The sequence below is a fragment of the Pseudomonas sp. SJZ131 genome (genome assembly GCF_007828705.1).
Classification (GTDB): domain Bacteria; phylum Pseudomonadota; class Gammaproteobacteria; order Pseudomonadales; family Pseudomonadaceae; genus Aquipseudomonas; species Aquipseudomonas prosekii.
The window spans coordinates 284313-328947 of the sequence record NZ_VIVC01000007.1 but is presented as its reverse complement, the minus strand read 5'-3'; the positions used below and the strand labels follow the sequence as shown (position 1 = coordinate 328947).

Below are 44635 nucleotides of genomic sequence, written 5' to 3'. Positions count from 1 at the left end.
GGGAGGCGAATTCTACAGCGTTACTCGCTGCTGTCAACCCCTCTTTTTCAACCCCCTTTCGCGCTTCGATGAACTGAAGCAACTCACTGCCGAAAACTGCGTAACTCATTGTTTACCAAGGAGTTTTCCGTTTCGACTGCGCCGGAAGTGGGGCGAATTATAGACTTCCAGATTCTGCCGTCAAGCCTTAATTACGCCTTTCTCGCCGAAGCAGGCTTCTTACCCATTAAACGCGGGATTTGCCGCGCTACGGGCGGCAGACGCAGCAGCATCAGCAACGCACCTATAGAGGCATAGACCGCCCATTCCTTGAGGTCCGCGCGGACGATCCACAACATATGCAGCAAACCGAGCCCAAGAATCACATAAACCAGGCGATGCAGTTTCTTCCAACGGGTGCCCAGGCGCCGCTGACTGTAGCGATTGGACGTCACTGCCAACGCCAGCAAACAGAGAAACGCCAGCGCCCCGACGATAATGTACGGCCGCTTGCGCAGCTCCACGCCCAATTGCGACCAGTCGAAGCCAAGAATGAACGCCGTATACCCGCACAAATGCAGGAACACATACGCAAAACACCACAACCCCAACTGGCGCCGGACGGCAATCCACCCCGCCCAACCGGTGAGCTTCTGCAGCGGCGTCATGCTTAGCGTAATCAACAGAAGGACAAGCGTGCCCAACCCCAAGCGATCAACCAGTACCTTGCCCGGGTCTGGCCCGAGCACATCCGCCCAAGCTTGATATAACCAAACAAGCGGCCAGACCGCGATAGCTATAAAGACAAAAACCCGCCAAAACGCAAAACGCATCAATAGTTCTTCCGCAAATCGAGACCTGTATATAAAGAAGCGACTTCGTCCGAGTAACCGTTGAACATCTGGGTATCGCGCACATTCGGTTTAAACAGACCACTCGGCAAACGCCGCTCGCGCGCCTGAGTCCAGCGCGGATGATCGACTGTGGGATTCACGTTCGCATAAAAACCATACTCATCCGCGGCGATGCTCTGCCAGGTCGTCTTCGGTTGTTCGCTGACGAGACTGATGCGCACGATCGATTTGACGCTCTTGAACCCATACTTCCACGGCACTACCAAACGCAACGGCGCACCGTTCTGATTTGGCAACTCGCGGCCGTACATGCCCACCGCCAGGATCGCCAACGGGTTCATCGCTTCATCCAGACGCAACCCTTCGACGTAAGGCCAGTCGATCAAGGCGAACCCAGAGCGCTGCCCCGGCATGCTTTTCGAGTCTTCCAGCGTTTCGAAGCGAATGTATTTGGCGTTGGAGGTTGGCTCGACTTGCTTGAGCAACGCCGAGATCGGAAAACCGATCCACGGAATTACCATCGACCACGCTTCAACGCAGCGCAGGCGATAGATTCGCTCCTCCAGTTGATAAGGTTTCATGAAGTCTTCGAGCGCGTAGCGCCCCGGCTTACCCACCTCCCCATCGACGACCACACTCCACGGTTCGGTTTTCAGCGCGCCGGCGTTGGCGGCCGGATCACCCTTGTCGGTGCCGAACTCATAGAAGTTGTTGTAGTGAGTCGCGTCCTTGAACGGCGTGATCGCCTCATCCTTGACGTTGACCGCGCCCCATTTGGTCGAAGAAAGCTTATCGGCAAACCAGGAAGGCGCCTTGCCCGGCTCGACATCGGCATAACGCGCCGCATCGTCGGCTTGCGCCCAACGCGGCAGGCTGCTCACGGCGAGGCCGGCCACGGCAGCACCGAGCACATGGCGACGAGACAGATAAATGGATTCAGGCGTCACGTCCGACTCATGGCAGTCGGACGCTTTGGGGATTTTGATCAGCATGACTACTCCGCAGTATTGGAGGGCAGATGCACCAATAGACTGCAGAGTATCAGGGAAATTACGCGCTTTTATGTCGACGAAGACGTAACAGGTATTGAACCGGACCAGACGCCGCGTAGCCGAGAAACACCAGCAGCAGAATGCGCGGCGGATCGCTGAATACCACGGCAAACACCAGCACGACAGCGAGGATCGCCACGAACGGCACGCGGCCCTTCAAGTCCAGCTCCTTGAAGCTGTTGTACTTGATATTGCTGACCATCAGCATGCCTGCGGCCGCGACCATCAACGCCACCAGGAACGACATTTTCGAACCCTGGATGCCGTAATCGCTGAATGCCCAGACAATCCCCGCAACAACACCCGCCGCCGCCGGACTGGCCAGGCCAATGAAGTAGCGCTTGTCAGCGGTGCCGACCTGGGTGTTGAAACGGGCCAGACGCAACGCCGCGCCCGCAACATAAATGAAGGCGACCATCCAGCCGACCTTGCCCATGTCACCCAAGGCCCAGCCGAATGCCAGCAATGCCGGCGCGACGCCAAAGGCAACCATGTCCGACAGCGAGTCGTACTCGGCACCGAAGGCGCTTTGGGTGTTGGTCATGCGCGCAACCCGGCCATCGAGGCCGTCGAGCACCATGGCGACAAAAATCGCGATCGCGGCGAAGGCAAAATATTTGCTCGCGTTGACCGAATCGCCGGCGCTCAAGGCTGCCTGGGCACTCATCGAGTTGATGATGGAATAGAACCCTGCGAAGAGGTTCGCAGTGGTGAACAGATTCGGCAGAAGATAGATACCACGATGCCGGACTTTACGGCCTTCAGCGTCATGCCCTTCCTCGATGTGTTCATCGATGGGCAGCAGACTTTCGGCGTCAGGAGCCTGGTTTGGCTCTTCGGGACGTTCGCTCATGGACATTACCTTGCAACAGGGTGGAAAGTTTCGACAGGTGTCTGCGACCACGGTTCGGCCGCAAACGATGCAGCTTTATACCAGAACCGGCGATCCAAACGAAAAAACGCGGCCAGGGCCGCGTTTTCCGTACAAGACTGCGACTTAGTTTTTGGCTTTGTCGACGATCTTGTTGGCACCGATCCACGGCATCATGGAGCGCAGTTGCTCGCCGATGATTTCGATACCGTGAGCGGCGTTGTTACGACGCTTGGCGGTCATCGAAGGGTAGCCGGTTGCGCCTTCGCTGATGAACATTTTGGCGTATTCGCCGTCCTGAATACGTTTCAGGGCGTTGCGCATGGCCTGACGGGATTCGGCGTTGATCACTTCCGGGCCGGTCACGTACTCGCCGTATTCAGCGTTGTTGGAGATCGAGTAGTTCATGTTGGCGATACCGCCTTCGTACATGAGGTCAACGATCAGCTTCAGTTCGTGCAGGCATTCGAAGTAAGCCATTTCCGGCGCGTAGCCAGCTTCAACCAGGGTTTCGAAACCGGCTTTTACCAGTTCAACGGTACCGCCGCACAGAACGGCTTGTTCGCCGAACAGGTCGGTTTCAGTCTCGTCCTTGAAAGTGGTTTCGATGATGCCGGTACGGCCGCCGCCAACGCCGGCAGCGTAGGACAGTGCAACGTTTTTGGCGTTGCCAGAAGCGTCCTGATAGATAGCGATCAGGTCAGGGATACCGCCGCCCTTGACGAACTCGGAACGCACGGTGTGGCCCGGGGCTTTCGGCGCGATCATGATCACGTCGAGGTCGGCGCGCGGAACAACCTGGTTGTAGTGGATCGCAAAACCGTGGGAGAAGGCCAGGGTGGCGCCTTTCTTGATGTTCGGCTCGATTTCGTTTTTGTACAGCGCGGACTGGAACTCGTCCGGGGTCAGGATCATGACCAGGTCGGCAGCGGCAACAGCGGAAGCAACGTCAGTCACTTTCAGGCCGTGAGCTTCGGCTTTGGCAACAGTGGCCGAACCTTTACGCAGACCGACAGTAACGTCAACGCCGGAGTCTTTCAGGTTGCACGCTTGAGCGTGGCCCTGGGAACCGTAACCGATGATGGCAACTTTCTTGCCCTGGATGATCGACAGGTCGCAGTCTTTTTCGTAATAAACTTTCATGAAATTCCCCTATATATCCAGGCCGTTCAGGCCATTCACTAATTTGGTTTAGATGCTGAGTACTTTGTCGCCGCGGGCGATACCGGTTACGCCGCTACGGACGGTTTCCAGAATCGATGCGGTGCCGATGGACTGGATGAAGCTGTCGAGCTTGTCGCTGGTACCGGTCAGTTGAACGGTATAAACGCTGGCGCTGACATCGACGATCTGCCCACGGTAAATATCGGTGGTACGTTTGATCTCGGCGCGCTGGGCGCCAGTCGCCTTGACCTTGACCAGCATCAGTTCGCGCTCGATGTGAGCACTCTCCGAGAGGTCGACCAACTTGACCACTTCGATCAACTTGTTGAGGTTCTTGGTGATCTGCTCGATCACTTCGTCATGCCCGACCGTGGTCAGCGTCAGACGCGACAATGTCGGGTCCTCGGTCGGTGCCACGGTCAGGCTTTCGATGTTGTAGTTGCGCTGCGAGAACAGGCCGACTACACGAGACAGAGCGCCGGGTTCGTTTTCCAGAAGCAAGGAAATAATGTGCCGCATGATTAAGTACGCTCCGTCTTGCTCAGCCACATATCGCGCATGGAGCCGTCTTTGATCTGCATCGGGTAGACGTGCTCACTGGTGTCGACCGAAATATCGAGCACCACCAGGCGATCCTTCATGGCGAACGCTTCCTCCATCTTCGACTTCAATTCTTTCGAATCGGTGATGCGCATGCCGACGTGGCCATAGGCCTCCGCCAACTTGACGAAGTCGGGCAACGATTCCATGTAGGAGTGCGAGTGGCGGCTGCCGTAGCTCATGTCTTGCCACTGGCGAACCATACCCAGAACACCGTTGTTCAGGATGACGATTTTCACCGGCAAGCCATATTGCAGGCAGGTCGACAGCTCCTGGATGTTCATCTGGATGCTGCCCTCGCCCGTCACGCAGACGACGTCGGCATCCGGGAAGCTCAGCTTGATGCCCATGGCTGCCGGGAAACCGAAGCCCATGGTGCCCAGGCCACCGGAGTTGATCCAGCGGTTCGGCTTGTTGAACGTGTAGTACTGCGCCGCGAACATCTGGTGTTGGCCCACGTCGGAAGCAACATAGGCATCGCCCTTGGTCACTTCGCAGAGGGTTTCGACCACGGTCTGCGGCTTGATGATGCTGCCGTCACCCTTGTCGTAAGGGAACAGGCCGCGGTCACCGCGCCACTCGTCAACTTGCTTCCACCAACTGGCAACCGAGTCCTTGTTCGGGGTCTCGCCGATTTCCTTGAGGATCGCGACCATCTCGCTCAGGACACTTTCCACCGGGCCGACAATCGGAACGTCAGCCTTGATGGTCTTGGAGATCGAAGCCGGGTCGATGTCGATGTGAATGATCTTGGCGTTCGGGCAGAACTTCGCCGGGCCGTTGATCACGCGGTCATCGAAACGCGCGCCGACTGCAAGGATCACGTCAGCGTGGTGCATTGCCAGGTTGGCGGTGTAGCTGCCGTGCATGCCGAGCATGCCGATGAACTGGCGGTCGGTGCCAGGGTAGGCACCCAGGCCCATCAGCGTGTTGGTCACTGGCAGGTTGAGCATCTTCGCCAATTCGGTCAGCGGTGCGGAGCCACCCCCGAGAATTACGCCGCCACCGGCGTACATCACTGGACGCTTGGCCGCGAGGAGCATTTCTGCAGCCTTGCGGATTTGCCCCGAGTGACCGCGAACGGCCGGACTGTAGGAACGCAGCTTGGCTTTTTTCGGGAAGATGTATTCGAACTTCTCGGCCGGGTTGGTCATGTCTTTCGGGATGTCGACCACGACCGGGCCCGGACGACCGGACTGCGCCAGGTAGAACGCCTTCTTCATGACTTCCGGGATTTCCGAGGCGTGCTTGATCATGAAGCTGTGCTTCACGATCGGCCGGGAGATACCGATCATGTCGGTTTCCTGGAACGCGTCGGTGCCAACCATGGTGCTAGGCACCTGGCCGGAAATGATCACCATCGGAATGGAGTCCATATAAGCAGTGGCGATCCCGGTAATGGCATTGGTAGCGCCAGGACCGGAAGTCACCAGTACCACGCCGGCTTTACCGGTGGCACGGGCATAGCCGTCAGCCATATGGGTAGCCGCTTGTTCGTGGCGAACCAGGATGTGGGTCACTTCCGGTTCTTTGAACAGGGCATCGTAGACATGAAGAAGAGCACCACCGGGGTACCCGTAGATATATTTGACGCCTTCGTCACGCAAAAAGCGGACGAGCATCTCACCGCCAGATAAAAGCTCCACGTTGTTCACCTCTAAAACGCCAGAATACCGTCCACTCACAAGAGGACGGGTCTTAATAGGTTTACTTCTCGGCAGAGCATGAGCGACGGTGGTCGCCGACTACGTCAGCACTGACTGAGCAAGTATTGGGATCGTCCCAAGTGTTGCGGGGCTTTCCCACCCAGCGCGAGGTAACGCGTTGCGGGTGTAACAGGTCGGCGCGGGTATGCGCCTCATGATCTGCCGAGTGGGTCTGCTTCTGGCAGTCCCTCTACAGCGGACTTTGGATTCTTCTGTTTCGTCCTCTGCAAGTCAAGCCGTCTATGTGCTTTATTGTGAGTAAGCACATGAGAACGCAAGAAAAAACCCGTAAACCCCATGTGTGTTAGCTTCAATTGCGCAACTTCTGACAAGGAAATGGCATGCGTACCTTTTTCATCACCGCCAGTTTGCTGCTCACCCTGAGCCCGATGACCATGGCGGCGCAGATCTACAAATGGGTGGACGCCCAGGGCGTTACGCACTTTGGCGCGCAGCCGCCGCAGGGTCAGCCCTCCACCACCGTGGTGACGCCCGCCGCGCCCGCGAGCAAGCCGAAAGTGCCGGCCAACAGCAACGTGATTGGCGACCAGCAAGACATCGACAAGACTGTGAAAAAGCAGGTGGCTGAGCAGCAGGCGCAGCTCAAGGTGTTCTGCGAACAGGCGCGGACGAACCTTGCGCAGTTGCAGAACAACCCGCGATTACGTGAAGAGATTGACGGGGAGATGCGCCGTTTGACTGACCAGACGCGGCAGGAGCGCATGACCGAGGCGCAAAAGCAGATTGCCGATAATTGCCAATAACTGCCCATAAAAAACCTGTAGGAGCAAAGCTTGCTCGCGATAGCGATTCAGCCGTCAACACAGGTGCTGAACGTGAAACAGCTTTCGCGAGCAAGCTTTGCTCCTACGGGGGTTCGCGTCGTCAGCGGGACGCGGTGATCAGCAGGTCGAACTCTTTGAGCAACACCTGCAACTGCCGATCCCGGCCCTGCACGTCACGCGCGGCGAAGACCATTTCGGCCATTTCCTGAATGCCCGAGGCGTTGGGCAACGGCAGATCCTGTTCGAGGATCGCCTTCATGCGCGGCAGGAAAATCCATTGCAGCCACTGCTCGAAGTCCAGCGTGTCGACCGCGAACGGCTCGACACTGGACAACGCTTCCGCGCTCGGCGCGACGTCATCCCACCAGCCCTGAATCCGCAACTCGCGTTCGATCAGCAACAGCTGCTCGGCAATCTTCGGGAAACGTGCATCCATCACAGCGATACCTTGGCCTTCTGACGGGCCAGTGCGGCGCCGGCGGAATCGCCTTGTTTCTCACGCGCCTGAGCGATCAATTCCCACAGGTTGGCCTGCAGATCCGGGCGGCCATTGGCGAACGTCAGACCGCGACGAGCGAATTGCTCGGCTTGCGGCGCATCACCTTGAGCCATGCGCACCTGCGCCAGGCGATAAAGCACTTGCGGCTCACGCGGGGCTACACGCTGGGCACGTTCCAGGCTGGAAGACGCGCCGTTCAGGTCGCCACCGGCCTGTTGCTGTTGCGCGGTGGTGAGCAACGCGAGTACCGGACCGTCCAGTTGCTCGTCGGCCGACAAACCGCCGCCGCTGCTCGCCGAAGGAATCCCGCTCGGCGTCGATGGCATGCTGTAGCTGCCCTGATTGACCGGTGCCGATTGCACCGGCGAGGTATCAATCGGACCCGGCGTGATCGGCCCCGGAGTGATCGGCGAAGTGCTGATCGGCGCCGAACTGACTGCGCCGCCGCCCGGCACCATCACCACCACACCGGTATCGCCTTGCGGGATCGCCTGGGTCTGGCCTTGCGCAGGACGTTTCACGGTGGTCTGACGGAAACCGCCATTCGCCGAAATCCGTTCACTGTTCGACACCGCGCTGCCGGAGTCCACAACCGGGATCGAACCGCGCTGTACGCTGGAACAACCGCTGAGCAAAGCTACGGCGGTAACCGCTGGAATCAACCACTTGTTCACTTGAAACCCTCTTTGCTTAATTCATCCAGCCCTTGACCCAATCCATCACCGTTTCGCCGGAAGCAGGGCTTTCGCCACCGCAAGCTGCGCCGGGAGGCGGTTCGCTGCCGCGAATATACGGCATCTGCACCGCACCTGGGCAACCGGCATCAGAGCCTTGCCCGGTGCGCGAATCTACCCACGCCTGCACGATGTTGTCCGGTTGCGGCATGTCCAGCGGCAGCGGATCGGCTTTGCGCATGAAACTGGTCCAGACCTGCAGTGCCCCGGTAGCGCCGGTGAACGGCGTCTTGCCGTTATCGTCGCGGCCCAACCAGACCACCGCCAGCAGATCCTGACTGAAACCGGCGAACCAGCTGTCACGCGAATCGTTACTGGTGCCGGTCTTGCCCGCCAGCGTCAGGGTTTTGGGCAACACGTTGTAAACCGAACTGCCGGTGCCTTCACGCATGACCCGCTGCATCGCGCTCTGGATCAGGAAAATCGACGCCGGATCAAAGCGCTGCTGAATCTGGAACGGATAACGCTTGAGCGGCTCGCCTTCCGCAGTGAGAACGCTGCGAATCCCGCGCATCGGCGTATTAAAACCGCCGTTGGCCAGGGTCTGATACATCGTCGCCACTTCCATCGGCGTCAAGGCGCCCGCGCCCAACAGCATCGACGGGAACGCCGGGAATTCCCGCGTCACACCCAGTCGCGCCAAGGTCTTGAGGACGTTCGGCACGCCCAGCTCCAGGCCGAGACGCGCGGTCGACAAGTTGTACGAATGCGCCAACCCCTGATACAGGAACACCGTGCCGTGGGAGCGACGATCGTAGTTCTGCGGTTTCCAGACTTGCCCGTCCGCGCCCTTCACCGAGAAAGCGTCGTCCGACAGCCAACTGGTCAAACTGTATTGGCTCGGTTTCTCAAGCGCCGTCAGATACACCGCCGGTTTGATCAACGAACCAATCGGCCGTACCGCATCGAGCGCGCGGTTGAACCCGGCGAAACTCGCCTGACGGCTGCCGATCATGGCTTGGACTTCACCGGTTTCCGGGTTGGTCACGACCATCGCCGCTTCGACGTCATCCGAACCCTTGCGCCCGGCCAGGCGTTTAAAGGTGTCATTCACCGAGGCCTCGGCTTTCATCTGCAGAATCGGATCGAAACTGGTGAAAATCCGCAGGCCTTCTTCGGTCAAGTCTTCGTCGCGATAGTCATCGCGCAATTGCCGTTTGACCAAGTCGATAAAGCCCGGGAACGAGCTGTCCGCCAATTTGCCGCGCGTGGTCACGCCCAGCGGCATGGCTTTCGCCGCCGCCACTTGTTCGGCCGAGGCAACGCCTTGCTGCTCAAGCACGTCGAGCACCAGATTGCGCCGTTCCAGCGCGCGTTCAGGATTGCGACGCGGGTTGTAATAGGACGGCCCTTTGACCATCCCCACCAGCAACGCCACTTGGTGCAATTTCAGCTCGGACAACGGTTGGCCGAAGAAGAACTGGCTGGCCAGACCAAAACCGTGCACCGCACGCTGACCGTCCTGGCCGACAAACACTTCGTTGAGGTAAGCCTCAAGAATCTCGCGTTTGTCGTAATGCAGCTCCAGCAGCATCGCCATCATGGCTTCGGTGAGTTTGCGGGTCAGGCTGCGTTCGCTGGTCAGGTAGAAATTCTTGACCAATTGTTGCGTCAGCGTACTGCCGCCCTGGGTCATCTTGCCGCCCGAGGTGTTCACATAGACGGCGCGGGCAATCGACTTCGGCGACACGCCCCAGTGACTGTAGAAATCCCGATCTTCCACCGCGACCAGCGTTTCGAGCAGGTACGGCGGCACCTGATCGATCTTGATCAGAATCCGGTCTTCGAGGTTTTTTGGATAAATCCCGCCGATCATCAGCGGCTCAAGGCGTACCACCGACAGCTTCGAGCCGTTGGTCGCGGACAGCTCGGCCACGTAGTCGCCGGAGAAGCGCACGCGCACCGGCTGAGCTTTTTCCAGGCCTTCATAAAACTGGAAGCCACGGGTGTTCAGGTCGACGGTATTGCCGCTGACCGCCGCCGCGCCGGGGCCGTTGCTCACGGCTTCGCGGCGATAACCCAAGGCATCGAGTTCGGTAAGGAAGTCTTCCTTGCTGAGCTTCTGCCCGGTGAACAATTCCAGTGGCCGTGCGTAAACCTTGGCCGGAATGGTCCAGCGCTTGCCGGAAAACTTCTCCTGGACAATCGCGTCGAGGTACACCGCGAACCCGGCGAGCACGACGAGGCCGACCAGGCTGAGTTTAATGGCCCAGCTCAGCCAGGGGCTCATGCCCTTGGAAGGTGGTTTTTTTTTGCTGCGAGGGGATCGAGTACGAGTCATGGCGGCGGATTATACGCACTTTATTCATCCTCAACAGGCGCCCTCCGAGGTTTGCGTCAGGCGGACTTGCAGCCATAATGGCGACCTTGAAATTTCTCCCACTTTGAAGGATCGCCTGTGAGCCAGTCCCTGATCGCCGCCCTGCAAAACCCGGCCCTCTACCCGCATCCCGTCGACGGGTTCCAGGTTATCGAGACCCACATTTCCTGGGTCATCCTCACAGGCCCGTTTGCTTATAAAGTGAAGAAACCGGTGAATTTCGGCTTTCTCGACTTCACCAACGTCGACGCCCGCGAGCATTTCTGTGGCGAAGAGCTGCGTTTGAACCAGCGTTTGACCAATGATTTGTATCTGGAAGTGTTGCCAATCACCGGCAGTGCCGAGGCCCCGCAAATCGGCGGTGATGGCCCAGCGATCGATTTCATGCTGAAGATGCGTCAGTTCCCGCAAAGCCAATTGCTCAGCACCCTGCAAGCCAACGGCGAACTGACCACCGCGCACATCGACGAGATGGCCGCGCAAATCGCCCAGTTCCACCTCACTGCGCCGAAAGTCCCGGCTGAACATGACGCCGGCACCCCGGACAGCGTGATGGCGCCAGTGCGGCAGAACTTCGAGCAAATCCGCCCGTTCCTCAGCGACAAGGCTGATCTGCTGCAGCTCGACGCCTTGCAAGCCTGGGCCGAAAGCAGCTTCGAACGCCTCAAGCCACTGTTCGCCCAGCGCAAGGCCGATGGTTTTACCCGCGAATGTCATGGCGACATTCATTTGGGCAACGCCACCGTGATCGATGGCCAAGTGGTGATTTTCGACTGCATCGAATTCAACGAGCCGTTTCGTTTTACCGATGTTTACGCCGACACCGGCTTCCTCGCGATGGACCTCGAAGACCGTGGTCTGAAAAGCCTGGCGCGGCGTTTCATCAGCCAATACCTGGAGCTGACCGGCGATTACCAGGGCCTCGAAGTGCTGAACTTCTATAAAGCCTATCGCGCGCTGGTCCGCGCCAAAGTCAGCCTGTTCAGCATGCCGGCCGAAGCCGATCCTGTGCAGCGCGCCACCACCCTGCGCCAGTACCGCAACTACGCGAATCTGGCCGAAAGCTACAGCATCATTCCTTCGCGTTTCCTGGCCATTACCCACGGCGTGTCGGCCGTCGGCAAAAGCCGCGTCGCCATGCGTCTGGTCGAAGCGCTGGGGGCGATTCGCCTGCGTTCCGATGTTGAACGCAAGCGCCTGTTTGGTGAGCAAACCGTACAGAACGATCCGCACGCCGGCATCTACAGCGCCGACGCCAGCGCCAAGACGTACGCGCGCCTGCATGAGATCGCCGCGACCATCCTGCGCGCCGGTTTTCCGGTAGTCATCGACGCGACCTACCTCAAACGCGCGCAGCGTGATGGCGCGGCGAAGATTGCCGAGGCCACCGGCGCGCCGTTCCTGATTCTCGACTGCAACGCGCCGCAAGCCGTGATCGAAACATGGCTGGCGCTGCGTCAGGCCGACAAACAGGATCCGTCCGACGCCAATCTGGCCGTTATCGCTGACCAGCAAGCCAGCCGTGAAGCGCTGACGCCGGCCGAGATTCTCTGCAGCAAACGCGTTCAAACCAACGAAAGCGGAACCCTCGACAGCGTCGTTGCGCAGATTCGTCAGCGCATGCCAGGTCTGTAAGAAACTATTTCGGCCGTGGAGCCTGCTCTGGCTTCACGGCCGTCAAATAGTGGCACTATACTGGCGTCATAAAACCAACAGGTGATGTGACATGAGCCAGCCGAAACTTCTCGACACCCCGCTTTATGCCTTGCTGCACAAAGACGACATCACAGGTTTTAACAACGAACGCCCGGCGGACGGCCCGATCGATATGGTCGGTGGCGATTTCCGTGGGCTCGACCTGCGTGAGTTGAACGCCGATGGCATCGACTTCACCGACGCCTACTTCCGTTCCGCCGACTTGCGCGGCATCGACTTTCGCAACGCATCGCTGGAAGGCGCAAGCCTGGCGCATGCGCAAATCTCCGGCGCCTACTTTCCGCCCGAGCTGAGTGCTGACGAAATCCTCATGTCGATGAACTTCGGTACACGCCTGCGCTATCGCACTCGCTGAAACGCGACGCTTCCTTGTAGGAGCGAGCCTGCTCGCGAAAGCGGTGTATCAGCCAACATACATGTTGAATGCTGAACCGCTTTCGCGAGCAGGCTCGCTCCTACAGGGGATTGCCGCGCCCTCCTTTTCTGCGTCCGCAGAATTCTCCTACGCTGCAAAATTCCCCTTCTTAGAAGCTTTTGCGACAAAAGCGACCAAACAATCACGCTTTTCCTACTGATGGCTACACTCCTCAAAGGCTCGCCCACCCACCATTCGGCCGTCGCAAGGAGGCTTGATGAATGATGAACTGCAACACCTGAAGAATCTGGGCAAGACGTCGGCGCAGTGGCTGCACGCCGTGGGCATCCACAGCGCTTCGGACCTGCGCCGCCTGGGGGCGGTGGACGCTTATCGCGCCGTGCGCACGCGCGGGTTTCGGGCGTCGAAGGTGTTGCTGTATGCCATCGAAGGCGCCCTGATGGACGTGCACTGGAACGACATCCCCGCTGAACGCAAGGAAGCCCTGAACAAACAACTCGAAGCGATCTCCTCACGCCACAAGAATTGAACAGGCGCCATCGCCATGTACTTGCTCGGGGAACAACCGGCTCACGCCGACACATTGATCAATCGCCTGCAAAATTTGCCTTCGCGCTTGCTGGAGGGTTTATCGCCCTGCGGCCCGGCCTTGGCGTTTGCGGCGGTCGATGACCTCGCCACACTGCTGCCCGACGATCAGCTGTTTTTGCTCGACAGCGGATTGCTCCACGGCTGCATCGAAGAACGTGCGCTGTTTTATCTGCACGAAGGTGATCTGCTCGGTCTGCGCCAGGACGTCGAATGGCCGTATTGGCGATTGCGCAGCGATGGGCCGCTGTCGCTGCTTCCGTACTCGCGCGCAGAAGTGTTCCAGCATATTTATGCCGACACCGGGCGCGCGGAGTTATTCCTGCAATACCTGCTGGGCCAGACCGCCCTGCTGTCCGACGCGGTCGCGCGCCTGAAGCCGCCTGAGTTTCGCAGCAACAACGGTTTCAAACGCGTGGCCAGCGGCGAAGTGCTGATCCATCAGGGCGATGTGGCGGACCACGTGTTCGTCATCATAAGCGGCCACGCCGAGGCATTTGTCGACGGCCACAAGGTCGGCGACGTGCCCAAGGATGAGATTTTCGGGGCGATGGCGGTGTTCACTGGCGAGAAGCGCAGCGCCAGTGTGATCAGCTGCGAACCGAGCACGGTGATGCTGATTCCCAAGGATCAATTTCTCAGCCTGACGCAGAGCAATCCGAAGATCGCCCACAGCTTGATAGAGAGCATGGCGCGGCGAATCGAATTGCTCAACCAGCAAGTCACCCAGCTGAGTTCGCTGAAGAAACTGGCTAAGGCCCAATGATCACGGGGCTTTGAAGCCATCGGCAAATAAATGGAGAATCAGCTGTTGACTTGGTAATGAGAATCGCTATGATTATCACAACTGGTCGCGAGACTGGTCGATATTCTGAAAAGCCCTTGGTTCGGACTCTCAGATTATCTCCTCATCAGGCTAATCACGGTTATTTGACCCGGCTCTTGCCGGGTCTTTTTTTGCCTGCGATTTACCGTCCGGCACCAAGCGGTGAATGGTTACTTGGCCATTTGCTCACGCATTTGCGCGCAATAGTCCTGCGCCGGGGTGGCCGGGGTGAACCAGACGTAATCAGCCATCGCGGCCGTCACCTGACTGCCGCGCTCCGCCAGCAGCAATACCGTCGGCGCTTCACGCTCGCCGAGGTCGAGCACATGCAGCGGCACGCCTACGTCTTTGCGCGCATGGTATGCACCGGCGAATAACAGCGACGGCGTCGGCGCAGCGATCAACCGCTCGGCCATGCGCCGGTCACGTTGCTGCTGCACCGCGAGCATTGCCGGCATCTGCGATTTGGGCAGCAGGCCACAATGCGATTCGCGGATCTGCTCCAGCAACACCTCTTTCACCGCCGGCGCATTGGAACGCGCCCCGTTCAACATTGGCGGCTGCTTATAGAAGGCACGCATTTCAGGGTTATCCAGATTGGCCGCCAGCAACGGATAAGGCTGGCCCAGCGCAAACCGCACAATCGGCCCGTACAAATCCCAGTCCCAACCCGGTTGCCAGGCCAGCGCACCGGGCAAATCATTCGGCAGGGTTGGCGCACGGCGCAGCGCATCGACGCGCGGTTGTTGATCGGGCGTGAGCATTTCCAGCAACAAACTGCCTTGCGGACGGCGCTGCCCCAACGCTTGCAGCAGCCACAATTGCAGTTGATGGTGATCGCGATTGTCATGTTGCTCGCCGACGATCAGCCGCTCAGGTCTGGCCAATCGCGCGAGCAACTCCTGCGCCGTCAGTGACTGACCATTGTGCAGATCGCGAATCTCCCCGGTGACTGGCGGCGGCGCCGCAACATGCTGACAAGCACTCAGCAACAACGCCGCCAACAGCAAAATCCCTCGCATGTTCTCACCTCGTGGCAATGCTCAGCGGGCGATGATCAGCGGATGCCCACGCTCCGGGTGCGGTTGCACCAATACTTCGAGACCGAATACCGCTTTCAGCAGTTGCGGTTGCAACACCTGCTCGGGCGTATCCAGCGCGACCGGGCGCCCGCCTTCGAGCAGCAACACACGGTCACAATAACGCGCCGCCAGATTCAGATCATGCAGGATCACCAACACGGCGGCGCCACGATCGGCGAACTCGCGCACGGCTTGCAGCGTGGTGTGCTGATGTAGCGGATCGAGCATCGACGTCGGCTCGTCCAGCAGCAAAGTCTGCCCCGCTTCGCCCGGCCACAGTTGCGCCAACACTCGCGCCAGATGCACGCGTTGCCGTTCGCCGCCGGACAACGCCAGATAGCTGCGACCGCTCAGATGCCCGGCATCGGCAGCGCCCAACGCGGCGGCGACAATTTCCGCGTCGCGCACACGCCCACTCTGATAAGGCAAACGGCCCATGCCGACCACTTCCTCGACACGAAAGCCGAAATCCAGCGTCGACACTTGTGGTAACACCGCCAGTTGCTGCGCGCGCTCGACGCCGCTGCAGTGGCGCAACTCACGCTTATCGAGCCAGACTTGGCCCTCAGCGGCCTGCAGTTCGCCGCACAACGCCCCGAGCAACGTGCTTTTGCCGGCGCCGTTGGGGCCGAGCACGCCCAGCACTTCGCCCGGTTTGAGTTCGAGGGTAATGCCCGAGAGCACGGTTTTGCTGCCCCGGCGGATCATCAGGTTTTCCGTGCGCAACATCAGGCAGGCTTCCTGAGCAACAGAAACAGAAAGAACGGCGCGCCGATAAACGCCGTGACAATGCCGATCGGCAACTCGGCCGGCGCCAACGCCAGACGCGCCACCAGATCGGCGAACAGCAGCAAACTCGCGCCGGCCAGCAACGAGGCCGGCAGCAATACCCGGTGATCCGGCCCGGCGAGCAAGCGCACCAGGTGCGGCACCACCAGCCCGACAAACCCGATCATCCCCGCCGCCGCCACCGCAGCGCCGACGCCCAGCGCGGTGCAAAACACCAGTTCGCGTTTAAGCCGTTCAACATCAATGCCCAAGTGACCGGCCTCCGACTCACCGAGCAACAATGCATTCAACGCTTTCGCCCGCCGCGGCAACCACAACGCAACGCCAGCCGTGACCAACAGCAACGGCCAGAGCCGTGAATAACTGGCGCCATTAAGGCTGCCAAGGTTCCAGAACGTCAGTGTGCGCAGCGTCGCGTCATCCGCCAGATAGGTGAACAAACCCACCGCCGAGCCGGCCAACGCGGTCAGCGCGATACCGGCCAGCAACATGGTTGCAACGTTGGTCTGGCCGTTCCGCCGCCCGAGCCGATAGACCAAAGCGGTCACGCCGAGCCCGCCGATAAACGCACACAACGACAGCAGATACGGCCCGAAGGCTTCCGGCAAACCGCCGAACGCCGAGCCGCCGACAATCGCGATCGCCGCGCCGAGCGCCGCGCCACTGGAAACGCCGACCAAACCGGGATCGGCCAGCGGATTGCGAAACAAGCCCTGCATCGCCACCCCGGACAGCGCCAACACCCCGCCGACCGCGAGCCCGAGCAAAGTGCGCGGCAGGCGAATTTGCCCGAGTATCAGTTCAGCCTGTTCCAGCCCGTGCGGCGCAATCGGCAAACCGATCAGCCGCAGCGCCGCGCGCAAGGTATCGAGCAGCGGCAGGCTCACCGGCCCCAGCGCCAGCGACAACCAGATCGCCAGCAGCAACAGCAGACTCAAGCCAATAAACAACGCGCGGGGTTTGACCAGCGTGGTCATTGGCCGGTCGCGCCGGGATAAAAACCGTCGGACAGCCTTTTCAGCGCCTCGGGCAACCGTGGCCCCAAGCCGCCCACCAGCAATGTCGGGTCAAGCTCCATCACGCGGCCAGCCTTGGCGGCGCGGGATGAAGACAGGATCGGGTTTTCCTTGAACAGCGCTGCGCGAGCGTCTTCGCCGGTGAGTGCGCGATCGGCGAACACCAGCACTTCAGGATTGAGGCTGGCCAGCGATTCGTTGGAAAAAGGTTTGTAACCGGTGTGCGTCGCCAGGTTATGGCCACCGGCCTGTTGCAGCAGCCAATCGGCGGCGGTGTCCTTGCCGGCGATCATCGGTTTGCCGCCCATGTGCCCGAGCAACAACAGCACGCCCGGAGCTTTGTGTTTAACCTGCGCCGCAGTCACGCGGGCTTGCTGTTGATCGAGTTGCTGTTGATAACGCTGGAAGGCTTGCGAGGCCTGATCCTCGGCGCCGAGCAACTTGCCGAGGTGCGTGAGGTTGCCCTGCAAGGCTGAAACGTCCGGTTTCGCCGAGAACAACTCGACCTCGACCCCGGCGCTGCGAATTTGCGCGAGCACCGGCGGCGGGCCCATTTCTTCGGTGCCGACCAGAATTTGCGGGCGCAGGCTCAAGATGCCTTCCGCCGACAACTGGCGCTGATAGCCAATGCTCGGCAAGTTTTTCAGCGATTGCGGATGTTGGCTGGTGGTGTCGACGCCGACCAGTTTCGCCTCGCCGCCCAGCGCGCTGACCCACTCTGACAAGGCGCCGCCGGCACTGACCCAGCGTTGCGGCAACTCAGCCGCCGTCGCCTGATGGCTGACGAGCAGCCCGACACATAAGCCAACGACGCGGGTACTCAGGCGCATAAACAGCTTCCTTGAAAGGTTTTCCCGGGCATCCGGCGGGCAGGCCAAGTATCCTCGGCATCCGGCGAGCGCCCCGTGGGCGGGCGGCCATTTGATAATTGTTTGCATTTGCACGTCAAGCCCGGACACATCCAGTCACGCGGCGCGACACTTGAGGATAGACATGAAGTTTCTTTGCAGAAGCGAGGAATTGGCCGACGCCAGCAGCCGCGGGTTTGATATCGATGGGCAAAAGCTCTTCGCCGTGCGCCGTGGTGCTCAGGTCTACGTCTATCTCAACCGCTGCCCGCACCGTGGCGTCAGCCTGGAATGGACGCCGGACCAGTTTCTCGACCAGAGCAACAGCCTGATCCAGTGCGCCACCCACGGCGCACTGTTTCTGATCGAGGACGGCGAATGCGTTTCCGGCCCGTGCGCCGGGCAATCGCTGACAGCGGTGGCCTCCCGCGAAGACGCGCAAGGCATCTGGGTCAGCGTTTAGCCGTTGAGCAACACGTCCAGGCGCCGATCCACGAGCATCTCTTCGTGGCTCAAACGCACGCCATACGCCAGCACTTCCACCCCGCACGCCACCGCTTCACGCAGCGCGTCGGCGTAGGCCGAATCGATTTCTTCGGCAGGACGCACGGCTTCGATGCCGCTGAGATTGACGCAATACAACTGCACCGCGCGAATGCCGTCGCGGGCCAGATGTGCCAGTTCGCGCAAATGCTTGGCGCCGCGCTGGGTCACCGCGTCGGGGAATGCCGCCACTGCCGTGCCGTCGTAACCCAAGGTGACACTTTTGACTTCGACGTAGGCCGGCCCGCTCGGGTAATCGAGGCGGAAGTCGATGCGGCTGCTTTCCTGTCCGTAGGCCACTTCGCGCCGCAGTTCGGTGAAGCCGTTGAGTTCGCTGATCACGCCGGCGCGCAACGCTTCTTCGATCAAACCGTTGGCGCGCCCGGTGTTCACGCAAAACAACCGGCCTTGCGGGGTTTCGCCGATTTCCCAGGTGCCGGGCAATTTGCGTTTCGGGTCGTTGGAGCGACTGAACCAGACTTGCCCGCCCTCGACCTGGCAATTGAGCATCGAGCCGGTGTTGGGGCAGTGAATGGTCAGCAACTCGCCGCTAACGGTTTCGATATCGGCGAGAAAACGTTTGTAGCGGCGGATCAGACGCCCTTCTTCGAGCGGAGGAGAAAAGCGCATCAGCCTTGCCAACTCTTCAAGCCGCGCGCGATGCGCTCTACCGCTTCCTGCAAACGCGGCAGACTTTGCGTGTAGGCAAACCGCACGTGGTGCCCGGCCTGATAACGCCCGAAATCCAGACCCGGAGTGATCGCTACATGCTCGGTTTCGAGGAAGTGCCGGCAGAACGCGAAGGCATCGCCGCCGAACTGGCTGATATCGGCATACAAATAGAACGCGCCTTCGGGCTCGACGGCGATGCCGAAGCCGAGTTCGCGCAACGCTGGCAGCAGGAAGTCGCGACGACGGCCGAACTCGGCGCGGCGTTCTTCGAGAATGCTGATGGTCACCGGTTCGAAGCAGGCCAACGCAGCGTGCTGGGCCATGCTCGGGGCGCTGATGTAGAGGTTTTGCGCGAGTTTTTCCAGTTCGCTGACCGCCGCTTCCGGCGCCACCAGCCAACCGAGGCGCCAGCCGGTCATGCCGAAATACTTGGAAAAACTGTTGAGCACAAATGCGCTGTCATCAACTTCAAGAACACTGGCGGCATCGGTGCCGTAAGTCAGGCCGTGGTAGATCTCGTCGACCACCAGATGGCCGTGACGCTGTTTGATCGCGGCGGACAGACCGGCGAGTTCATCGCGAGTCAGGAGCGTACCGGTCGGGTTGGCCGGCGAGGCGACCAGCGCGCCGACGCTGTCGTGGTCCCAATGCCGCGCTACCAGGTCCGGGGTCAGTTGATAACGCACCTCCGGGCCGACTGGCACCAGTTGCGCTGCGCCTTCGACCAGTCGCAGAAAGTGCCGATTGCACGGGTAACCGGGGTCGGCGAGCAGCCAGTGTTTGCCTGGATCGACCAGCAACGCGCTGGCCAGCAGCAACGCGCCGGAGCCGCCGGGGGTGATGAGAATCCTTCGTGGGTCGATGTTCAGCCCGTAGCGCTGTTGATAAAAACCGGAAATCGCTTCGCGCAATTCAGGAATCCCGCGCGCGGCGGTGTAACGGGTCTTACCTGCCGTCAGCGCGGCGTGGCCGGCCTGGATGATCGGCTCGGCGGTGGTGAAGTCCGGCTCGCCGATTTCGAGGTGGATCACGTCGTGTCCGGCGGCCTGCAATTCATTGGCCCGCGCCAGCAACGCCATCACGTGAAACGGTTCGATCGCACGACTGCGCGCACTGTAGGGCTGAGCCATTGGCCTTCCTTCAACGGTGAAAAAAACCGATTCTACCCATGCACTGGAACGAGCGAGAACCTAAAGCGGTCAGAGCCGTTAGAACCGGGGTCATGAACGACACAAGCGCGTGTCTCAGGTTTGACTAAAATCAATATTTGATCAGGCCTCCAGCACCACCAGACAAGGCTTTGCAATCATTTGCAAGCACCGCGCGCCACTACTGCGACATCCGGGAGTAGCGCGGCCCGTTTTGATCTGGTAAGTTCGCCCGCTTGCAGCCGCAGGGCCGGCAGGTGTCGGTGATGGAGCAATCCTGCGCAATGGATTACAAGAGTAGAGGCGGTCCATTTCATGCCCACCCAAGCAAAGCAGCAAAACCAGTCGATCAGCGGCTTCGAACCCTACAAAGAAGTTAAGGGCGAGGAGTACATGGGCAAGCCCATGCGCGCTCACTTCACCAAGATCCTGAATAAGTGGAAACAGGACTTGATGCAGGAAGTCGACCGTACGGTTGATCACATGAAGGACGAAGCGGCCAACTTCCCTGACCCGGCAGATCGTGCCAGCCAGGAAGAAGAATTCAGCCTTGAATTGCGCGCCCGCGACCGTGAGCGCAAGTTGATCAAGAAGATCGACAAAACGCTGCAATTGATCGAAGACGAAGAATATGGCTGGTGCGAGTCGTGTGGCGTCGAGATCGGCGTCAAGCGACTGGAAGCCCGCCCTACCGCCGATATGTGCGTTGACTGCAAGACCCTGGCGGAAATCAAGGAAAAGCAAGTCGGCAAGTAATGGCGACTTGAACCAATAACGGAGCGTGCGAACGCTCCGTTTTTGTTTGTGAAATTTGCCACCCCCCGCGATCCCTTGTAGGAGTGAGCCTGCTCGCGATTGCAGTGTGTCAGCCGACATCAGTGTTGAATGTCCAACCGCTTTCGCGAGCAGGCTCACTCCTACAGGAGCGTTGGCACGCTTTTGTGGGAGCCGAGCCTGCTCGCGATGGCGGTTTGTCAGCGACATGAGTGCTGAAGATGATGGCCCCTTCGCGAGCAAGCTTTGCTCCTACAGGGCAGGGGCGCGGTGTCGCGCTTTTGTGGGAGCCGAGCTTGCTCGCGATGGCGGTTTGTCAGCGACATGAGTGTTGAAGATGATGGCCCCTTCGCGAGCAGGCTTTGCTCCTACAGGGCAGGGGCGCAGGGGAAATGCTTTTGTGGAAGCCGAGCTTGCTCGCGATGGCGGCTTCGAGCCGTGCCCATAACGATTGAACAGCCTAATATCGGGGCTTATGACCACTATTACCTCTCCCCCCTACATCGGGCGCTTCGCTCCCACGCCCAGTGGCCATTTGCACTTCGGCTCGCTGGTTGCCGCCCTCGCCTCCTACCTCGATGCCCGCTCGGTGGGTGGTCGCTGGTTGATGCGCATGGAAGACCTTGATCCGCCACGCGAAGAACCGGGCGCGCAAGCGGCGATTCTCGATGCACTGCACAGCTACGGCTTCGAATGGGACGGCGAACTGGTGCGCCAGAGCGAGCGTCATGACGCTTACGCCGAAGTGCTCAATCGCCTGTTCAATCAGGGCTTGGCCTACGCCTGCACGTGCTCGCGCAAACAACTCGAGCCTTATCACGGCATCTATCCCGGCCTGTGCCGCAACGCCGGACATGCCAGCGAAAACGCCGCCATTCGCCTGCGCGTGCCGGAGCTGGAATACCACTTCACCGACCGCGTGCAAGGCGAATTCCGCCAGCACCTGGGCCGCGACGTTGGCGATTTCGTGATTCGTCGCCGCGACGGGCTCTACGCCTATCAACTGGCGGTAGTCCTCGATGACGCCTGGCAAGGCATCACCGACATCGTCCGTGGTGCCGATTTGCTCGACTCGACGCCGCGACAGCTCTATCTGCAAGAACTGCTCGGCCTGCCGCAACCACGTTACCTGCACGTGCCGCTGATTACCCAGCCGGACGGCCACAAACTCGGCAAATCCTATCGCTCGCCACCGCTGGCCGCCGATCAGGCAACTCCGCTGTTGCTGCGGGCATTGCGGGCGCTGGGGCAAAATCCCGGCAGCGAACTGGCTTACGCCTCGCCGCGCGAACTGCTGAACTGGGGCATCGCGCACTGGGATGCCACGCAGATCCCGCGCACACTGGCGCTGCCCGAGGCGCAACTGCTGTGATGGCACTTGCAGTCGCGCCGCCATCCGTTACCATCGCCGCACGTTTTCGGGCACGCGCATAAACAAGAGAGGCCGGGATGTACATCTATCGCTTGGTCCTGCTTTTGGTAGTGGGGATTTACCTGTTCTCCCCGGCCATCATGGATTGGTGGATCGACGCCACTGGCGCCTGGTATCGCCCTTATCTGCTCTGGCTGATTCTGATCGTCGTGACCTTCATCCTGCAGAGCCAAAAAGATGCCGATGAGCTTTAGCCTGACCCAGATGATCCTGATCAGCGCCGCGTACCTGGCGGTGCTGTTCGGCGTAGCCTGGATCAGCGAACGGGGGATGATCCCGCGCGCGATCATTCGCCACCCGCTGACTTACACGCTGTCGCTCGGGGTTTACGCCAGTGCCTGGGCGTTTTACGGCACCGTCGGCCTGGCCTATCAGTACGGCTACGGCTTCCTTTCGAGTTATCTCGGGGTCTCCGGCGCATTTCTGCTGGCGCCGGTGTTGCTTTACCCGATCCTGAAAATTACCCGCACCTATCAGTTGTCGTCGCTGGCGGACTTGTTCGCGTTTCGCTTTCGCAGCACCTGGGCCGGCGCGCTGACCACGATTTTCATGCTGATCGGCGTGTTACCGCTGCTGGCGTTGCAGATTCAAGCGGTGGCCGATTCGATCAGCATCCTCACCCGCGAACCGGTACAGCACCGCGTCGCCCTGAGTTTCTGTGCGCTGATCACCTTGTTCACGATTTTCTTCGGCTCGCGGCACATTGCCACGCGCGAGAAACACGAAGGCCTGGTGTTCGCGATTGCCTTTGAATCGGTGATCAAGCTGATCGCCATCGGCGGCGTCGGCCTGTACGCGTTGTACGGCGTGTTTGACGGCCCGCAACAGCTGGAATTGTGGCTGCTGCAAAACCAGACCGCCCTCGCCGCCCTGCACACGCCGTTGCAGGAAGGTCCATGGCGCACGCTGCTGCTGGTGTTCTTCGCCTCGGCAATTGTGATGCCGCACATGTATCACATGACCTTTACCGAAAACCTCAACCCGCGCTCGCTGGTCAGCGCCAGTTGGGGCCTGCCGCTGTTTCTGTTGCTGATGAGCCTGGCAGTGCCGCTGATTCTCTGGGCCGGTTTGAAACTCGGCGCCACGACCAATCCCGAATACTTCACGCTGGGTATCGGCATCGCCGCCAACAGCAAGGCATTGGCGTTGCTGGCGTACATCGGCGGGTTGTCGGCGGCGAGCGGTTTGATCATCGTCACCACGCTGGCGCTCTCGGGGATGGCGCTCAACCACCTGGTGCTGCCGCTGTATCAACCGCCGGCCGAAGGCAATATCTACCGCTGGCTGAAGTGGACCCGCCGCGCGCTGATCGTCGCGATCATCATGGCCGGTTATGGCTTTTATCTGCTGCTCGGCGCCGAGCAGGATCTGGCCAATCTCGGCATCGTCGCGTTCGTTGCCACTCTGCAATTTTTGCCGGGCGTGTTGTCGGTGCTGTACTGGCCGACCGCCAACCGGCGCGGTTTTATCGCCGGCCTGCTCGCGGGGATTCTGGTGTGGCTGGTGACCATGTTGATGCCGCTGGTGGGCAATCTGCAGGGTTTCTACATTCCGCTGCTGAACATGATTTACGTGCTCGACGACACCAGTTGGCACATGGCGGCGATTGCCTCGCTGGCCGCCAACGTGCTGATGTTCACTTTGATTTCGCTGTTCACCAACGCCAGCCCGGAAGAGGCCAGCGCCGCCGAAGCCTGCGCCGTCGACAACGTTCGGCGCCCGCAGCGCCGCGAGCTGCACGCCGCTTCGCCGCAGGAATTCGCCACGCAACTGGCCAAACCGTTGGGCGCGAAAGCCGCGCAGAAGGAAGTCGAGCAAGCCCTGCGCGATCTCTATCTGCCGTTCGATGAGCGTCGCCCGTACGCCTTGCGCCGTTTGCGCGACCGCATTGAGGCCAACCTGTCCGGGTTGATGGGCCCAAGCGTTGCCCAGGACATGGTTGAAACCTTCCTGCCTTATAAGGCGGGCGGCGAAAACTATGTGACCGAAGACATTCACTTCATCGAAAGCCGGCTCGAGGATTACCACTCGCGCCTGACCGGCCTCGCGGCCGAGCTCGATGCGCTGCGGCGTTACCACCGGCAAACGTTGCAGGAATTGCCGATGGGCGTCTGCTCGCTGGCCAAGGATCAAGAGATCCTGATGTGGAACAAAGCCATGGAGGAGCTGACCGGGATTGCCGCGCAGCGGGTGGTCGGTTCGCGCCTGAGTACGATTGGCGATCCGTGGAAAGAGTTGCTCCAGGGTTTTATCAATCTGCCCGACGAACATTTGCACAAACAGCATTTGGCCCTCGATGGCCAGACCCGCTGGCTGAACCTGCACAAAGCGGCGATTGATGAGCCGTTGGCGCCGGGCAACAGTGGTTTGGTGCTGCTGGTGGAAGACCTCACCGAAACGCAGATGCTCGAAGACAAATTGGTGCACTCCGAGCGGCTGGCGAGCATCGGCCGACTGGCGGCGGGCGTCGCCCATGAAATCGGCAACCCGATCACCGGGATCGCGTGCCTGGCGCAGAACCTGCGCGAGGAGCGCGAGGAAGACGCCGAGCTGACCGAGATCAGCGGGCAGATTCTCGAGCAGACCAAACGCGTGTCGCGCATCGTCCAGTCGTTGATGAGTTTTGCCCACGCCGGCAGCCATCAGCACAGCGACGAACCGGTTTGTCTGGCGGAAGTGGCGCAGGATGCCATCGGCCTGCTGGCCCTCAATCGGCGCAACTTCGAAGTACAGTTCTACAACCTGTGCGACCCCGATCACTGGGTCGAAGGCGATCCGCAGCGGCTCGCCCAGGTGTTGATCAACCTGCTCTCCAACGCGCGCGACGCCTCACCGCCGCACAGCGCAGTGCGGGTCAAAAGCGAAGCCGGCGAACATACGGTCGATTTGATCGTCGAAGACGAAGGCAGCGGAATTCCGAAGAACATCATGGACCGATTGTTCGAACCCTTCTTCACCACCAAGGATCCTGGCGAAGGCACCGGTCTGGGCCTTGCACTGGTCTATTCCATCGTTGAAGAGCATTATGGACAAATCACCATCGACAGCCCGGCTGATGTTCAAAGCCAACGCGGCACCCGTATCCGGGTGACATTACCGCGTCATGTCGAAGCGACGTCCGCTGTGAACTGAGACCGTCGAGAGTATCGAATCAATGCCGCACATTTTGATCGTCGAAGACGAAACAATTATCCGCTCCGCCTTGCGCCGCCTGCTGGAACGTAACCAGTATCAGGTCAGCGAAGCCGGATCCGTGCAGGAAGCACAAGAGCGTTTCAGCATTCCCACGTTTGACCTGATCGTCAGTGACCTGCGCCTGCCTGGCGCACCGGGCACCGAGTTGATCAAGCTCGGCCAAGGCACTCCGGTGCTGATCATGACCAGCTACGCCAGCCTGCGTTCGGCGGTCGATTCGATGAAGATGGGCGCGGTGGATTACATCGCCAAGCCTTTCGATCACGACGAAATGCTCCAGGCTGTCGCGCGTATTCTGCGTGATCGTCAATCGGCGCCGGTCGTCGGTGAGCCGGTGGTTGGCAAAGCCAGCACTGGCGCAGCCAAACCGGGCATCGATAACAGCAACGGCGAGATCGGCATCATCGGCTCGTGCCCGCCGATGCAGGATCTTTACAGCAAGATCCGCAAAGTCGCGCCGACCGATTCCAATGTGCTGATTCAGGGCGAATCCGGCACCGGTAAAGAACTGGTGGCGCGCGCTCTGCACAACCTGTCAAAACGCGCCAAGGCGCCGATGATTTCGGTGAACTGCGCGGCCATCCCGGAAAGCCTGATCGAGTCCGAACTGTTCGGCCACGAGAAAGGCGCATTCACCGGTGCCAGCGCCGGGCGTGCGGGGTTGGTGGAAGCGGCGGACGGCGGCACGTTGTTCCTCGATGAAATCGGCGAATTGCCGCTCGAAGCCCAGGCCCGTCTGCTGCGGGTGTTGCAGGAAGGTGAAATTCGCCGGGTCGGTTCGGTGCAGTCGCAGAAGGTCGATGTACGCCTGATCGCTGCAACGCACCGCGACCTCAAGAGCCTGGCGAAGATCGGCCAGTTCCGCGAAGACCTTTATTACCGCTTGCACGTTATCGCCCTGAAACTGCCCGCCCTGCGCGAGCGTGGTGCCGACGTCAACGAAATCGCCAATGCCTTCCTGGCGCGACAGAGCGCGCGGGTCAACCGCACCGACCTGAAGTTTGCCCCGGATGCCGAGCAGGCGATTCGTCACTACAGCTGGCCGGGTAACGTGCGTGAACTGGAGAATGCGGTCGAACGCGCGGTGATCCTGTGCGAAAGCCCGGAAATCTCTGCCGAGTTGCTGGGCATCGACATCGAACTGAGCGATCTGGAAGACGACGATTTCATCGGTCTGCCGCCGCAACAAGGCAACGCCGCCGGTAACAACAGCCATGAGCCGACCGAAGACCTGTCACTGGAAGACTACTTCCAGCACTTCGTTCTCGAGCATCAGGACCACATGACCGAGACCGAACTGGCGCGCAAACTCGGGGTGAGCCGCAAATGCCTGTGGGAACGCCGCCAGCGCCTGGGCATTCCGCGACGCAAAACCGGCGTGGCCAGCGAGAGCTGAACGGCAGCTGTCGAGTGTGCGGGTAACACGTGACTTGCCGGAAAAACTGTTACCTCAGTTTTTCCACGTAACAGAACCGGGGCTTACGGTAACGAAGCCCCGGTTTTTTTGTGCCTCGAAAAACCCTCGAAAACCGGCTTAGCCCTTGTTTTGCTGGACATGGCAAAAGTTGGCACGCACCCTGCTATATGTTTGGTACAAGAACAATAACAAGCAATGCACAAGACAATAAAAATAAGACGAATCGACTCACGCACAATAAAAACAAGACGGCGAGAGGCGCAGCTAACTGATTCTTTTGGAGAGGCGTTGTATTTGGGGCTTGCCCCACGACCAGGCCGAGAACAACAAAAACTGTCCTAAGACAGAGCCTGAACTGGTTGGATCGCAAGATCACTGCAGCACAGCGACCAAAGCAATCCGTTTGCTCTTGGCTCCCGATTGGGAGGGTCATGAAGGAAAATCTTCATGGCGAGGGCACTTAACAAAAACAAAAAGCCCGAAACCAATAATAAAAATAGAGCATGCAACTACTTCTTGGGGAGCTTCGGCTCCCCTTGTAGTTTCTGCGATTTAAGTTGTGGTGCATTCACGGCGGCGTATTCGCGTTGTGGGTGATTCGCGTTATGAGTATTCGCGCCCTGCCGCACTCGCGTTATGGGTATTCGCGTTGCTATGTAGCAGCTGCCGAGCCTGCGAGGCTGCGTTCGGCGGCGAAGCCGTCGCAAACAGGCACCTCATTCCGTCAGACACACCGTAGTTTCAGGTTTTACGACTGCTTCGCAGCCGAACGCAGCCTCGCAGGCTCGGCAGCTGCTACACCACCACCATCACCAGAACCACCACGCGAGCAGCGTCCTTCACGCCGTTTCGCAGCTTCCTACACCATCCCCCGACTAAATGCTAGAATCCCGGCCCATCATGCGGTCATTCCTGGTTATGGCCGAACATTCCTTCAAACAGTGCATCCCATGCTGAAGAAGTTGTTCCAGTCACTCCGTTCTCCCAAGCGTCCTACGCAACACATCCGCAGCACGCCTGAAGTGCTCAACAGCGGCCAACATTCGCTGCAGAAGGGCCAATTCAGCCGTTACGCGGTGAATATCGTCGAACGCCTGCAGAACGCCGGTTACCAGGCTTATCTGGTCGGCGGTTGTGTGCGAGACATGATGCTCGGCATCACGCCGAAAGATTTTGACGTAGCCACCAGTGCCACCCCTGAACAAGTACGGGCCGAATTCCGCAACGCGCGGATCATTGGTCGTCGCTTCAAACTGGTGCACATCCACTTCGGTCGCGAAATCATTGAAGTCGCGACCTTCCGCGCCAACCACCCGCAAAACGATGAAGAGGAAGACAGCAACCAGTCTTCCCGCAACGAGAGCGGGCGCATCTTGCGCGACAATGTTTACGGCACGCTGGAAGAAGACGCACAACGTCGCGACTTCACCATCAACGCCCTGTATTACGATCCGGTCAGCGAGCGCATTCTCGATTACGCCAACGGCGTGCACGACATTCGCAATCACCTGATCCGCCTGATTGGCGATCCGAAGCAGCGTTATCAGGAAGACCCGGTGCGCATGCTGCGAGCCGTGCGTTTCGCCGCGAAGCTGAACTTCGGCATCGAAAAACACAGCGCCGCGCCGATTCGCGATCTCGCGCCGATGCTGCGCGAAATTCCTTCGGCGCGGCTGTTCGAAGAAGTGCTCAAGCTGTTCCTCTCCGGCCACGCCGCCGACACCTTCGAGATGCTGGTCGACTTGCAGTTGTTTGATCCATTGTTCCCGGCGAGCGCCGAGGCCCTGGAATACAACCCGACGTACACGCACACGCTGATCAGCGAAGCGTTGATCAACACTGACCTGCGGATCAAGCAGAACAAACCGGTAACCCCGGCGTTCCTGTTTGCCGCACTGTTGTGGCCAGCGCTGCCGGCGCGCGTGTTGCGCCTGCAGGAACGTGGCATGCCGCCGATTCCGGCGATGCAGGAAGCGGCGCACGAGCTGATTGCCGAACAGTGCCAGCGCATTGCGATTCCAAAACGTTTCACCATGCCGATCCGCGAAATCTGGGACATGCAGGAACGCCTGCCCCGCCGTAGCGGCAAACGCGCCGACCTGTTGCTCGACAACCCACGGTTCCGCGCCGGTTACGATTTCCTGTTGCTGCGCGAAAGCGCCGGCGAGCAGACCGATGGCCTGGGCGAATGGTGGACCGATTATCAGGACGCCAACGACAGCGAACGTCGCGACATGATTCGTGACCTCAGCGGCAAGGACGACGGCACCGGCGCACCGCGCAAACGTCGTCGCAGCGGCGGCGCCAAGCGTAAACGCGCGGCCGGCGCCCCGAGCGCTACGGGCGAGTAAGTGATGGAACGCATCTACATCGGCATGGGCAGCAATCTGGCTGACCCCGCCGAACAATTGCGCAGCGCCATCGAGTCGCTGGCGCGATTGCCGCACACCGAACTGGTCGCGGTTTCAGCGTTTTATCAGAGCGATTCGCTGCTCCCCGGGCAACCGCGCTACACCAACGCAGTCGCCGCCCTCGAAAGTTCACTCGCGCCGCTGGACTTGCTCGATGCGCTGCAAGCCATCGAAAACTCTCAGGGCCGCGAGCGCCTTGAACGCTGGGGGCCGCGCACGCTGGACCTCGACATTGTGCTGTTTGGCGATCGCCTGATCGACGAGCCGCGCCTCAAGGTCCCGCATTACCATCTGCAGGAACGCGCGTTTGTCCTCTATCCACTGGCCGAACTGGCGCCGGCGGATTTGCGTTTGGCGGATGGCAGAACCCTCACCGACCTGCTGGCAGCCTGCCCGTTCATCGGCCTCGAACGCATCCCCCAAGCTTCACGCTAACCCTGTAGGAGCAAAGCTTGCTCGCGATGGCGGTCCAGGATTCAGCCCCAATCCTGTCTGACCTGACGCTATCGCGAGCAAGCTTTGCTCCTACAGCTGTTTATTTCTCCGGTAACACCCCGCACGTAACAACCCGGTAACACACGCAATTGACTTCCCGAGTTCTCCTCACGACTATAGGCGTCCCGCTGCCGCCAACGCGGCGCCAAGGGCGCAATCCAGGCCTTATAAGCACGACAAAAAGACCGTGCGCCTGAGTAAATGAAGAATCACGCGCGTTACTCGCAGTAGTTTCCATAGCGCCTGAACGAGGATTTCTTACATGCCAGCCATCACCCTGACCACGCTCCAGAGCCTCAAGCAGAAAGGTGAAAAAATCACCATGCTGACCTGCTATGACGCGACTTTCGCCCACGCCTGCAACGAGGCCGGTGTCGAAGTGCTGCTGGTGGGCGACTCCCTCGGCATGGTTTTGCAAGGTCACGACAGCACCCTGCCCGTGACCACCGCAGAAATGGCCTACCACGTCGCCGCCGTCAAACGCGGCAACAGCGATGCACTGATCCTCGCCGACCTGCCGTTCATGGCGTACGCCACCACCGAACAAGCCATGGCCAACAGCGCGCTGCTGATGCAGGCCGGTGCGCACATGGTCAAGGTTGAAGGGGCATTGTGGCTGGCCGATTCGATTCGCTTGCTCGCCGAGCGCGGCATCCCGGTCTGCGCGCACATGGGCCTGACCCCGCAATCGGTGAACATTCTGGGCGGCTATAAAGTCCAGGGTCGCAGCGAGAACCAGGCGCGGCAGATGCGTGCCGATGCCATCGCGCTGGAGCAGGCCGGCGCCAGCATGTTGCTGCTCGAATGTGTGCCGAGCGAACTGGCGCAGGAAATCACCCAAGCCGTCGGCATCCCGGTGATTGGCATCGGCGCCGGCAGCGACACCGATGGCCAGGTGCTGGTCTTGCACGACATGCTCGGCCTGTCGATCACCGGCCGCGTGCCAAAGTTCGTGAAGAACTTCATGGCCGGCCAAGTCAGCATTCAAGCGGCGCTTGGCGCTTACGTCACCGAGGTCAAAGCGGTGACTTTCCCTGGTATCGAACACGGATTCTCTGCATGAACACTGTTAAAACCGTCCGCGAACTGCGCGCCGCCGTCGCCCGTGCTCGCGGTGAAGGCAAGCGCATTGCCTTCGTGCCGACCATGGGCAACCTGCACAGCGGCCACGTCGCGCTGATCACCAAAGCCGCGCAACGCGCCGATTTCGTCGTTGCGAGCATCTTCGTCAACCCGCTGCAATTCGGCGCCGGCGAAGACCTCGACAAATACCCGCGAACCCTGGCGGCGGATCAGGAAAAACTGCTGCAGGCCGGTTGCCACTTGTTGTTCGCCCCGACCGTCGAAGAAATGTACCCCGACGGCATGACCGGCCAGACCCGCGTCAGCGTTCCGCAATTGTCCGAAGGCTTGTGCGGCGCCAGCCGTCCGGGGCATTTCGAAGGCGTGGCGACCGTGGTCAGCAAACTGTTCAACATGGTTCAGCCTGACTTGGCGATCTTCGGTCAGAAAGATTTCCAGCAACTGGCGGTGATCCGCGCGCTGGTGCACGACCTGAACATGCCGATCCAGATCATCGGCGAACCGACCGTGCGCGCCGCCGATGGTTTGGCATTGTCCTCGCGCAATGGCTTTCTCGACGAAGCACAACGCGCCACCGCGCCAGTGGTCTACCAGACATTGACGGCAATTGCCGAGGCGATCCAACAAGGTGATCGCGATTACCCGGCGCTGATCGCCGCGCAAGTCCAACAGCTGCAAGCCGCAGGTTTGCGCAGCGACTATCTGGAAATCCGTCACGCCCTGACGTTGCGCCCGGCGACTGCGCAGGATCGCGATCTGGTGATTCTGGTCGCGGCGTTCCTCGGCACCACGCGGTTGATCGACAACCTGCACCTGAACCTCGACGCATAACCCTGGCAACGCCACGCCCCTGTGGGAGCAAGCTCCCACTGTGGATTTTGTATTGCCCTCCCTCCCGTTGGTCGGACATTTTTCCCTTCGTTGTATAAAAAAGTACCGGCAACGGGTCAGACAAAGTCAAGACAGATCGCAGCGCGAGGTTTACTGTATTCGCCCTGCGCCATGAAATCGTGTCGACGCAGTTGACCGGACGCCCCACCGCAGCGCTCCGGGATTTATCGTGATCAAAAGGCCGTTCAAGTAAAAAGGAAAACCGCAGCGATGGCGTACTACCGCACTCCTCACGACGTTACCGCTCTGCCCGCCTGGCAAGCGTTGAAAGATCACCGCCAAGCCATGCAGGATTTCAGCATGCGCGAAGCCTTCAATGCCGACCCGCAGCGCTTCACTCAATTCACCCTCAGCAGCTGCGGTCTGTTTCTCGATTACTCGAAAAACCTGATCAACGCCGAGACCCGCGACCTGCTGGTGGGCCTGGCTAACGAAGTCGACCTCAAAGGCGCGATCAAAGCGCTGTTTGACGGCGAAATCGTCAACTCTTCCGAAGGCCGTCCGGCGCTGCACACCGCTTTGCGTCGTCCGGTGGGCGACAAGTTGTCGGTCAACGGCGTCAACGTGATGCCCGAAGTGCACAAGGTGCTGAACCAGATCACTGACCTCGTGGGCCGCATCCACGATGGTCTCTGGCGCGGTTACACCGAGAAGCCGATCACTGACGTGGTCAACATCGGCATCGGTGGTTCGTTCCTCGGCCCGGAGCTGGTCTCCGAAGCGCTGTTGTCCTACGCGCAAAAAGGCGTTCGCTGCCATTACCTGGCGAACATCGATGGCAGTGAGTTCCACGAACTGACCATGAAGCTGCGCGCCGAGACCACGCTGTTTATCGTTTCGTCGAAATCTTTCAACACCCTCGAAACCCTGAAAAATGCCCAGGCCGCTCGCGCCTGGTATCTGGCTCAGGGCGGTTCGGAAGCCGAGCTGTATCGTCACTTCATCGCCGTATCGAGCAACAACGCGGCGGCTGTGGCGTTCGGTATTCGTGAAGAAAACATCTTCCCGATGTGGGACTGGGTCGGCGGTCGTTATTCGCTGTGGTCGGCCATCGGTTTGCCGATTGCGCTGGCCATCGGCATGTCGAACTTCAAGGAATTGCTCTCCGGTGCCTACACCATGGACCAGCATTTCCAGAGCGCGCCGTTCGAGCAGAACATGCCGGTGCTGCTGGCATTGCTCGGCGTCTGGTACGGCAACTTCTGGGGCGCGCAGAGCCACGCGATCCTGCCGTACGACCATTACCTGCGCAACATCACCAAGCATTTGCAACAGTTGGACATGGAATCCAACGGCAAGAGCGTGCGTCAGGACGGCACGCCGGTGTCCACCGATACCGGCCCGGTGATCTGGGGCGGCGTCGGTTGCAACGGTCAGCACGCTTATCACCAGTTGCTGCACCAAGGCACCCAACTGATCCCGGCCGATTTCATTGTGCCGATTGTCAGCTTCAACCCGGTGGCCGACCACCACCAGTGGCTGTACGCCAACTGCCTGTCGCAGAGCCAGGCGCTGATGCTGGGCAAGACCCTGGCCGAAGCCGAAGCCGAGTTGCGCGACAAAGGCGTGAGCGAAGAAGAAGTGCACAAGGTCGCTGCGCACAAGGTGATCCCGGGCAACCGTCCGAGCAACACCTTGGTAGTCGAGCGCATCAGCCCGCGTCGTCTCGGCGCATTGGTGGCGATGTACGAACACAAAGTTTTCGTGCAAAGCGTGGTCTGGGGCATCAACGCCTTCGACCAGTGGGGCGTGGAGCTGGGCAAAGAGTTGGGCAAAGGCGTCTACAACCGTTTGGTCGGCAGCGAAGAAACCCCGGCTGACGACGCTTCGACCCAGGGCCTGATCAACTACTTCCGCGGCCGTCACCGCGGCTAACGGCCTGAATCCTGTAGGAGCGAAGCTTGCTCGCGAAGAACGATGACGCGGTGTACTTGATACACCGCGTCGCCTGCTTCGCGAGCAAGCTTCGCTCCTACAGGGTGGTGTTTATGTTCGGGCCTTGAACCCATTCGTCACTCGGCGCATCTTTATCCTTGTCGCAAAACAAGAATAAGGAACCGTCATGTTCGATATCAGCACGTTCCCCAAAGCCGATGCCGTGCGCCGGGCTGCACAATTGAGTCAGGACGACTACCAGCGCCTGTACAGACAATCCATCGAACACCCCAGCACCTTCTGGGCCGAACAGGCCACCCGGTTCCTCGACTGGAGCACACCGTGGCAAACCGTCCAGCGCTACAACCTGAAAACCGGCGAAGCCAGCTGGTTTGCCGGTGGCAAGCTCAACGTCAGTTACAACTGCATCGACCGCCACCTCGCCGAACGCGGCGACCAAGTCGCGATCATCTGGGAAGGTGACGACCCCGCCGAATCCGCGCTGATCACCTACAAAAAACTTCACCATCACGTCTGTCGGCTGGCCAATGTGCTGAAAAGCCGTGGCGTGAAGAAAGGCGATCGCGTGTGCATCTACATGCCGATGATCCCCGAAGCCGCCTACGCCATGCTCGCGTGTACGCGAATTGGCGCGGTGCACTCGGTGGTGTTCGGCGGTTTTTCACCGGACTCGGTGCGTGACCGCATTCTCGACGCCGATTGCCGCACCGTGATTACGGCCGATGCTGGCGTGCGTGGCGGCAAGTTCGTGCCGCTCAAGGACAAGGTCGACCAAGCACTGCTGAGTTGCCCGAATGTCAGCACAGTGATCGTCGTCGAGCACACCCAGGGCGAAGTCGCCTGGGTCGATGGCCGCGACATCTGGTATCACCAGGCCCTGCGCGACGTCAGCGACGATTGCCCGCCCGAACCGATGGACGCCGAAGACCCGCTGTTCATCCTCTACACCTCCGGCAGCACCGGCAAACCCAAAGGCGTATTGCACACCACCGGCGGCTATCTGCTGCAAGCGGCGATGACTTTCAAATACGTGCTCGATTACCGCGACGGCGAAGTGTTCTGGTGCACCGCCGATGTCGGCTGGGTCACCGGCCACAGTTACATCGTCTACGGCCCGTTGGCCAACGGCGCGACCACGCTGATCTTCGAAGGCGTGCCGAGCTACCCGAGCAGCTCGCGTTTCTGGCAAGTGATCGACAAACACCACGTCAACATCTTCTACACCGCGCCCACCGCCCTGCGCTCGCTGATGCGCGAAGGCGCCGAACCGCTGAAGGAAACTTCGCGCCAGAGCCTCAGATTACTCGGCAGTGTCGGTGAGCCGATCAACCCGGAAGCGTGGGATTGGTACTTCAATGCGGTCGGCGAACAGCGCTGCCCAATCGTCGACACCTGGTGGCAGACCGAAACCGGCGGCATCATGCTCAGCCCATTGGTCAGCGCCCAAAGAATCAAACCGGGCTGCGCGACCCAACCAATGTTCGGCGTACAACCGGTGTTGCTCGATGAAGTCGGCAAGGAAATAACAGGCCCCGGCGCCGGTGTACTGGCAATCAAATCGAGCTGGCCAGCGCAGATCCGCAGCGTCTACGGCGACCCGCAACGCATGGTCGAAACCTACTTCAAACCCTATCCCGGTTATTACTTCACCGGCGACGGCGCCCGCCGCGACGAGGACGGCGATTACTGGATCACCGGGCGCATCGACGACGTGATCAACGTTTCCGGGCACCGCATCGGCACCGCCGAAGTGGAAAGCGCGCTGGTGCTGCACGACAGCATTGCCGAAGCCGCCGTGGTCGGTTACCCGCACGACGTCAAGGGCCAGGGCATTTACGCGTTTATCACACCGATGAACGGCACCGAACCCAATGACCAACTGAAAAAAGAACTGTTGGCGCACGTCAGCAAGGAAATCGGCAGCTTCGCCAAACCGGACCTGATTCAATGGGCGCCGGCCTTGCCGAAAACCCGTTCGGGCAAGATCATGCGGCGGATTCTGCGCAAAATCGCCTGCAACGAACTAGACAGCCTCGGCGACACCTCGACCCTGGCCGATCCAGGCGTGGTGACGGATTTGGTCGAGAAGCGCCTGAACCAGTAATCGCTTGTTTCAAAAAGTCTGCGCGGCCACTGCTGGCCGCGCCTTTTTTTCGCCACTGAGTTGCCATGGAATTCATTCGTACACGCATCGAAAACCAGCTGATGAGCCTGACCGGGTTGTCGCTGGGCAAACTGGATCTGGAAAACCCCAAGGGCGATCCCGGACTGTTCGGCCCCGATTCGGTGAGTTGGCAGGTGCATGGCGATTTCACCAGCATGCTCATCGGCGGGATCACTGCGTTAATGCTGCAAGCCCTGCACCCATTGGCGCTGGCCGGGGTTTGGGACCACTCGAATTTTCGCCAGGACATGCTCGGTCGCTTGCGGCGCACCAGTCAGTTCATCGCCGGGACTACTTTTGGTTCACGCCGGGACGCCGACTGGCTGATCGAGAAAGTGCGCAGCATTCACCTGCAAGTGGTTGGCACTGCGGCGGATGGTCGCCCGTACGCGGCGAGCGATCCGGACTTGCTGACGTGGGTGCATGTGGCCGAGGTCAGCAACTTTCTGGCGGCGCATCTGCGTTATCGAAATCCGCAGTTGTCGCTGGCCGATCAGGACCGTTATTACGCGGAAATCGCCGTGATCGCCGAGCGCCTCGGTGCGCGCGATGTGCCGAAGAGCCGGCAGGCAATCGCCGATTATCTGCAACGTATTCGCCCGAAATTGTTGTGCGACGCCCGCAGTCGCGAGGTGTTGCGCTTGCTGCTGGATGCGCCCGCGCCCAGCCGCATGGCCAAGCCGTTTGGCGCAATGATGATGCAGGCCGGCATCGACCTGCTGCCGGATTGGGCGAGCGATATGCTCGGCGTGCATCAGCCCCCGCTGCAACGCCAGTTGATTCGCGCCAGCGTCAAACGCAGCGCGCCAATGCTGCGCTGGGCCATGCGCAATGGTTCGGTGCAACGAGCGAAGCGGCGCATGGGGTTGCTGAACTGACCAAAACCCAAAAGCATCGCGAGCAAGCTCGCTCCCACAGGGATCTTTGCTGATCGCCCATTTTGCGTACGCCACAAAACCAGTGTGGGAGTGAGCTTGCTCCCACAGGATCTTTGCTGATCGCCCATTTTGTGTACGCCACAAAACCAGTGTGGGAGCGAGCTTGCTCGCGATGGCAGCACCTCGGTTCCTTGCCAAGCTGTTAAACTCCCGCGCCAAATTACTTCATCCTGCAAGGCGCCCAGCATGTCTTCCTTGAATCAGGCGCTGCGCGCCGCCCTCGATCATCGCCAGGACCTGCTGGCCGAACTGCATCAGCAAGGCACCGATTGCTATCGCCTGTTTCATGGCAGCCAGGAAGGCGCCGGCGGCCTGACCATCGACCGCTACGGCCCGCAATTGCTGGTGCAAAGTTTCCACCAGGCGCTGGAACGTGACGCGCTGCTGCACATCCACCAAACCGTCAATCAACACCTGGGCTTCGAAACCCTGCTGGTCTACAACGACCGCTCGCGGGGCAATTCGCGCATCGACCGCGAAGACACCGTGTACCGCGCCGACGAAGCCGCGCTGCAAGACCTGATCGGCCACGAATGGGGCCTCAACTATCGAGTGCGCGGGCGTCACGCCGGGCAAGATCCGCTGCTGTTCCTCGACCTGCGCAACACCCGCGGCTGGGTCAAGCAGCACAGCCACAACAAAAGCGTGCTCAACCTGTTCGCCTACACCTGCGGCGTCGGCCTGAGTGCGGCGGCCGGTGGCGCCAGCGAAGTGTGCAACCTCGACTTTGCCGAAGGTAACCTCGCGGTCGGTCGCGAAAACGGTCTGCTCAATCCGCAGCTGCCGGCCATGCAATTCATTCAATCCGATTACTTCCCGGCGATCCGCCAACTGGCCGGCCTGCCGATCAGCCAGCGGCGCGGGCAAAAACTGCCGAGCTATGAACGTCTGGAACAGCGTCAGTACGATCTGGTGCTGCTCGACCCGCCGGCCTGGGCCAAGAGCGCGTTCGGCACCGTTGACCTGTTGCGCGACTATCAGAGCCTGCTCAAGCCTGCGCTGCTGACCACCGCCGATAACGGCGTGCTGATCTGCTGCAACAATTTGGCAAAAGTCAGCATGGATGATTGGCGCGAACAAGTGCTGCGTTGCGCCGAAAAGGCTGGGCGACCGGTGCGTGAATGGTCGGTGATGACCCCGGGCGCGGACTTCCCGTCGCTGGACCAGCAACCGCCGCTGAAGACGCTGATTCTGCAACTCTGAACCGCGCGTCCGTATTCCTACGCAACCGGCTGAACAATCCTGCGCAACGGCGATCACTTCGGAACCGAAATCGCGTGCCATACTCCAAGGCACTCCGATCAGACATATGAAGCCGCACATGCCCAAAGGATTGATTCGCGCTCTTGGCGCCCTGTTGACTGCGCTGGCCCTCTACAGCCTGCTGGGATTTCTGATTTTGCCAGGCATTGCCCTGCGCATCGCCAACCAGCAGTTGGCCAATTACGCGACGACCCCTGCGCATATTCAGCGGATCGAACTCAATCCGTTCAGCCTCGAAGTGACCTTGTGGGGCCTGATCATCGGCGAACCGGGCAAGGAGCAAGTCGGCTTCGAACGGCTTTACGCCAACCTGCAACTCGACAGTCTCTGGACCAAGGCGCTGCACCTCTCCGACATCGAATTGGACAAACCCAAAACGCAAATCCTCTTCGGCAAGGACGGCAAGCTCAATCTGCTGGGCCTGTTCAAAATCCCCGCCAGCGAACCAACGCCCGCCGACCCGAATGCCAAGCCGTTCCCGTTGCGCGTGGAGCGAATCAGACTGGCCGGCGGCTACGTGCATTTTCAGGACGCGCGCCCGAGCGAGCCGATCGAATTCCTCTACGACAAACTCGATTTCGAGCTGAAAAACCTCAGCACCCTGCCCGACGACAACGCCGACATGACCCTGGTCGCGGCGGGGCCGGAAGGTGGGCAGATCGACTGGACCGGCAATTTCAGCCTGATCCCGATTGCTTCCGAAGGTAAGTTGAAAGTCACTGACGGCCAGATGAAAGTCTGGTGGCCATATGTGCGCGATGCTCTGCCGCTGGCCCTGGAAAACGGCGTGCTGAACCTGAGCACCGACTACAAGCTCAACCTCGCCAAGGAAACCGAGCTGCAACTGAACAACGTGGCGGTCAGCGTTGCGCCGTTCGCCATCAATGCCCCGGACGGTCGGCCGCTGGTGCGCCTGGAACGCCTCGACGTCAGCGACACCAGCATCGATCTGGCCAAGCAACAAGTGGTGGTCGGCAAGATCCGCAGCAACAAACTCGAAACCTGGGCCGCGCTGGAAGCCGATGGCCAACTCGACTGGCAGAAACTGTTCGCCAGCCAGCCGTCGAAAGCCGCCGCCAAAGCCAAGGCTGAACCCGCCACCGCACCGGCCGCTGCCGATTCACCGCCGCCAGCCGCCGCGCCGAGCAAAGCGTGGCAAGTGCTGCTCAAAGATGTGCAATTGCGCAATTACCAGGTGCATCTGGAGGACCGCAAGGCGCAGCCGCCGGTGCCGTTGGAAGTCGGCCCGCTGAACCTCGACCTGCAAAACTTCGACAGCCTCAACGGCTCGCCTTTCAAGCTCAAACTCGACACCGGCGTCGGCAAGCAAGGCAAGATCACCGCCGACGGCCAGGTCAATCTGGAACCGGTCAGCGCCAAGCTGAATGTGCAGACCAAAGACATCGACCTGCGCGTCGCGCAGTCCTACATCACCCCGTTCATTCGCCTGGAACTGCGCAGCGGCATGCTCGGCAGTGACCTCGCGGTCGATCTGAAAAGCACCGAGCCGCTGGCATTCAGCGTGACCGGCCGTGCCCAGGTCGATCAATTGCACACGCTCGACACCCTGAAAACCCGCGACTTCCTCAAGTGGCAGCAGTTGGTGCTCGAAGGCCTGAATTATCAGCACGGCGACAGCCTGTCGATCGACAAGGTCAACCTGTTCCAACCCTACGTGCGCTTCATGATCAACGACGACCGCACCACCAACGTCGATGATTTGCTGGTGCCGCAACCGGCCGATTCCGCAGGCAAAACCGCCGCAGCGAAACCGGCGGCAGGCAAAGACAAAGCGCTGGCGATTCGCGTCGGCGGCGTGGCGATCAATGACGGTTCGGCGAATTTCGCCGACTTCAGCCTGACGCCGAACTTCGCCACGGCGGTGCAGCAGCTCAACGGTGCGATTGGCACCATCGACAGCCGTCAGGGGAAACCGGCCACGGTCGACATCAAAGGCAAGGTCGACCGCTACGCGCCGGTCACGATCAAAGGGGCGGTCAACCCGTTCGATCCGATGGCCAGCCTCGACATCGCGACCAGTTTCAAACGGGTCGAGCTGACGACGTTGACGCCCTACTCCGGCAAGTTCGCCGGTTACCGCATCCGCAAGGGGCGGCTCAATCTCGACCTGCATTACCTGATCACCAAAGGTCAGTTGAAGGCTGAAAACAAGGTTGTGGTCGAACAACTGCAACTCGGCGAAAAAGTCGACAGCCCGGACGCCGTGAGCCTGCCGCTGAAACTGGCAATCGCGTTGCTCAAAGATGTCGACGGCAAGATTTCCATCGAATTGCCGGTGACCGGCGACCTCAACAATCCACAGTTCAGCGTGATGCCGATTGTCTGGCAGACCCTGCGCAACCTGATCGTCAAGGCTGCGGCGGCACCGTTCAAAATGATTGGCGGATTGATCACCGGCGGCGGTTCGCAAGACCTTGGCACTGTTTCGTTTGCGCCGGGTTCGAGTGAATTGAGCAAAGACGCCGAGGCCTCGCTGGTCAAACTTTCCAGCGCGCTTAAAGAGCGTCCGGCGCTGCGTCTGGAGATCGAAGGCACCGCCGCGCAAAACAGCGACGGCCCGTTGATTGCCGAGCAACGACTGGAACGCGAATACCAATACAACTATTACAAGATGCTCCAACGTCGCGGCGATAAAGTCCCGGCTCAGGCTTCGCTGCTGGAAGTACCGGACGGCGAGAAAGCGCCGCTGCTGGAAGGCATTTACCGCACGCGCCTGAAAACTCAGCCGCCGGCGGAATGGAAGGATTTGGGCAAGGAAGAACGCACGACGAAAATGCGCGCCGAAGTGATCAAGTTCTGGAGCGGCAGCGACGTGCTGTTGCGCCAGTTGGGTCAGGAACGCGCCAGCAGCATCAAGGATTTCCTGGTCGACAAGGCGCAGCTGGCTGACGAACGTGTTTACTTTATCGACGCGCAACTCGGTCAGGCGGAAAGTGATGGCCGGGTGATTACGCCCATGCATTTGGACGCCGAATGATGAACGCGCGATGGCTGATGGGTCTGGGACTCGCGCTGGCAGCCAGTCAGGCTGCGGCGGCAGATACGCTGCGCTGTGGCAGCCAGTTGATCAGCGTCGACGATCGCTCCAGCGAAGTGCTGCAGAAATGCGGCGAACCGGTCAGCCGCGACTTGCTGGGCTACAAGCGCAGCGCCAACCGCCGCGAAGAGTTTCAGGTCGAGGAATGGACCTACGGCCCGAACGGCGGGATGTACCAATACCTGCGCTTCGAAGGCAATCGGCTCCGGCAGATCAACAGCAAGCGCGGTAACTGAATCCCCCGTTACAACGGCAACACATCCCCACTGTAGGAACGCGATACCTGTATGAGCGAGGCTTGCCCGAGAAGGCAATGTGTCAGTCAAACAGGTTTAGAATGTGCCGGCCCCTTCGCGGGCAAGCCTCGCTCCTACAGGGGTTTTGCAGCGGCCCGATGTTTTTGCAGCGCCCACAATAGAACAGGCCCCCGACACGAATGGCGGAGGCCTGTAATGGCCACGTCCTTGTGGCCTTTCGCATGAACACTTCAGAGGTGGCAGACGTATTACCCGGCCCGTCTGCCGCACCCTTCTCCCGGTTCAGGCGAGAAGTCTTGCCTTACTCGGCTTTCAGGCCGTCAGCGGATACCGCTTTGACGCCTTTGATTTTCTTGGTGATGGCAACTGCAACGTCTTTCTGCGATTCAGTCACAGCGACGGTCGACGACAGCGATACAACACCTTTGTTGGTTTCGACTTTGATGTCGGAACCAGGAATGCCTTTCTCGGTTACCAGATCAGCTTTGACTTTGGTGGTGATCCAGGTATCGGAAGTTGCTTCTTTGGCTTGTGTCACTTCACCAGCCGCCAGAGTCATCGGGGCCTGGGTAGTAGTGGTTTGTGCAAAAGCTGCACCAGCCATGGTCAGGGTCAGCGCGGTAGCAGTAGCAATAGCGAACTTCTTCATACGAGTAACTCCTGTTTTTCTATAAAGTCTGCTGAGAGTCTCTTCAGCAGGGTTACTGGATATATTGCGAACGCTGTGCCAACTTTGAGACAGGCAATAAATCCTTATAAAACAACGAGTTAGAAATTAGTGTGATTTACAGAATCATGCAATTTGCATGAGACGGTGATTATCGACATGCAAGTTGCAGGTTTTGCAGCAGGCCTAAGGCCATGAATTGTCGGGGTTTTCTTCTGTAGGGCCGGGATGGCGAAATCAGCATAAAAAAATACCCCGCCAGTCACGGCGGGGTATCGATTACATCATCAGGTTTAGACGCCTGGGCAACTGGTAGTCGAATAGTCCTTGGCAGCAGTAGTCGCACAAGTCCAGCCGGCCGTTGCACTTCGACTCAAGGTAATCGTCTTGCCCAATACTGGAGCCGGCGCATTTACCAATGTGCAAACGATCGTGCCAGTACCTGCTGCGACAGTACCTGTCATTGAAAGGGTGCAGTTCTGCGTCGCGGCCACACCAGCGTTAACGTTTGCAAGCGTCGGATCAGCGGAACCCGCGTTGATCACATCTTCGTAAGGCACTTTGAGCGCCGACACTTCAGCAATACCCGCCGTCACTTTGGCCCGAGCCTGATACTTCGAATACTGCGGAATCGCAAACGTCGCCAGAATCCCGATGATCGCCACCACGATCAGCAGCTCGATCAGGGTAAAACCTTTTTGGTTATTCATAGACAATCTCCATGCATGAGTCGGAATCTCATGATCTGACATAACCCCAGCACGCTCCATGCCAAGCCCACAGCGCCGCGCCCACAGGGCGCGAAGGCACCGATGCGACGCTTCCTACAGCTTCTAACCGCACTATCTGACACTTTTTGTCACCTCAACCCCGCAGGTTTGGTTCATTCCGTTGACTAGGCTATAAGTCATGAACTGTCTGCGTCCGGGATTCCCATGAACGACATCGCCCTCACCGGCCTGGCCAAGCAATTGGTGCAAGCCGAACTGCTCACTGAGAAAAGCGCGCAACAGGCGTATCTGCAGGCCCAACGCAATCGCCTGTCGCTGGTCAGCTACCTGGTGCAAAACAAACTGGTGCGCAGCCGTCAGGTCGCGGAGATTGCCTCGGAACATTTCGGCATGGCCCTGCTCGACCTCAATTGCCTCGACAAGGAAACTCAACCCAAAGGCCTGGTCAGCGAGAAACTGGTGCGCCAGCACCACGCCCTGCCGCTCTGGCGGCGCGGCAATAAACTGTTCGTGGGGATTTCCGACCCGACCAACCATCAAGCGATCAACGACATCCAGTTCAGCACCGGCCTGAGCACCGAAGCGATTCTGGTCGAGGACGACAAGCTCAGCGACGCCATCGAGAAGTTTTTCGACAGCCACACCAGCGGTCTCGAGGAAATGGCCGACGTTGACCTCGATGGCCTCGACGTCGAAGCGGTCGACGACAAACATCAGGACTCGATTGCCGGGCAGGACGCCGACGATGCGCCAGTCGTGCGTTTCGTCCACAAGATGCTGCTGGACGCGATCAAAAGCGGCTCGTCCGACTTGCACTTCGAACCTTACGAAAAGAATTACCGGGTGCGCATGCGCACCGACGGCATCCTGCGCGAAGTGGCCAAACCGCCGATCCAACTGGCCGGACGCATCGCCGCGCGGCTCAAGGTCATGGCCAGTCTGGACATCTCCGAACGTCGGCGCCCGCAGGACGGGCGGATCAAAATGCGCTTGTCGAAAAGCAAATCCATCGACTTCCGGGTCAACACCTTGCCGACCTTGTGGGGCGAAAAAGTGGTGATCCGGATTCTCGACCCGTCGAGCGCGCAGATGGGCATCGACGCCCTCGGTTACGAGCCGGACCAGAAAACCCTGTTCATGGCCGCGCTGAAACAGCCGCAAGGGATGATCCTGGTCACCGGCCCCACCGGCTCGGGTAAAACCGTGTCGCTGTACACCGGGCTGAATATTCTCAACACCGTCGACATCAACATTTCCACTGCCGAAGACCCGGTGGAAATCAACATGGAAGGCATCAACCAGGTCAACGTCAATCCCAAGCAAGGGCTGGATTTCGCCCAGGCCTTGCGCTCGTTCCTGCGTCAGGATCCGGACGTGATCATGGTCGGCGAGATCCGCGACCTCGAAACCGCAGAAATTGCGATCAAAGCCGCGCAGACCGGGCACTTGGTGCTGTCGACGCTGCACACCAACAGTGCGGCGGAAACCCTGACGCGCCTGCACAACATGGGCATCCCCGGTTTCAACATCGCCACTTCGGTCAGCCTGATCATCGCCCAGCGACTGGCGCGCAAATTGTGCAGCCACTGCAAGAAGCCAATCGACATCCCCCGCGAAGCGCTGGTCAAGGAAGGCTTCCCCGAGGAACGCATCGGCACATTCACGATCTATGAGCCGGTCGGCTGCGATCACTGCAACCACGGCTATAAAGGACGGATCGGGATTTATGAAGTGGTGAAGAACACACCGGACCTGCAACGGCTGATCATGGCCGAAGGCAACTCACTGGAAATCG

39 protein-coding genes (1 of these 39 running past the window's edge) are annotated in these 44635 nt (G+C 59.9%); 22 read left to right on the top strand and 17 right to left on the bottom strand.

What is annotated here, in order from left to right; translation table 11 throughout:
• Positions 1-191: 191 nt before the first annotated feature.
• From msrQ to FBY12_RS26940, 6 genes are all read right to left on the bottom strand, one after another.
• On the bottom strand, positions 192-812 hold the full coding sequence (gene msrQ / locus FBY12_RS26965; RefSeq protein WP_145257421.1) for a protein-methionine-sulfoxide reductase heme-binding subunit MsrQ: 621 nt from the start codon (positions 810-812) through the stop codon (positions 192-194).
• Complete coding sequence (gene msrP, locus FBY12_RS26960) at positions 812-1825, bottom strand: protein-methionine-sulfoxide reductase catalytic subunit MsrP (protein ID WP_145257418.1); 1014 nt, start codon at positions 1823-1825, stop codon at positions 812-814. The genes msrQ and msrP overlap by 1 nt, the downstream gene beginning before the upstream one ends.
• A 58-nt stretch (positions 1826-1883) precedes the next feature.
• On the bottom strand, positions 1884-2738 hold the full coding sequence (pssA, locus tag FBY12_RS26955; RefSeq protein ID WP_092277945.1) for a CDP-diacylglycerol--serine O-phosphatidyltransferase: 855 nt from the start codon (positions 2736-2738) through the stop codon (positions 1884-1886).
• Positions 2739-2882: 144 nt separating this feature from the next.
• The gene (gene ilvC, locus FBY12_RS26950) at positions 2883-3899 is read right to left on the bottom strand and encodes a ketol-acid reductoisomerase (protein ID WP_007948647.1); all 1017 of its coding nucleotides are present in this window, start codon (positions 3897-3899) and stop codon (positions 2883-2885) included.
• 48 nt (positions 3900-3947) lie between these two features.
• Positions 3948-4439 (bottom strand): acetolactate synthase small subunit, encoded by a 492-nt coding sequence (gene ilvN / locus FBY12_RS26945; protein WP_003176102.1) that lies wholly within the window; start codon positions 4437-4439, stop codon positions 3948-3950.
• Positions 4440-4441: 2 nt separating this feature from the next.
• Positions 4442-6166, bottom strand: a complete 1725-nt coding sequence (locus FBY12_RS26940) for an acetolactate synthase 3 large subunit (RefSeq protein ID WP_092281640.1) — start codon at positions 6164-6166, stop codon at positions 4442-4444.
• A gap of 401 nt (positions 6167-6567) precedes the next feature.
• On the opposite strand from FBY12_RS26940, the gene FBY12_RS26935 reads away from it, so the two are divergent.
• Positions 6568-6990 carry a DUF4124 domain-containing protein gene (locus FBY12_RS26935; RefSeq protein WP_145257415.1) on the top strand — a complete coding sequence of 141 codons (423 nt, stop codon included), beginning with the start codon at positions 6568-6570 and terminating at the stop codon, positions 6988-6990.
• 121 nt (positions 6991-7111) lie between these two features.
• Here FBY12_RS26935 and FBY12_RS26930 read toward each other — a convergent pair whose 3' ends face one another.
• From FBY12_RS26930 to mrcB, 3 genes are read right to left on the bottom strand one after another with little or no spacing between them, the layout of a single operon-like run.
• A complete protein-coding gene (locus tag FBY12_RS26930) occupies positions 7112-7447 on the bottom strand; it encodes a YqcC family protein (protein WP_145257412.1) in 336 nt (111 codons plus the stop codon).
• Positions 7447-8184 carry a hypothetical protein gene (locus tag FBY12_RS26925; RefSeq protein ID WP_145257409.1) on the bottom strand — a complete coding sequence of 246 codons (738 nt, stop codon included), beginning with the start codon at positions 8182-8184 and terminating at the stop codon, positions 7447-7449. The genes FBY12_RS26930 and FBY12_RS26925 overlap by 1 nt, the downstream gene beginning before the upstream one ends.
• 16 nt (positions 8185-8200) lie before the next feature.
• Positions 8201-10525 carry a penicillin-binding protein 1B gene (mrcB, locus tag FBY12_RS26920; protein ID WP_109503319.1) on the bottom strand — a complete coding sequence of 775 codons (2325 nt, stop codon included), beginning with the start codon at positions 10523-10525 and terminating at the stop codon, positions 8201-8203.
• 117 nt (positions 10526-10642) lie between these two features.
• On the opposite strand from mrcB, the gene FBY12_RS26915 reads away from it, so the two are divergent.
• From FBY12_RS26915 to FBY12_RS26895, 4 genes are all read left to right on the top strand, one after another.
• On the top strand, positions 10643-12199 hold the full coding sequence (locus tag FBY12_RS26915; RefSeq protein ID WP_145257407.1) for a bifunctional aminoglycoside phosphotransferase/ATP-binding protein: 1557 nt from the start codon (positions 10643-10645) through the stop codon (positions 12197-12199).
• A 91-nt stretch (positions 12200-12290) separates the two neighbouring features.
• Positions 12291-12635 carry a pentapeptide repeat-containing protein gene (locus FBY12_RS26910; protein ID WP_092277933.1) on the top strand — a complete coding sequence of 115 codons (345 nt, stop codon included), beginning with the start codon at positions 12291-12293 and terminating at the stop codon, positions 12633-12635.
• A 277-nt stretch (positions 12636-12912) separates the two neighbouring features.
• A complete protein-coding gene (locus tag FBY12_RS26900) occupies positions 12913-13185 on the top strand; it encodes a TfoX/Sxy family protein (protein WP_007971093.1) in 273 nt (90 codons plus the stop codon).
• A 15-nt stretch (positions 13186-13200) separates the two neighbouring features.
• Positions 13201-14010 (top strand): Crp/Fnr family transcriptional regulator, encoded by an 810-nt coding sequence (locus FBY12_RS26895; RefSeq protein WP_145257401.1) that lies wholly within the window; start codon positions 13201-13203, stop codon positions 14008-14010.
• A 230-nt stretch (positions 14011-14240) separates the two neighbouring features.
• Here FBY12_RS26895 and FBY12_RS26890 read toward each other — a convergent pair whose 3' ends face one another.
• Genes FBY12_RS26890 through FBY12_RS26875 form a run of 4 tightly spaced genes read right to left on the bottom strand, consistent with a single transcriptional unit; the run spans position 14241 to position 17787 of the window.
• A complete protein-coding gene (locus FBY12_RS26890; RefSeq protein ID WP_145257399.1) occupies positions 14241-15092 on the bottom strand; it encodes a ChaN family lipoprotein in 852 nt (283 codons plus the stop codon).
• A 21-nt stretch (positions 15093-15113) separates the two neighbouring features.
• Complete coding sequence (locus FBY12_RS26885; RefSeq protein ID WP_145257396.1) at positions 15114-15881, bottom strand: heme ABC transporter ATP-binding protein; 768 nt, start codon at positions 15879-15881, stop codon at positions 15114-15116.
• Positions 15881-16864: an iron ABC transporter permease gene (locus tag FBY12_RS26880; RefSeq protein ID WP_178111820.1), complete on the bottom strand. Its 984-nt coding sequence runs from the start codon at positions 16862-16864 to the stop codon at positions 15881-15883. The genes FBY12_RS26885 and FBY12_RS26880 overlap by 1 nt, the downstream gene beginning before the upstream one ends.
• A 50-nt stretch (positions 16865-16914) precedes the next feature.
• Positions 16915-17787: a hemin ABC transporter substrate-binding protein gene (locus FBY12_RS26875; RefSeq protein ID WP_145257390.1), complete on the bottom strand. Its 873-nt coding sequence runs from the start codon at positions 17785-17787 to the stop codon at positions 16915-16917.
• A 163-nt stretch (positions 17788-17950) separates the two neighbouring features.
• On the opposite strand from FBY12_RS26875, the gene FBY12_RS26870 reads away from it, so the two are divergent.
• A complete protein-coding gene (locus FBY12_RS26870; RefSeq protein ID WP_109521178.1) occupies positions 17951-18268 on the top strand; it encodes a Rieske (2Fe-2S) protein in 318 nt (105 codons plus the stop codon).
• Here the strand turns inward: FBY12_RS26870 and sfsA are convergent.
• Together sfsA and FBY12_RS26860 are read right to left on the bottom strand one after the other, a co-directional pair.
• Positions 18265-18978: a DNA/RNA nuclease SfsA gene (sfsA, locus tag FBY12_RS26865; protein ID WP_121732741.1), complete on the bottom strand. Its 714-nt coding sequence runs from the start codon at positions 18976-18978 to the stop codon at positions 18265-18267. The genes FBY12_RS26870 and sfsA overlap by 4 nt on opposite strands.
• On the bottom strand, positions 18978-20150 hold the full coding sequence (locus FBY12_RS26860; RefSeq protein WP_145257387.1) for a pyridoxal phosphate-dependent aminotransferase: 1173 nt from the start codon (positions 20148-20150) through the stop codon (positions 18978-18980). The genes sfsA and FBY12_RS26860 overlap by 1 nt, the downstream gene beginning before the upstream one ends.
• 333 nt (positions 20151-20483) lie before the next feature.
• Between FBY12_RS26860 and dksA the strand changes: the two genes are divergently transcribed.
• The 15 genes from dksA to FBY12_RS26785 all read left to right on the top strand — a co-directional run bounded on the left by dksA (position 20484) and on the right by FBY12_RS26785 (position 41421).
• Positions 20484-20924 carry an RNA polymerase-binding protein DksA gene (dksA, locus tag FBY12_RS26855; protein ID WP_007902025.1) on the top strand — a complete coding sequence of 147 codons (441 nt, stop codon included), beginning with the start codon at positions 20484-20486 and terminating at the stop codon, positions 20922-20924.
• Between the two features lie 493 nt (positions 20925-21417).
• A complete protein-coding gene (gluQRS, locus tag FBY12_RS26850) occupies positions 21418-22314 on the top strand; it encodes a tRNA glutamyl-Q(34) synthetase GluQRS (RefSeq protein ID WP_145257384.1) in 897 nt (298 codons plus the stop codon).
• A 77-nt stretch (positions 22315-22391) separates the two neighbouring features.
• The gene (locus tag FBY12_RS26845) at positions 22392-22568 is read left to right on the top strand and encodes a hypothetical protein (protein ID WP_003176118.1); all 177 of its coding nucleotides are present in this window, start codon (positions 22392-22394) and stop codon (positions 22566-22568) included.
• The gene (locus FBY12_RS26840) at positions 22552-25506 is read left to right on the top strand and encodes a sensor histidine kinase (RefSeq protein WP_167370434.1); all 2955 of its coding nucleotides are present in this window, start codon (positions 22552-22554) and stop codon (positions 25504-25506) included. Before FBY12_RS26845 ends, FBY12_RS26840 begins: the two co-directional genes overlap by 17 nt.
• Positions 25507-25528: 22 nt before the next feature.
• On the top strand, positions 25529-26965 hold the full coding sequence (locus FBY12_RS26835; RefSeq protein ID WP_121732746.1) for a sigma-54 dependent transcriptional regulator: 1437 nt from the start codon (positions 25529-25531) through the stop codon (positions 26963-26965).
• Positions 26966-27936: 971 nt separating this feature from the next.
• The gene (locus FBY12_RS26830; protein ID WP_092277909.1) at positions 27937-29337 is read left to right on the top strand and encodes a polynucleotide adenylyltransferase PcnB; all 1401 of its coding nucleotides are present in this window, start codon (positions 27937-27939) and stop codon (positions 29335-29337) included.
• 3 nt (positions 29338-29340) lie between these two features.
• Positions 29341-29832, top strand: coding sequence for a 2-amino-4-hydroxy-6-hydroxymethyldihydropteridine diphosphokinase (gene folK, locus FBY12_RS26825; RefSeq protein ID WP_145257381.1), 492 nt, complete (start codon positions 29341-29343; stop codon positions 29830-29832).
• 322 nt (positions 29833-30154) lie between these two features.
• Positions 30155-30955, top strand: a complete 801-nt coding sequence (gene panB, locus FBY12_RS26820) for a 3-methyl-2-oxobutanoate hydroxymethyltransferase (RefSeq protein ID WP_092277905.1) — start codon at positions 30155-30157, stop codon at positions 30953-30955.
• Positions 30952-31806, top strand: a complete 855-nt coding sequence (gene panC, locus FBY12_RS26815) for a pantoate--beta-alanine ligase (protein WP_145257378.1) — start codon at positions 30952-30954, stop codon at positions 31804-31806. The genes panB and panC overlap by 4 nt, the downstream gene beginning before the upstream one ends.
• A 270-nt stretch (positions 31807-32076) precedes the next feature.
• Positions 32077-33741, top strand: a complete 1665-nt coding sequence (gene pgi / locus FBY12_RS26810) for a glucose-6-phosphate isomerase (protein ID WP_121732749.1) — start codon at positions 32077-32079, stop codon at positions 33739-33741.
• 187 nt (positions 33742-33928) lie between these two features.
• The gene (gene acs / locus FBY12_RS26805; protein ID WP_145257375.1) at positions 33929-35866 is read left to right on the top strand and encodes an acetate--CoA ligase; all 1938 of its coding nucleotides are present in this window, start codon (positions 33929-33931) and stop codon (positions 35864-35866) included.
• A 65-nt stretch (positions 35867-35931) separates the two neighbouring features.
• Entirely contained in the window at positions 35932-36804 is an 873-nt protein-coding gene (locus tag FBY12_RS26800; protein WP_145257372.1) for an oxygenase MpaB family protein, read from the top strand.
• A 246-nt stretch (positions 36805-37050) separates the two neighbouring features.
• Positions 37051-38067: a class I SAM-dependent rRNA methyltransferase gene (locus FBY12_RS26795; protein ID WP_145257370.1), complete on the top strand. Its 1017-nt coding sequence runs from the start codon at positions 37051-37053 to the stop codon at positions 38065-38067.
• A 118-nt stretch (positions 38068-38185) separates the two neighbouring features.
• Positions 38186-41125 carry a DUF748 domain-containing protein gene (locus FBY12_RS26790; protein WP_145257367.1) on the top strand — a complete coding sequence of 980 codons (2940 nt, stop codon included), beginning with the start codon at positions 38186-38188 and terminating at the stop codon, positions 41123-41125.
• Positions 41125-41421: a DUF2845 domain-containing protein gene (locus tag FBY12_RS26785; RefSeq protein WP_145257365.1), complete on the top strand. Its 297-nt coding sequence runs from the start codon at positions 41125-41127 to the stop codon at positions 41419-41421. The genes FBY12_RS26790 and FBY12_RS26785 overlap by 1 nt, the downstream gene beginning before the upstream one ends.
• A gap of 322 nt (positions 41422-41743) precedes the next feature.
• Here FBY12_RS26785 and FBY12_RS26780 read toward each other — a convergent pair whose 3' ends face one another.
• On the bottom strand, positions 41744-42091 hold the full coding sequence (locus tag FBY12_RS26780) for a BON domain-containing protein (RefSeq protein ID WP_092277889.1): 348 nt from the start codon (positions 42089-42091) through the stop codon (positions 41744-41746).
• A gap of 311 nt (positions 42092-42402) precedes the next feature.
• Positions 42403-42819, bottom strand: coding sequence for a pilin (locus tag FBY12_RS26775; RefSeq protein WP_109503339.1), 417 nt, complete (start codon positions 42817-42819; stop codon positions 42403-42405).
• Between the two features lie 225 nt (positions 42820-43044).
• Between FBY12_RS26775 and pilB the strand changes: the two genes are divergently transcribed.
• A protein-coding gene (gene pilB / locus FBY12_RS26770) for a type IV-A pilus assembly ATPase PilB (RefSeq protein WP_121732755.1) crosses the window boundary here: on the top strand, positions 43045-44635 show its 5' portion. Its footprint extends 110 nt past the window's final position; only the first 1591 of its 1701 coding nucleotides appear in the window; its start codon is at positions 43045-43047; its stop codon lies off the right edge, out of view.

Bases quoted from the DNA above. Each gene is read 5' to 3' on its own strand.
- pssA (WP_092277945.1), bottom strand. From the start codon at position 2,738: ATGAGCGAACGTCCCGAAGAGCCAAACCAGGCTCCTGACGCCGAAAGT.
- FBY12_RS26795 (WP_145257370.1), top strand. From the start codon at position 37,051: ATGTCTTCCTTGAATCAGGCGCTGCGCGCCGCCCTCGATCATCGCCAG.
- FBY12_RS26790 (WP_145257367.1), top strand. From the start codon at position 38,186: ATGCCCAAAGGATTGATTCGCGCTCTTGGCGCCCTGTTGACTGCGCTG.
- FBY12_RS26895 (WP_145257401.1), top strand. From the start codon at position 13,201: ATGTACTTGCTCGGGGAACAACCGGCTCACGCCGACACATTGATCAAT.
- FBY12_RS26775 (WP_109503339.1), bottom strand. From the start codon at position 42,819: ATGAATAACCAAAAAGGTTTTACCCTGATCGAGCTGCTGATCGTGGTG.
- FBY12_RS26930 (WP_145257412.1), bottom strand. From the start codon at position 7,447: ATGGATGCACGTTTCCCGAAGATTGCCGAGCAGCTGTTGCTGATCGAA.
- acs (WP_145257375.1), top strand. From the start codon at position 33,929: ATGTTCGATATCAGCACGTTCCCCAAAGCCGATGCCGTGCGCCGGGCT.
- panC (WP_145257378.1), top strand. From the start codon at position 30,952: ATGAACACTGTTAAAACCGTCCGCGAACTGCGCGCCGCCGTCGCCCGT.
- folK (WP_145257381.1), top strand. From the start codon at position 29,341: ATGGAACGCATCTACATCGGCATGGGCAGCAATCTGGCTGACCCCGCC.
- FBY12_RS26910 (WP_092277933.1), top strand. From the start codon at position 12,291: ATGAGCCAGCCGAAACTTCTCGACACCCCGCTTTATGCCTTGCTGCAC.
- FBY12_RS26900 (WP_007971093.1), top strand. From the start codon at position 12,913: ATGAATGATGAACTGCAACACCTGAAGAATCTGGGCAAGACGTCGGCG.
- panB (WP_092277905.1), top strand. From the start codon at position 30,155: ATGCCAGCCATCACCCTGACCACGCTCCAGAGCCTCAAGCAGAAAGGT.
- dksA (WP_007902025.1), top strand. From the start codon at position 20,484: ATGCCCACCCAAGCAAAGCAGCAAAACCAGTCGATCAGCGGCTTCGAA.
- msrQ (WP_145257421.1), bottom strand. From the start codon at position 812: ATGCGTTTTGCGTTTTGGCGGGTTTTTGTCTTTATAGCTATCGCGGTC.
- mrcB (WP_109503319.1), bottom strand. From the start codon at position 10,525: ATGACTCGTACTCGATCCCCTCGCAGCAAAAAAAAACCACCTTCCAAG.
- msrP (WP_145257418.1), bottom strand. From the start codon at position 1,825: ATGCTGATCAAAATCCCCAAAGCGTCCGACTGCCATGAGTCGGACGTG.
- FBY12_RS26800 (WP_145257372.1), top strand. From the start codon at position 35,932: ATGGAATTCATTCGTACACGCATCGAAAACCAGCTGATGAGCCTGACC.
- FBY12_RS26785 (WP_145257365.1), top strand. From the start codon at position 41,125: ATGAACGCGCGATGGCTGATGGGTCTGGGACTCGCGCTGGCAGCCAGT.
- FBY12_RS26830 (WP_092277909.1), top strand. From the start codon at position 27,937: ATGCTGAAGAAGTTGTTCCAGTCACTCCGTTCTCCCAAGCGTCCTACG.
- FBY12_RS26890 (WP_145257399.1), bottom strand. From the start codon at position 15,092: ATGCGAGGGATTTTGCTGTTGGCGGCGTTGTTGCTGAGTGCTTGTCAG.
- ilvC (WP_007948647.1), bottom strand. From the start codon at position 3,899: ATGAAAGTTTATTACGAAAAAGACTGCGACCTGTCGATCATCCAGGGC.
- FBY12_RS26935 (WP_145257415.1), top strand. From the start codon at position 6,568: ATGCGTACCTTTTTCATCACCGCCAGTTTGCTGCTCACCCTGAGCCCG.
- gluQRS (WP_145257384.1), top strand. From the start codon at position 21,418: ATGACCACTATTACCTCTCCCCCCTACATCGGGCGCTTCGCTCCCACG.
- FBY12_RS26870 (WP_109521178.1), top strand. From the start codon at position 17,951: ATGAAGTTTCTTTGCAGAAGCGAGGAATTGGCCGACGCCAGCAGCCGC.
- pgi (WP_121732749.1), top strand. From the start codon at position 32,077: ATGGCGTACTACCGCACTCCTCACGACGTTACCGCTCTGCCCGCCTGG.
- FBY12_RS26845 (WP_003176118.1), top strand. From the start codon at position 22,392: ATGTACATCTATCGCTTGGTCCTGCTTTTGGTAGTGGGGATTTACCTG.
- FBY12_RS26875 (WP_145257390.1), bottom strand. From the start codon at position 17,787: ATGCGCCTGAGTACCCGCGTCGTTGGCTTATGTGTCGGGCTGCTCGTC.
- sfsA (WP_121732741.1), bottom strand. From the start codon at position 18,978: ATGCGCTTTTCTCCTCCGCTCGAAGAAGGGCGTCTGATCCGCCGCTAC.
- FBY12_RS26885 (WP_145257396.1), bottom strand. From the start codon at position 15,881: ATGTTGCGCACGGAAAACCTGATGATCCGCCGGGGCAGCAAAACCGTG.
- FBY12_RS26860 (WP_145257387.1), bottom strand. From the start codon at position 20,150: ATGGCTCAGCCCTACAGTGCGCGCAGTCGTGCGATCGAACCGTTTCAC.
- FBY12_RS26835 (WP_121732746.1), top strand. From the start codon at position 25,529: ATGCCGCACATTTTGATCGTCGAAGACGAAACAATTATCCGCTCCGCC.
- FBY12_RS26840 (WP_167370434.1), top strand. From the start codon at position 22,552: ATGCCGATGAGCTTTAGCCTGACCCAGATGATCCTGATCAGCGCCGCG.
- FBY12_RS26780 (WP_092277889.1), bottom strand. From the start codon at position 42,091: ATGAAGAAGTTCGCTATTGCTACTGCTACCGCGCTGACCCTGACCATG.
- ilvN (WP_003176102.1), bottom strand. From the start codon at position 4,439: ATGCGGCACATTATTTCCTTGCTTCTGGAAAACGAACCCGGCGCTCTG.